Origin of the sequence: Bradyrhizobium sp. (genome assembly GCF_030646015.1) — a bacterium.
Lineage (GTDB): Bacteria > Pseudomonadota > Alphaproteobacteria > Rhizobiales > Xanthobacteraceae > Bradyrhizobium.
The window spans coordinates 1-54325 of the sequence record NZ_JAUSLT010000089.1 but is presented as its reverse complement, the minus strand read 5'-3'; the positions used below and the strand labels follow the sequence as shown (position 1 = coordinate 54325).

Below are 54325 nucleotides of genomic sequence, written 5' to 3'. Positions count from 1 at the left end.
GCGCCTTCTTGGAGCCGTCGGCGTCGATGTAGAACGCCCCAAAGCGTTCCGGCAGGTTGAAGTCGACCTGCGTGGTGCCGCATTGCCAGTCGCGGCCGATGGCGTCGCGCAGCACATATTCGAACTTCGGGCCATAGAATGCGCCTTCGCCGGGATTGATCTCGGTCTTGATGCGGTTATGGCCCTGCGCCTGGATTTCCGACAGCACGGTGGCCATCACACGCTCGGCGTGATCCCACATCTCGTCGGTGCCGACGCGCTTCTCCGGGCGGGTCGAGAGTTTGACCGTGAGTTCGCCCTCGAAGCCGAAATCCGCATAGGTCGACAGGATCAGCTCGTTGATCTTGAGGCATTCCTCGGCGAGCTGTTGTTCGGTGCAGAACACATGCGCGTCGTCCTGGGTAAAACCACGCACCCGCATCAGGCCGTGCATCGCGCCCGACGCCTCGTAGCGATGCACCACGCCGAATTCGGCGAGCCGCAGCGGCAGGTCGCGATAGCTCTTCAGGCCGTGCTTGAAGATCTGCACATGGCCGGGACAGTTCATCGGCTTCAGCGCAAACCAGCGCTTGTCCTCGGCCTCGTCGCCGGCGGATTGCGCGGCGAACATGTTCTCGCGGTACCAGTCCCAATGGCCTGAGGTTTCCCACAGCGACTTGTCGAGAATCTGCGGCGCGTTGACCTCGCTGTAATCGCCGGTCAGCCGCCGGCGCATATAGGCGATCAGCGCCTGGAAGATGGTCCAGCCCTTGGCGTGCCAGAACACCACGCCGGGACCTTCCTCCTGGAAGTGAAACAGATCGAGCTCGCGGCCGAGCTTGCGGTGGTCGCGCTTCTCGGCTTCCTCGATCTGCTTGAGATAGGCGTCGAGGTCTTCCTGCTTGGCGAACGCCGTGCCGTAGATCCGCGTCAGCATCTGATTGTTGCTGTCGCCGCGCCAATAGGCGCCCGCCACCTTCATCAGCTTGAAGGCGTTGCCGATCTTGCCGGTCGAGGTCATGTGCGGGCCGCGGCACAGGTCGAACCAGTCGCCCTGGTAGTAGATCTTGATCGGCTCGTTGCCGGGAATGGCGTCGACCAGTTCGACCTTGAAGGCCTCGCCCTTGTCGCGGAACACCTGCTTTGTCTTCTCGCGGTCCCACACATCTTTCGTGAAGGGTTTGTCGCGCGCGATGATTTCGCGCATCTTCTTCTCGATCGCCGAAAAATCTTCCGGCGTGAAAGGCTCGTTGCGGAAGAAGTCGTAGTAAAATCCGTTCTCGATCACCGGACCGATGGTGACCTGGGTGCCCGGCCACAGCGCCTGCACCGCTTCGGCGAGCACGTGGGCGGCGTCATGCCGGATCAGTTCCAGCGCGCGGGCATCGTCGCGGGCGATGAATTCGATCTTCGCATCGTGGTTGATCGGGTCGCCAAGGTCGGTGATCACGCCATCCAGCGCCATCGCCACCGTGCGCTTGGCCAGCGACGGCGAGATGCCCTTGGCAATGTCGAGGCCGGTGATGCTCTTGGGGAATTCGCGCCTGGCGCCGTCGGGGAAGGTGAGGGCGACTTTCACCTCGGGCTCCACCGGTTTGAGATTCGTGAGGCCGAACTGGAATCCTGAGGCGGGCTTGTTCTTGTCGTCGGGCATTGGTGTCTCCTGTGGCTCACTCCTGCGAACGAGCGCAGGTAAGCGGGGAAGCAGCGGTATAGCAGGGGATTCGGGCCGCGCAATCCGGCATTTCCAAGGAAATTACCAATGCGAGCGCATCGTTGGCGGTAGCCGCATTAACCTGATACAACCAAACCATTGACTCCGCCTTCGCTCAGGTTCCCTCGACCTCCATGAACATGCGTGCGCTGCTCCTCGCAACCCTTGTCCTGCTCGGCGGACCTGCGTCCGCGGCTCCGACCGCGCGTCCTGCGCCTGGAGCGGCTCCCGCCGCACGGCCCGCGCTCAAGGCAGCGTTCAAACCCGCGCCGGCGCCGCCGATGGTGTTTTATGTCGTCAAGGGCACCGCCGATGCGTGCGGCCGCGGCTGCGACAGCTGGATCGCGGCCGAAGGGCAGATCGATTCCGGCGCAGCACTTCGCTTCCGGAAGTTCTGGGTCAAGGTCCGGGATCGCAAGCTGCCGATCTATTTTTCCTCGCCGGGCGGCAATCTCGACCAGGCGCTGGCGATGGGGGCGATGCTTCGGGAGCGGCCCGTGGTCGCCAGGGTGGCGCGGACGGTGGTCAGGGAATGCGGTTTTGAGGCGCAGAACAGCGATGTCTGCGTCAAGCTGAAGCAATCCGGCCGCGAACTGCACGGCGACCTCTGGACCCGCAACGCGATGTGCAACTCCGCATGTCCGTACCTCATCCTGGGCGCGACCACCCGCGAGATCGCGCCCGATGCGCTGCTGGCGGTGCATTCGCCGAAGGTGGTGGCGCATTTCCGGGGCGGCGTGCCGACCCCGCAGATGCAGGCCGAGGCGAACGCCCGGGGCCGGGAGCGCGCCGATCGCATGATCAAGGAATATATCGCGAAAATGGGTGTGGACCTCGGTCTGCTGGTTCTGGCGCGCACGGTCAAGTTCGAAGACACGCGCGTCCTCACCCGTGAAGAGATCGACCGCTTCGGCATCGACCGGCGCGACCTGGTGGAGACGCCGTGGACCTTCGAGAATGTCGGCCGCAGCGTGGTGCACAAGACGGCCCTTCAGAAGCTTGCATCGGACGGATCGTTCCGGTCGTCGCAGTGGCGGCTATTCTGTATTAATGCCGACCAGTTCGAACTGGGGTTGCAGCGTCAGGCCGTGGCCCAGGCCTTCCTGCCCGCGGTTTCGATTTCGAAGGGCGCAGCGAAACCGCTTTACTTCGCTTCTACACGGGCCGCACTGCCGGGGTTCAATTACTGGGCCATGCGCATGACCAAGGCATCGGTTCAGTCCTTGTCCGAAGAGGGGCAATTCGATCTGACCGAAACGTCGCAGGGGCCGGACGGGCGCAGGCTCGCCCGCTCGGCGAAATTCTCCAGCGACGGACTGGGGAGCGCCGTCGACACTCTGCTCGCGACATGTCCGGCGCCCAAGAGCATAGCTGCCCTGCAGACCGTCGGAGCGCGCGAGGACGCTGCCAAATAATTCGATCGCGTCCTTTCATTCCGCACGCCCGTGCCCTACATGCATTTGCATGAAAAATCCGTCCGCCGACGGCCACGTCCACCGCCGCTTCGCGCCCACCGCCTTGATGCTCGGCAATATCGTCACCGGCTGTTCGGTGCTGGCGCCGGCGGGCATGCTGGGTGAATTGTCGTCGGGGCTCGGCGTCTCGGTCCGCGACGCGGGCCTTCTGGTGACCTTCGGCGCGGTCATGCTGTGTGTCGGTTCGCCGGTCGCGGCCTCGCTGACCAGCCGGATCGAACGCCGCACGTTGCTGACAGCGACGCTGGCGATCCTGGCCCTCGGCAATGTCGCTTCGGCGTTCGCGCCCGACTATGCGAGCCTGCTCGCCATTCGCCTGGTCATGCTGGCGGTCGGCGCGCTCTACACGCCGCAGGCCGCGGGCACCGCCGCCCTGATCGTGCCGGCGGAGAAGCGCGGCAGCACCATCGCCTATATCTTTCTCGGATGGTCGCTGGCCGCGGCGATCGGCCTGCCGCTGATCGCCCTGGTCGCCAGCCGCTACGGCTGGCGCGCGGTGTATGGCGGCATCGGCGCGATCGGTTGCATCAGTTTCCTCCTGCTGGCGTGGCGCCTGCCGCGCGGACTGACCGGCACGCCGGTGGATCTCAAGACGTGGGCCGATGTCGGGCGTAACCGGCTGATCATGTTGCTGCTGCTGATCACGGCGCTGCAAATGTCCGGCCAGTTCGTGGTGTTCACCTTCATGGGGCCGCTGCTGACCAGGCTGACGCAGGCGGATGCGGACAGGATCGGGCTGGTGTTCCTGCTCTACGGCGTATTCGGCTTCATCGGAATCGCGATCGCCACCCGCATCGTCGATTCCTGGGGGGCCTATAAATCCTCACTGCTGTTCGCCGCCCTGATACTGGCGGGGATATCAGGATGGGCGCTCAGTGCCGGCATCTACCCGCTGATGGCCTGCTCGGTCGCGATCTGGGGATTGGGCTTCGCCTCCACCAACTCGATGCAGCAGGTGCGGCTGGTCACCGCCGCGCCGGCGCTGGCCTCGGCCTCGGTGTCGCTCAATACCTCGGTGCTTTACATCGGGCAGGCCGTCGGTTCGGCGATCGGCGGCGTGCTCTATGCGGGCGGCTGGCTCTACGGTTCCGGCTATGTGGCGGTGGGCTTTGTCGCGCTGGCGCTGGCGACGCTGATGCTGACCAGGCCGCTGGATGCGCTGAAGCCGCAAACGTAAAGTGCGAGTTCCACGAGACGCTATCGTGACAAGATCCGTCCCGCATGCTTTTGTCCCCCGGGGAATTGGAAGGGGCTGTTGTGGGGAACTGGAAGATTGCGGTGTGTGCCGCGTTGGCAATTCTTACCTTTGGCGGCGTTACACTGGCGGGGGCGGATCGGGTCGCAGCCAAGGAGCGCGCCACCGGTTGCACCAACGGCCCACTGAAAAGTGTCAACGAACTGGACGACCGGGTCGCGGCCTGCACCCTCCTGATCGACAGCAGCCGGTCCGCCGCGCAGCTTACGCTAGCGCTGTCCTATCGCGCGCAAGCCCTGTTGAACCAGAATAAATGTGACCGCGCGATCGAGGATTTGAACCGGGCCAGGGACGTCTCGCCGTCGAAGAAGAGTCCAGCCTACAACGACGTGCATTTGTGGATCTCTTATTACTGGCAGAACTGCAAGGGCGATTTCGACCGCGGCATCGCCGTGCTGAACGAGGCCGCCGCGATCCTGCCGCGCGATCCCTCGGTCTATAACCAGCGCGCCAATATGTATCGTGACAAGGGCGATTACGGAGCGGCTATCGCCGACATCAATCGATCGATAACGCTGATCAACAATGATCCTTACCGGGCATCGGCCTACAACAACCGGGCCCTGATCTGGAAAGCGATGGGCGAGTACGAGAAGGCATCGGCCGATTTCAGCGTCGCGATCAAGCTCGCTCCGAAAAATCCCAAATATTACGCCAATCGCGGCGACGCCTGGCGGCTCACCGGCAATCTGGAGCGGGCGCTGCAGGATCAGAATCGCGCCATCGAGCTCTATGCCGGCGGTCCCGGCGTCGCGCTTGGCCTGACGCTGCGCGGCGAGACCTTGCGCTACATGGGAAACTACGACAGCGCGCTCTCGAATTTCAACCAGGCGCTTCGTTTCGAACCGGATTTCGCGCCGGCATTTACCGGCCTCGGCCTGACGTTCGAACGCCTGGGCGATTTCGAGCGCGCCAAATCCGAATTCCGCACCGCGCTGTCGGTCAGCGAAAATTCCGGCCGCGGCGATATTTCCAAATCAGCCCGCGAAACCGCGGAAGCGCGGCTGGCAGCCCTTAACTCCGGTGCGCCACAGCCGAAGATCGTTCCCTTGCCCATCAGGGCATCGACCACGACCTCGGTGCCGACGCTTGCGGTCGCCGCCCCCGTGGTGGCGCCCGCGGTGGCAAAGGCGACCGCCGCCAGGCAGGGCCGCCGCGCGGCGCTGATCATCGGCAACTCCGCCTACAAATCGGTTGCCGCTCTCGACAATCCGCGCCGCGACGCGCAGAAAATGTCGGCAGCCCTGCGTGCCGTAGGCTTTGACGACGTGACGCTGGCCGTCGACGTGTCGCGCGACAAGATGATCGAGGCGCTGCGCACCTTCGCCGCCGCAGCAGACAAAGCTGACTGGGCGGTGGTGTATTATGCGGGGCATGGCATCGAGGTGAACGGCGTCAATTATCTGATCCCGGTGGATGCCAAGCTCGCCACTGACCGCGACGTGCTGTTCGAAGCCATGCCGCTGGATCAGGTGATGGCGGCGATCGACGGGGCGAAGAAGCTGAAGCTCGTCGTGCTCGACGCCTGCCGCGACAACCCGTTTGCGAATGCTGCGGCAGCGGCGCCGCCGGCGCCGGTTGCGGTTGCGGCCACCCCATCGAACGATGGCACCCGCAGCACGAGAACGAGGTCGCTCGGCAAGGGCCTTGGCGAACTGAAAGTGCAGGGCGCCTCGCTGGTGGTCTATGCCGCCAAGCACGGCCAGACCGCGCTCGATGGCGAGGGTGAAAATTCACCCTTCGCGGTCGCCGTGGTGCAGCGGATCGCAACCCCGGGGGTCGAGATCAACAAGCTGTTCCGCCTGGTCCGTGACGACGTGATGGAGGCCACGGCCGGGCGGCAGGAGCCGTACACCTATGGCTCGTTGCCCGGGCGGGAGGACTTTTTCTTTGTGAACAAGTGAGAGAGATGTTCGCCAATAAGCCTCAATCCCAAGCAAAATTTCAGGGAATTTTGCCAAAGGATATTTTGCCAACGGCTGTTTTTCCGATACCAGTCTGGACAAAGTATGCGTTACCGATGTCGTCAGGGCTAAGGGGTGAAGTGACATGAGAAAAGTATTGGCGCTGGCTTTGATCCTTGGTTCGTCCGCTGCTCTTGCGCAAGACAAGCCGCCGCCGACAGTCGGCGGCAAGCCGCTGGTCCAGATCAAGCCGAAGGAGGCCGCAGCTCCGAAAGAGCCAAAGGCAAAGCCGCAATCGGTTGCGGTGAGGATGCAGGCCTGTCTCGAAATCGACGATGAAACCAAAGAGCGGCTGAATTGCTACGATGCCATCTTCCCGCCCAAGCCAAAGGCAAGGGTGCCCGCCCCAAAGGCCGTCACCGACTGCCCCGCCTTCAAGGAGGAAGACGGCCGGCTGAAATGCTTCAACAGTTTCGCGGAGAAGCTTCCCAAGCCGCCGAAGTAATTCGAACCGGTAGTTTTAGTCGCCGATCCACGTCAGGATCGCCTTGAAGGCGACACCGGGCAGTTGCAGCGCGCTGCCTTCGAAGTCGACCATGTCACCGTGCTCGGTGCCCTTCAGCGTGAGCGTGATCATGTCGGTCCCGAACAGCGGCTTGAAGCCGGGGTCGGGATTGTGCCGCAAGGTCGAGATCTTGACGTGGATTTCCTCGCCGCGGCGGATGAAATTGCCAGTGAAGGCAAAGCCGGAATTGCCGCCGCGCAGTTTGCCGCCGGTGGCGTAAAGCACGCCGTTGCCTGTGCCATGAACGGTATGAAATTCAACTTTATAAAGGCCTTCACGCAATTCGTATCCCCACAAATCACACGCCAAATCACCTGTTTTGTGGCGGCACCGTAGGGTGGTGGCCCGTGCCGGACAATCCCGTGCACCGGAAATGACGCGGCCATCAACATCACATTTTGAGCAGCAGCAGGTCGAGGTGACGCGGGAGCGTCAGCGCCCCGCGGATGATGGCGTGCTTGCCGCCACCCGCGTCAGCGCGGGGGTTGCCGCCATCTTGACCAGCACGTCCTTGACCGGATGGTCGGTCCAGGCGCGGGTGACGTAATCGCGATGCGTCACGCCCTCGGGCGTCTCGAGGAAGACCACGCTGCCGGGTCGCAGCGGCCCGTCCATATCCTCCGATATCGCGATGTCTTTTTCCTTCAGCATCGCGATCAGTTCCTTTTCGTGCCGCCTTGTGGAGCGGGTATAGGCGCTGACAAAGAAGCCGGTCCGGTTGTTGACGATCCAGGATGCGAATTTGTCCAGTTCGCCGTACACCGCGTCGAGCAGGAACACGCCGCGCACGCGATTGCCGAGGCCGCCGACCTCCAGGCTCCAGGCCGCCGGCATGAAGCCGCCGCTGTAGCCGACGATGATGACGGGCATGTTGGCGAAGGTCCTGGCGGTGCGGGGATCGCCATACAACCGGGCGAGGTGCTCGGCCGACTCCGCGACGAAGCGCTTGAGCCCGCCGGGCTGCCAGAACTTGCCGGCGCTGGAATCGGCGGCATCGACCGCGAGCTGCGGCGCCAGCAGCACGGCGTTGACGCCTGAATCCGAAATCTGTTGCGGCACCAGCTGGCGGTCGCGCACGTCGCGTTCCAGCGTCGCGCCGTTACCGTGGAAGAACACCACGATGACGCCAGGTTTTTTGGCGTCGAATTTCTCCGGCACATGCATCAGCACGCGGTTGTCGTTGTAGGTTTCGTCCTGCCAGTAGACCCGGCCGCCATAGCTGCGATGGCCGCGGCGCTCGCCCTTGGAAATGTTCAGGAACGGTTCGTCGGTGCGCGGATTGTTGCCGAGATAGGGAAAGGCCGAGGATTTCAGCCCGACCAGCATGGTCTGCTCTTCCCGGGCCGGACGCTCAAACGGCACCGTGGGCGCCAGCGACGCCACGCGATAGGGCGCGGGCTCGGCCTTTGCGCTGCGTTCGCGCGGTGCGGCGGGCGGTTGCCGCGATGCCAGGCTCTCGCTGGTCTCAGGGAAGCGATCCCGGAACGTCGGCGCCGGAAACCGGTCTTCGAACGTATCCGCCGCCGAGGCATGAGTATGGGTATGGGCATTGGCGGCGAGCATGCCGGCGCTCGGCGCCTTGCCGCACTGAACCAGCACGAATGACAGCGGCACGAAGGCAAGGAGGAGGGCGATCCAGCGCCATCGATGCGAGCCGGCGCGGTGACGCGGAGCGGCGACCTTCAGATACTGCGACGCATCAGGCGAAATCGCCTGACTTGCGCGATCATGCTGTTTCGGATCCGCCCCGACCATCCACCCACTTGCCCCAATATCCGCCTGTATTCGGCGTATGCCAGCTCGCGTTGAGGTGACGTTAAGCTTCCGGGGAAAATTCCCCACTCCCGGAAGCCCTAAAGAACACGAAATCGTGTCGCGATTGTGGGGCGGCCCTCTTCTTTGCGCAATGTCCCAGGCTGCGGAAGGGTTGTGAAGGCTATATAGGTATTAAAATACCAAATTCGACCTCCGATTTAAATCATTGTTAACACTGCTTGAATTGACGGGGAGCAGCCTGCACGATGACCGGATCAAAGGCGGCTGGGCCAAGGGCGTGGACCGACATGGCGGCATCAGAGACGGGAAGCGCGGCATTGCCTGGCCGGCTGCCCGCTGGCGGTTCAAGCGTTTCGGTCCTTGTGGCGACCGCCATCGTGGTGGCCGACATGGTCGGCGTCGGGGTCTTCACCAGCCTCGGCTTTCAGGTCAAGGACATCCCGTCGGGCTTTTCGATCCTGCTGCTGTGGGTGGTCGGTGGCGTCGTGGCGCTGTGCGGGGTGTTCGCCTACAGCGAGCTCGGCGCGATGTTTCCGCGCTCGAGCGGTGAATACAATTTCCTGAGCCGGGCCTACCACCCGGCCTTCGGATTTGTCGCGGGCTGGGTCTCGGCGACGATCGGGTTCGCGGCTCCCGTGGCGCTGGCCGCGATGGCGTTCGGTGAATACGGCAAGTCGGTGCTGCCGGACGCCCCGCCGCTGGCGCTTGCCGTCGGCGTGGTCTGGCTGGTGTCGCTGGTGCAACTCGGCGGCGTCAAACACTCCAGCACCTTCCAGCTGATCGCGACCATCCTGAAAGTCGTGCTGATCGTCGCGTTCCTGGTGGCGGGATTTGTCATCGGCACGCCGCAACCGGTCACGTTCACCCCCTCGGTTTCCGATTTCGCCCATATCGCCAGCGCGCCGTTCGCGATCGGCCTCGTGTTCGTGATGTATTCGTTCTCGGGCTGGAACGCCGCGACCTACATCATCGGCGAGATGCGCGACCCCGAGCAGAACCTGCCGCGCGCGATGCTGGCGGGGACGTTGATCGTGCTCGTGCTGTATGTCGCGTTGAACGCGGTGTTCCTGCACACCGCGCCATCAGGCGAACTGGCAGGGCAACTCGATGTCGCCCGCATCTCCGGCACCCACATTTTCGGCGAGTTCGGCGGCCGCATCGTCGGCGCCATGATCTGCATCGGGCTGATATCCTCGATCAGCGCGATGATGTGGATCGGTCCGCGCGTCATGATGACCATGGGCGAGGACATTCCGTCGTTGCGGATATTCGCGCGCAAATCGACCCAGGGCGCGCCGGCCTGGGCGATTTTGTTCCAACTGGCGATCGCCAGCCTGATGCTGTTCACCCGCAGCTTCGAGGCCGTGCTCGATTTCATCCAGTTCAGCCTGTTGTTCTGCTCGTTCTTCACCGTGCTCGGCGTCATCAAGCTGCGCATCACCCGGCCCGATTTGCCGCGGCCCTACCGGGCCTGGGGATACCCGGTCACCCCTGTGGTTTTCCTGCTCGTGACCGGCTTCATGATGTACTATCTTTTGACGGAACGGCCGGTGCAGTCGTTCCTGGGTGTCTTGATCATGATTTCGGGCCTGGTGATTTACGCCGTTTTCCGCAAGCGGGCCGGTCGCGGCGCCGCGTCCCCGAGCCGCGAATAGTGATGCTGCAGCCCGTGAAAATCGCGGCGCTCGCTGCCGTCATGTTCCTCGCGGCAGCGCTGCCGGTGCGCGCCGCCGATACCGTGACCGCCGATGACACCGCGCGTTTCCTAGCGGGCATGGCGCCTTCAGCCGATTCACCGCTGACGGCCTTGACCAGGGAGCCTTCCTGGCAGCGGCACGCCAAATTCTTCGATAACGCGTTCGGGCAGCTCGAGCAGCGCCAACTTGCGAAAATCCGCAGCTGGACCGAGGCCAATCTGGCGGCGCCGCGGCCGACCATGTTCTACATGTTCAGCGGTCCGGACTTTCTCTACGCGGACGCGTTCTATTCGAAGGCTTCGACCTATGTGCTGAGCGCGCTCGAGCCGGTCGGCTCGGTGCCTGACCTCACGCGACTGGCGCCGGGCGGCGTCGGAGCCGCGCTCCACAGTGTCGAGCGGTCGCTCGGCTCTATCCTGAGCTTCAGCTTCTTCATCACCAAGCAGATGAAGACCGATCTGCAGGCCGGCAAGCTCTCGGGCACCTTGCCGATCCTCTATGTCTTCCTGGCGCGGTCGGGAAAGACCATTCGCGACGTCAGTCCGATCGCGCTCGACGACAAGGGAGCTGCGTATTCCGCCAGCGAGAATCCAGGACCGAACGCCACGCGCGGCGTCCGCATCCTGTTCGCCGGCAGCGATGGCGCGGAGAAGACGCTGTATTATTTCTCGACCGATCTGTCGAACAGCGGCGTCAGGGTCACGGGCTTTCTGAAATTCTGCGCCACGCTGGCGCCCGGCAACAGCCTGCTCAAGAGCGCGTCCTATCTGCTGCATTCCGGCAACTTCACCACCGTTCGCGACTTCATCCTCGCCAACTCAGCCACCATCATTCAGGACGATTCCGGCGTGCCGCTCGCCTATTATAATCGGAAGCAATGGCGGTTTTTTCCGTTCGGCCGCTATCTCGGCCCGATCGGGGAATTCCCCGGCCGGGAGCAGCCGGCCTACGCCGAGTTGTTCAGGCGCAGCCAGCCGATCGATTTCGGCATCGGCTATCGCTGGCGCACGCATGAATCCAACCTGCTGCTGTCGGTCAAGCTGCCCTCGGACGGTTCGGGCAGTGCCGACGCCACGCCATCGGCCGAACCTCCGCCGCCGCCGCCGCGCGCCCGGCGGGTGCCGCGTCCCCCCCGGGACGTCGGCGAGCCGCAGCGCGGTTTCCGATGGTTCTCGCGCTAATGCGACGCACCCTTAGGGCGCGTTGACGCCGCGCCAGCGCGCGAACCGCCACGGCAGATACCAGCGCGCGCCCGGCGGCGCCGTCACTGGCACGTTATCGATACCGGAAGTGCCCCAAGGCTGGCAGCGCAGCAGCCGCGCCAGCGTCATCCAGCCGCCGGCCCACAGCCCGAAACGCTCGATCGCCTCGTCGCCATACGCCGAGCAGGTCGGCAGATGGCGGCAGTTGTAGCCGACCAGCGGCGACAGGGTGTGCCGGTAGATCCAGATCAGGGCCCGGCCGAACTGGCGCGGCAGGCGTTGCAGGGTTCCCGCACAGGCCGAACAATCCACTGAATGCTTCATGGGCGATTGGCTTATCGATGAGCTGTTGTTTGCACGGTTCCTTTGCAGGGAACCGGACCCGGAAAGCCACGGATATGCAATTGAGTCACACCGGGCAAAATACCGCACCTGATCCGTGGCGATGCAGCAAATGTTAATAGACGCTTATGTGACGCGCGGTTAACTTTTTCACAACGCCGATGTGACGGAATCGTTGGCGTTGAAGTGGGGCCGTTACCGCCGTCCGACAGTGGGCTTTGGGGGAAGGAACCAAATTGAGGCTCGTGAGGTCGCTCCGAACAGGCGGCTGGGCGCTCGTCTGCGCCGCCGCCCTTTGCATCGCATTGCCTGCCATCATGGCCGGGAATGGCGGCCTGGCACATGCCGGCGTCAGCCTCGAAGAACGCAAACAGCCGATGAAGTTCAGCTGGGTGGCCTGTGAGCCGAATTGCCGCGGCTGGGTCAGCGCGGTCGGCATCGTCACCGCGGACAGCCCGAAGGCCTTCGACGAATTCGCACGCGGCCGCCAGCTCGCCGGCGCCACCATCGTGCTCGATTCCAGCGGCGGCTCGGTCAATGATTCCATCGCGCTCGGACGGCGCTGGCGCGCACTCGGGGCGCTGACGACCGTCGGCACCAGCGTCCGGATCCGGACCGGGCAGGGCGAGCGCGGCAGCGTCATGCCGGAAGCCTATTGCGAGTCGATGTGCGTGTTCCTGCTGCTGTCCGGCAAGACGCGTTACGTGCCTGACAGCGCCCATATCAGGGTGCATCAGATCTGGATGGGCGACCGCGCCGACGACGCCAGGGCCGCCAGCTACACCGCGCAGGACCTGATGATCGTGGAGCGCGATATCGGCCGTCTCGCCAAATACACCTTCGACATGGGCGGAACGGGCGATCTGCTGTCGCTGGCGCTGAGCGTGCCGCCGTGGGAAGAACTGCACGAATTGTCCCGGGACGAATTGCAGCTGACCAATCTGGTCACGACCGATGCGGTTGCCGAGGTCCTGCTTCCGGACACGCGCGCAACGCCGGTGGCCGAGGTGACGGTCAAGCCGGTGCAGGATCGTTTTGCGAGCGAAACGGTCAGCGCCGAAAAGCCGCAGACGCAGGCCGCGCCGTCCAAATCGACCAAGACGGCGGAAGCGACCGTGCCGACCGGCGGCGTCGCAGTGGCGGCTCCGGCGCAGTAGCGGCGGAGGGCCCGCCCGGGCAGCGGCGTCCGCCCCCGGCCTTCATTCCGGTGAGGCCGATAACACGCTCCAGCGAGCATGATCCAGCAGCCGCTGGCTTTCGACCGGCTGCGAGTTCGCGGATTGCTCATACCCCTTTCGTGGAGTTCGCCCGGTCGTGGACTCCGCCCCGGGAACACGGTTAAGCTGTAGGTGGTCGCCCCCTCTACTGGCTGTAAAATCCATGGAAGCATTCGACGAAGAACAGGAAGCATTCAACGGAAGCCCGCTCGACGACGAGAATATTCTGAGCGGCCAGTTCTGGGGCGAACTGCGGGTCTTTCTCGCCGTGGCCAAGACCAAGTCGTTCAATCGCGCCGCCGAGATCACCAACACCAGCCAGCCGAGGGTGAGCCGACAAGTGAAGCGCCTGCAGGACCTGGTCGGCTCGCAGCTCTTCATTTCGACGGCGCGCGGGATCACATTGACCCGGAGCGGCGAGGCGCTTGCGAAGGCTCTGTCCCGGCTGGATCACACGCTCTTTTCGATCACCAGCGACTTGAAGGCGGAGACCAGCGAGGCGGAAGGCACCGTGAGCGTCAGCATCACGGACGGGCTGAATGCATTTTTTGCCGCGCCCTCGCTCGAGCAATTTTCCATACAATATCCCAAGATTCGGTTGCACCTGAAGAGCCCGATTAACATCCTGAACCTGCGGGAAAACCAGACCGATATGATGATCGGCTACAGCCCGACCGAGGCGTCCGGCATCCGGTTTCAAAAGCTTGGGCAGCTTCATTTCATCCCCGTCGCCGTAAAGGACTACATCCGGAAATACGGTCTGCCGACGCGCGACAATCTGGAACAGCATCGCTTCCTGCAGTCGGAATATTACCTCGCCAGGACCGGGCTCTGGGATGGTTGGCATAAAGTAGTAGCGCGCGGACGCATCGCGCATTACTGCGACAATTCCTTCGCCTATGGCATGCTGGTCAAAGCGGGGCAGGGAATAGGATTGCTGCCCAGCTACACGCTAGTAGAGCCGAACGCCGTGCCGCTGGAATTCGATTTGAGGATTCCAGTTCCTATTTACCTGATCGCGCTCACCGACCGGTTGAACTCCCGCCCGGTCCGCCTCGTATTCGACTGGCTGAGCGAGGTCTTCGGCAGCAACAATCCCTGGTTCGCCGACGAGTTCAAGTTGAACAATCCGCCGAGCGTCTACGACGCTGGGTTCAGGAAGATGTTCAATCTTGCAGGGAATGGTGGGGCGGATACGTCTCCTTAGTTTAGTACGTTTTGAAATTTCTGAAAGCCATGGATCCATTCGACGAGGAACAGCAAGCGTTTAACGGGAGTCCGCTCGACGACGAGAATCTCCTGAGCGGACAGTTTTGGGGCGAACTGCGCGTCTTTCTCGCGGTGGCCAAGACCAGATCGTTCAACCGCGCCGCCGAGATCACCAACACCAGCCAGCCGAGGGTGAGCCGTCAAGTCAAGCGCCTGCAGGATGTAGTCGGCTCACAGCTCTTCATCTCAACCGCCCGTGGGGTGAAGCTGACCCAAAAGGGAGAGGCGCTCGCGCAAGCCCTGCGAGGGCTGGATCACACGCTCTATTCCATCACCCGCGACCTGAAGGCAGAGACCACCGAGGCGGAAGGCACCGTTAGCGTCAGCATCACGGACGGGCTGAACGCGCTGTTCGCCGCGCCGGCTCTTGAGCAATTTTCCGCGCATTATCCAAAAATCCAGCTGCATCTGAAGAACTCGGTCAATCTCATGCACCTCCGGGAAAACCAAACGGACATGATGATCGGCATCAGCCCGGCCGTGTCGTCCGGCATCCGGTTTCGAAAGCTCGGGCACATTCATTTCATTCCTGTCGTCGCGAAGGACTACATCCAGAAGCATGGCTTGCCGACGCGCAACAATCTGGAACAGCATAGCTTCCTGCAGTCGGAATATTACGCGCAGTGGGATGGCTGGCAGCAGGCCGTCGCGCGCGGCCGCATCGCGCATTACTGCGACAATTCCTTCGCCTACGGCATGCTGGTCAAGGCCGGGCAAGGAATTGGAATGCTCGGCAGTTACACGCTCGTGGAACCATGCGTCGTACCGCTGGAAATCGACTTGAGGATTTCGGTCCCTCTTTACCTGAGCGCGCTTACGGACCGGCTCAGTGCGCGCCCGGTCCGCCTCGTCTTCGACTGGCTGAGCGACGTCTTCGGCAGCAACAATCCGTGGTTCGCGGACCAATTCAGGTTGAGCAATCCGCCGAGCGTGTACGATGCCGGCTTCCGGAAGATGTTCAATCTTGAAGGGATTGCTGAGACAGGCAGGTCTCGCTGATCCGTTCCGAAATTTGCAGGTAGGTCTTGGCGGCGTCGTGGAACAATTCGGCTAGGTCCAAGCTCACGGCCGCATCCTCGTCGAACAGGAGCTTTTCGAACATGGCCTGGTGGATCGCGACCACCTGCTTCATGTAGGTCCGGGAGAAGTCCACGGTGGGCTCGTATTTTTGTGGGTTTTATGACTGCGGAACGTATCCTCGGCCGATACTGAGGCCAACTATGCCGCCTCGAACTGCGATGGCTTGTCCCAGAACCCTTCGGTCCGGAACAGGACGGTCGCGTCCGTACTTGCCGAGATTGCATTGTGTGGAGGGGTGAGCTCCTTGACGAGCTCGATGTACGGCTCCGGATGACCGTCGAAGTAGACCGGTGCCTTGCCTTCGGCGTTCTTGAAGCCGTGGATGATTCTCCACAGCCGAGCGTATTTTGGTTGCGCGTGGCCGATGATCTTGTCGTATCCCTTGCGGGCGATGTGGTCGAATACGAAACACCCAAATGCTTTCAGGACATGCGTGTTGCGATAGGCCTCGCGGAAGGCTATGCGCTCGATCTTGGCGAAATCCCTAAACCATCGGATGCGCATGGTTCCGACCGGCTCGTCGCCGGCGTAGACGATCATGTGGGTAGCTTGATAGTCGTTGCCGTCGAAAGTTTGCTGCGCTTTGACGCCATGCTCCTCCATGAAGCAGATGGCGCGGATGGCATAGGCATGCATCAACTGCTCGTATGTCGTCACGACCTCCGTGCGGATTTGATTGTGATTGGGGGCGATGGTCCGCACGCTATTCTGCATAGTCCCGGCTCCTCACTATCTAACGTAGTATGAAGTAGAGCGCGCCGGCCGGCGTTGCGGAAGACGGCAAAACGTGCCGCCGTTCTACGCCACCGTTGAACTGGCCTAGCGTCGCTGTCCCGAAGGCTGCTGCGCGTCCAGCCGTCCGACTGCGGGAATTGTCCGGGAATCCGCGACGAAACACACACGGCCAGGAAATTACCCAGATCACCCGCTTCACGGGTCTATCTACAAAACAGCAGAACGAAATGGGAGATAATATATCTAGAATTGCATTACGTTAATCATCTCCCGAAGGTAGCAACATTCAGAAATGAAGAAAAAAGGGCGGCGGCCGAATTCCGCGGACATTCAAATCGGAGAATCCATACGCGCTCATCGGCTGATCGTGGGCATGTCGCAAGGCGACCTCGGCCGCCGGCTCGGTGTCTCGTTCCAGCAGATCCAGAAATATGAGAAAGGCATGAACCGGGTCGGAGCCGGGCGGCTTCCTCAGATCGCCAAGATATTCGATATCCCGGTCAGCGCCCTGTTCGACGCCAATGCCGTCACATCCACCGGGGCGAGCACGCGTTCCGCTCCGGTCAAGCTCATCCCTGACCGTAACACGCTCAAGCTGTTGACCGCGTTCGGGGGCATCGCGCATGGCAAGATCCGCCATTCCCTCGTCGACCTGGTCGATGCGATCGCAAAGGCGACGCCGAAGACGCCCAGATAGGGGAACGGCGGCGTCCTGTAATTTTGTCAGCTCAGGCCGACGCCGGCTGTTTCGCCCTGGCCTCGATCTGGCCGATGGCGTCGACCACGGCATCGAAGGTCAGCATGGTCGAGGCGTGCCGCGCCTTGTAGTCGCGCACCGGCTCGAGCAGGGCGATATCGGCCCACTTGCCTTGCGGGGGGCCGCCGTTTTCCTTCAGCATCCTGCGCACGGTCTCGCGCAGTTCGCGCAGTTCGCCCGCGGTAGAGCCGACCACGTGCTGCGCCATGATCGAGGATGAGGCCTGGCCCAGCGCGCAGGCCTTCACTTCATGGGCAAAGTCGGTGACGACAGGCCCGTCCATTTTGAGGTCGATCTTGACGGTGGAGCCGCACAGCTTGGAATGGGCCGTGGCGCTGGCGTCGGGGTCGGGAAGGCGGCCGATCCGGGGAATATTGCCCGCGAGTTCGATGATCCGCTTGTTGTAGATGTCGTTCAGCATAGGTCGAGGCCTCGGCTTCCCGCGCGGCGACCGTCCTTGACCGCTCCTGACCGCCCTTGGCGGCAGCACGCTGGGGTCCTATATATGGTCACGGACGGCGGAAATACAGTCCGGCCGATGCATCCCCGGTGTCCGAAATGGAAGCCTATTCAGCGGCGGTGGTGTTAATATAATGGGATTCAGGCGCCCGGCGGCCAACCGCCCCGTCTGCCCGGTGACACTCCGGTCGTAATGACCGGTCGAACGGAGTTGACATGGACGCTTTGATCAAATCCCTCCGCCCCGGCAAGCCTTCTGATATCAAGTCTTCAGACGTCAAGAGCCCCGAAGTGCGTCCGGCCGAACTCGATCCCGCCGAATTTCTCGCCGCCGCCGTTCGCGCCGACCAGCCGCGTCCGTCGCGCGCCGAAGCCGAAGCGGCGGTGAAAACCCTGCTCGGCTATATCGGCGAAAACACCGGCCGCGAGGGCCTGATCGATACCCCGCGCCGGGTGGTCGAAGCCTATGACGAGCTCTATCAGGGCTATCACCAGTGTCCGGCGGAGGTGCTCGACCGCACCTTCGGCGAGACCGCGGGCTATGACGATTTCGTGCTGATCCGCGACATCGAATTCACCTCGCAATGCGAGCATCACATGATGCCGTTCTACGGCAGGGCGCATATCGCCTATACGCCGGTCGAGCGGGTGGTGGGACTGTCGAAGCTGGCGCGCCTGACCGATATCTTCGCGCGCCGCCTGCAGACCCAGGAGCATCTGACCGCGCAGATCGCGGCTGCGATCGATGAAGTTTTGAAGCCGCGCGGCGTTGCAGTGGTGATCGAGGCGGAGCATACCTGCATGTCGGTGCGCGGCGTCGCCAAGCATGGCGCGATGACGTTCACCAGCCGCTTTACCGGCATGTTCCGCGACAATCCGGCGGAGCAGGCCCGTTTCATGTCCATGGTGCGAGGGCCGCAGCGCTGACCCTCGCTTAGTCATCGCGAGGACGGCCCGTGTCCACATCCGCAGACAGCAACGACATCGAGGAAGGGCTGAAGTTTCAGCCCAAATTCGACGCGTCAGGCCTCGTCACCTGCGTCGCCACCGACGCCGGCAGCGGCGAGGTGCTGATGGTCGCGCACATGAACGACGAAGCCCTGCGCAAGACCATCGTCAGCGGCGAAGCCTGGTACTTCAGCCGCTCCCGCCAATCGCTGTGGCGCAAGGGCGAGAGCTCCGGTAACACCCAGCGCGTAATCGAGATCCGGCTGGATTGCGATCAGGACGCGATCTGGATCCGGGTCGAGCAGACAGGCGCCGCCTGCCATACCGGCCGTCGCTCGTGCTTCTATCGTGCGGTGACGGAAGGCGACGGCGGAGCGCGATTGGCGTTCGTCGATGCGGACAGACTGTTCGATCCCGCCAAAGTCTATCGCTAGGTAGACCGAGCTTGCCCGGCTTAACCCGGCGTTAACCATAACCGCCGCAGGCTATGATTGGCCTGAGCGCCGCTTGTCGTGCCGATAGGGCCGGGCGGTCGTTTCGCGAGGAGCGGGGCACCAACAGATGTCGGTCGACACGTTAAGCGCCACGGCCACGGCAGGTGTCGAACCCTCGCGCGCCCGGATTGCCGGCGCCATCAAGCAGGCCGCCGATACCACCGGCACCAGCTTCGAATACATGCTGGCCACCGCCAAGATGGAATCCAATTTCAATCCGAAGGCCGCCGCCACCACCTCGTCGGCGCGCGGGCTTTACCAGTTCATTGACCAGACCTGGCTCGGCACCGTGAAGGAAGCAGGCAGCCAGCTCGGCTACGGCAAATATGCCGACGCCATCACGAAGAACCCCTCCGGGAGCTATTCCGTCAGCGATCCCGCCGCGCGCACCGCGATCATGAAGCTGCGCGACGATCCCGAGGCCGCTTCGTCGATGGCGGCGGTGTTTGCCCAATCCAACAGCTTCAAGCTCACCGGCAAGATCGGGCGCCGCCCGACCGACGGCGAACTCTATATGGCGCATTTCATGGGCGCCAACGGCGCCGGCAAGTTGATCTCGAACGCCGAAAACAATCCGAACGCCTCGGGTGCTGCATTGTTTCCCAATGCCGCCGCCGCCAACCGCCCGATCTTCTATGACAAGACAGGCCGCGCGCGCAGCGTCTCCGAAGTCTATTCGGTGCTGAACGCGCGCTATGCCAGCGCCGCCAATTCGCAGGCGACGCGCACCGCGATGGCGTCAGCCGGCGGCGACGCGCCGCGGCGTGTGACGCTGGCCAGCGCCACGCCGGCCACGGCGCCGGTGGACAACGCCGCCTATCTCTCGAGCTTTCCGGATTCCCGCGCCGTGACGCCGACGGCAATGACGTTCGCATCGGCGCAGACACCGCCGCAGCCGACCGATCCGATCTTTCGTTCCCTGTTCCAGGCCGGTGAACGCGCGCAGCCGGTTTCGCCGGCGGTTCAGGAATTGTGGGGCAATTCTTCGTCGCTGACCTCGGTCGCGAGCGTGACATCGGCTTCGTCAGCGAATGCGGCGCAATCCCTGTCAGGCCGCAAGCCCGAAGTTCGCCCGCCAGGTCGGCTCGATCTCTTCAGCGATCGCCTCGGCACCTTCAGCTAGTCGATCAGTTTCGTGTCCCGGACGCGGTGCAGCGTTCTTCACGCTGCTCCGCAGAGCCGGGACCCATACCTTTTTTCCCTTTGAGCAATGGACCCCGGATCTGCAGCGCATCACTTCGTGCTGCGCGCGTCCGGGGAACGGCACAGCCCCATCCGCGCCCCCTTAACAAAACGTCAATAAAACCAGCCGTTTATGGTGAACCCTTTGTTAAGCGGCGTGGTTTATTTTCTGTTGCAGTGGCATCGCGTCACGGTGTCGTCAGGTTGCGTAGGCCTCCAGGGTCATGATTGTTCGGCAGTTTATCAGTTGGATACGTACCGCTCCGGCAGGCGAGCGGGCAGAGGCAACGCGGTCGCTGGCGCGGGCCTGGCTGATTTCGGATTTGTCCGAGGACGATCGCGCCGCCGCCGAAGGCGCGCTCTTGATGCTGCTCGACGATGCATCGCCGCTGGTGCGCCAGGCCATGGCCGAGGTGTTTGCGCGCAGCTCCGAGGCGCCCGCCGGCATCGTGCAGGCGCTGTCGCTCGACCAGGCATCGGTCGCACTTCCGGTGCTGGAACATTCCCCGCTTCTGATCGACGCCGATCTCGTCGACATCGTCGCCACCGGCAATTGCCAAATGCAATGCGCCATTGCCCGCCGCATCAATCTGCCGCCCTCGGTCTGCGCCGCGATCGCTGAGGTCGGTTCCGCCGCAGCGGCGCTCGAACTGATCGAGAACGCCTATGCCGAGCTGGCGTCGTTCTCATGGGACCGCATCGTCGAACGCCACGGCCATCTCGCCGCGATCCGGGAATCGATGCTGGTGCTGGAGGATTTGCCGGCCGCGACGCGGGTCGCCCTGGTCGCCAAACTGTCGGATACGCTGGCGAAGTTCGTGGTTGCCCGCAACTGGCTGAGCGCCGACCGGGCAGGGCGGATCGCCAGCGAGGCGCGCGATCGCTCCACCGTCAATATCGCGGCGCGTTCGCGCGGCGAAGATATGTGCGGCCTGGTGCGGCATCTGCGCGCCACCGGCCAGCTGACCGCAGGCCTGATCCTGCGCGCGCTGCTGTCGGGCAATCTCGAACTGTTCGATGCCGCATTGGCGGAATTGTCCGAGCTGCCGCTGGCGCGCGTCTCCGCGCTGCTGCACGACCGCGGCGGCGCCAGCCTGCAGGCGCTGCTGCGCCGCGCCGGGCTGCCGCCATCGACCTTCGCGGCGTTCCAGATGGCGCTTGAGGTCTGCCAGGAGACCGGATTCGTCGACAGCATCGGCGGGGCGGCCAGGTTGCGTCGCCGCATGGTGGAGCGCGTGCTGACGCATTGCGAAACCGATCCGCAGGCCGCCGAGCCGCTCCTGATCCTGCTGCGCCGCTTCGCGACGGAGTCGGCGCGGGAAGAAGCCCGCATGTTCTGCGACGAACTGATCGCCGAAGAGGCGATCGCGCCGCTCCAGCATGAGCTGATCGCGGCGTAGCGATCCTGCATCGACACATTCAGCTGTCGTCCCTGCGAACGCAGGGACCCATAACCACCGATGCTGGCTGTTGCAGAAGGTATCTCAACTCCGCGCTCTAACCGATAGTGCACGGCGTATGGGTCCCCGCGTGCGCGGGGACGACGAGTTGAGAGAGCGCTATATCACTCCGCCGGCGCGATGCTCGGAGCCAGCACGGCTTCGAGATGCTCGGGACGGTCGCGATTGGCGTGGGTGAGAAAGACGTCCGCGATGCCGCGCAGCTGCTTGCTCAATTCGCCGGCGGTGGCGGCGGTGTCGAGCTTGGTGCGCTCACGCACGATGGCCTGGATGGCGTTGATGTGATGCGCGATCAGGTTGGAGGGCACCTCGTCGAGGTCTGGCGCGTGCTCGATGATCCGGCACAGGCTTTCGGCGGCGGCGCCGGCGGAGGGAAATCCGAACGTGGCGGCGTCGCCCTTGATGTCGTGGGCGGCGCGAAACAGCTCTTCGCGCGTGACGTCGGTAAAGCCGTCCCGGAGGATGGCGGCGTGGGCGTCCGACAGCCGGTCGGCCTCGATCGTCATCCAGTTCTTGAATTCACCCGACAGGCCGGCGAGCGCTTTTTCGGCGCGCGCGATGGGATCGTCGAGGTCCCGTTCGGCGACGCGCCGCAGCACGTTTCGCAGGGGATTGGGCTGGGTGATGACGTGGTGGTCGGCGAAGGTTGAGATCTGCACCGTCGCGGACTTGCTTTTCGCCATGATGGATTCCTCGGGCTCTCGCGCTAGACGGTGGACCGCGCCTTGTCGAGCAGCGACGGCTGCTGCATCACTTCGACCTCGCCGCCGATGCGGCGCTCCGGGCCGATATAGGCGTTGGCGGTATTGCGGCGGCGGTCCGGGCCGAAATAGGTCTTAGTCTTGATGAACGGGCGCGGATTGGCGACGACGTTGAGGATGCGCTGATAGAGCCCCTTGGCCGAGATCGGCTTGGCCAGGAATTCGGTGACGCCGGCGTCGCGCGCCACGGTGACGCGCCGCTTCTCGGAGTGCCCGGTCAGCATGATGATCGGGGCGTAGGGGTTGCCCTTGGAGTCCGGCTGCCGGATCATCTGCGCCAGTTCGAGCCCGTCGAAAATCGGCATCGACCAGTCGGTGATGACGATGTCGGGAACGTAATGGCTGTACATTTCCAGCGCGGTAGCGCCGTCCTCGGACTCGTAGACCTCGCGCGCGCCGAACGAATGCAGCAGCGTCCGCAGGATGCGGCGCATGTGCGGATTGTCGTCGCAGACGAGAAAGCGCAGCTTGTTGAAGTCGATGCGAAACATGGCGCGGCCCTGAGGGCAGACCAGCAACGGTATACCCGGCGTTAACCATATCGCGGCGCCGGTTAACGAAGGGTTGCGATCCGCAGCGCGGTGAACCCTCCCGGGTCGTCCCGGCTCGACCCTCTACAAGAAATCGCGAAAACAACCCCATGCACAGTAAGGCGGAACCCGACTCGCAGCACTCGTGCTGCACTGCAATGGGGCAGTGGACGATGTTCTAATAGTTGAACTGCTCGCTCAGGATGCGCTCTTCCAGGCCGTGGCCGGGGTCGAACAGCATCCGTATCGAGATGGTCTTGTCCGAGAGCACCTCGACCCGGCGGACGTCGCGCGCCTCGTCGTGGTCGGCCACCGCCGCGACCGGGCGCTTGTCCCCCTCGAGCACCTCGATCACGACATAGGCGGTGTTGGGGAGCAGGGCGCCGCGCCAGCGCCGCGGCCGGAACGCACTGATCGGGGTCAGCGCCAGCAGCGCCGCGTTGATCGGCAGGATCGGTCCCTGCGCCGACAGATTGTAGGCGGTGGATCCGGCCGGCGTCGCCACCATGACGCCGTCGGCGATCAGCTCGGCCATGCGCTGCTGCTCGTCGATCAGGATCCTCAGCCGAGCGGCCTGATGGGTCTGGCGAAACAACGACACCTCGTTGATGGCATGATGCACGTGCACCACGCCATGCACGTCGGTGGCGCGCATCAGCAGGGGGTGGATCACGGTTTCCCGCGCCGCGGCGAGGCGCGCGTGCAGGTCGACGGTGCTGAACTCGTTCATCAGAAAGCCGACGGTGCCGCGATGCATGCCGTAGATCGGCTTGTCCGAGCGCATGTGCCGGTGCAGCGTCTGCAGCATCAGGCCGTCGCCGCCGAGCGCCACCACGATGTCGGCGTCGTCGGGATCATGATTGCCGTACAGCTCCGCCAACTGCGCCAGCGCCGCCTGCGCCTCCGCCCCGGGGCTCGCGACGAAGGCGATCCGGTCATATCGCTTGGGGCTGGTCATGGGATTTCTGGCTCATCTCGGGGCGCCGGTGAGATTGGGGCGCGCAAGGTCGTCTATACGACCTTGACCGGACTTGTCGAGGCGAGCGGGGCGTGGCGGCGCCACAAATACGGGCCGGCGGCCGCTTGACGCGACCGCCCGCATCTTATCGGGGCGAATTCGAGCGCGATCAGAATTTGGCGACGACCGAGCCGGGGCCGAAACGATAGTTCAAACCGACTTTGGTCACCTGCAGGTCGGTACGTGAGGTCAGGAAGGTGGTGCCGTCGCTGGCAAGGGCGGTTCGCGATCCGAAGTCCATGTAGTTGTATTCCGCCTTGGCCGACCAGTTCGGGGTCAGCGCGAATTCACCGCCGAAGCCGACGGTCCAGCCGACGCGGTTGTCCGAGGTCGAAATGCTGTTGACCAGAGCGCCGGCCTGGTTGTTGCACGTCCGAATATTGCCGGGCACGTTGAACGGTCCCACGATGCAATTGGCCGAGACGGTTTCATTGATGAAAGCAGCGCCGCCCTTGACGTAAAGCAGCGACCGGTCCCAGGCATAGCCGAGCCTGCCAGTCGCCGATGCCAGCCAGTTCACTTTGGTGTCGCAAGTCATGAAGAACGGGCTGAAGCCGCCGGGAAGGCCAGCTGCGTTGAGGCCGGTATCGGTGCCGCAGGTCCGGCCGCCCTTGATGTTGGCCCAGCTTGCATCGGCTTCGACGCCGAGCACAAACTTGTTGGCCATCTGATAATTGTAGCCGATCTGGCCGCCGCCGAGCAGGCCGGCGGAACGAGTGCCGGACGTCTGGCCGTAGCCGGTGAAGCCAATGTCGTCGCGTCCGTACGCCGCGCCGCCATGGGCGCCGATATAGAACCCGGTCCAGTTCACCCAGGTCGTGACAGGGGGCAGCGCCTTGACCCGCGCCTTGGTCGGCACCGCCGTCGTCAGCAACTCCGGCGTGAACTGGTAGCGGACACCGGCAGTGCCCGACCAGCCCTCGATCGTCTCGCCGTTGCGATAGTCGACGCGTGCAAATCCGAGCCAGCCGGTGTTGACGACCTGCCCGGCGATGCCGAGCGAGTACTGGCCATAGGTTCCGACCCGCGTCGTCGTCGTGGCTGCGGTGAAGGTTGCCGGCGAGAATCCACCCGGCACCGGCACGCCCGGCCCGAAGAAGCTGCAGTTGGCGCAGGTCGCGAAGTTCGAGGTGACGTTGCCGGCGAATTCGTGGAAGACGCTGGCTGTGAAGAACGGCGTGAGCGCCAGGTTTCCGGACTGAACCGACGTGCCGACCCGCAGGCTGAGGCGGCCGAGTTGGGTGGTGATGTCGTCGACCTTCACGGTGCCGGAAATGTTGGCGCCCTGTCCCACGCCGGGCTGACCGACCGCAGAGAAGGAGTCGAAGCTCGTCCTGGCATAAGTGAAACCGGCCGAGGGCTCGATGAACCAGTTGTTTGCAATCGCGAAATTGTAACCGGCGTTGACTGCAAACGACGTGCCGCGACCGGAGATCGGCTGCGAGAAGAAGCCGGCGCCGGCATTGCTCAGCGCGATATTGTAAAAGTCCTGCTTCAGCAGCGCGTCGGCAAAGAACCGGCCATGGGTCGCGACCGCATAAGTGCCGACAAACGGCACCTGGATGTTGCTGGAGAACCCGTTGTTGAGAGACGTCGAATTGGATTCCAGATAGCCGGCGGTGGTGCCGAGGTGCAGATTCCAGCCGTTCCAGTTCAGCCGTGCCGCATCGGCGCCTATCTGGAAGCCGGCATAGTTTTCACGGATCTGGTTGTTGCAGTTAACCGTCGTGGTTTGGTCGAGGGTGGCGGGAGGCGATTGATTCAGCGTTTGCGTGGTCGACGTCCCCGTCACAGTGGCTTGGCCGCCGGTGGCACGTCCCCAGACTCCGCCACCCGGGGAGTTCGGCGGCGGATTGCCCGGTGCCGACACGAAGGCGCTGCCCTGTCCCGCCTGGAAAACCGTATTGGCGTTGCTGGTCGCCGCCGATATCTGCGCGGACAAGGCGCTGGTGAACTGACCGAGGATGCCGGCGCCGGGTCCCGTTGTCCCGGGTGGCACGCCGATTCCGCCGGGCCCTGCGATATTGGTGACGTTGCAGTTTTGCGCCATCGCGGCCGTCGGTACCGACAGCATTGCGGCAACTGCGACGCCTGCAAAAATCCTGATCCCGTTGCCGGCAAGCGCGCGCAATTTTGCAATGCGAAAAGCGGTCATTCGAATCCCCAGTCCAGGAAAAATTGGAATCAACGCAAAATACGCGGCCGTTGCGCAAAATCTAAGACAGCATTTTGCGGGCCGAAAGCGTTACGAAAGCGACTGCGAGGTTTAGCGCTGTGAATTTCGCGCCCTGTAACATCGGCGCCACAGCAGCGGACCCCGCTACCTGCAAACTACCCGTCATATGAATAGGGCCGATGGGCTGAATGTTGGTCCGCCGGTTTGCGGAAGCCTTGCAAGTGACCCACGTCACACCGCGCCCGGTATCGGATTTGGCAGATTGAATGATCCGTCTGCGTCAATGGCAGCCCGTTGATCGGGGAGGACGGAGAAGATATTGCTTCGGTGGGTCAATGGATTTCGGGCCAGCCGCCCGCCATGCCGGTTTCGACAGGAAAATGACAAAGCGCCTCGTCTCATTGGCGGCACTGATCGGAGGGGCCATTGTTGCGATGGCTTCCGAGGCCGCATGGGCGGAGAAGCGCGTTGCCTTGATCGTCGGCAATTCGAGCTACCAGACCGTTCCGCAGCTGGCCAATCCCTCGCGGGATGCGAACGCCGTGGCCAGGATGTTCAGGGAGGCGGGCTTCGATTCCGTCGAGGTCCAGATCAACGTCGGCAATCTCGAATTCAAGCGCGCGATCCGGAAGTTCGAAACATCAGCCGATCAAGCCGACATCGCCGTCGTCTACTACGCCGGTCACGGACTCGAGCTCGCCGGAACCAATTACCTCATCCCGATCGACGCAAGGCTCGCCAGCGATCGCGACGCGGACGACGAAGCTATACTGCTGGAGCGGCTGGTGTCGTCGGCGGATGGCGCCAAGCGGCTGCGTCTCGTCATTCTGGACGCCTGCCGCGATAATCCTTTCGTCCCCGCCATGCGCAGGGAACGCAAGGTCGCCAATCGCGCGGTCACATCGGGTCTCGGCAGGGTGGAGCCGACCAGCACCGACACCCTGATTGCTTACGCCGCGAAGGCCGGCTCCACCGCCGACGACGGTGACGGCCAGCACAGCCCCTTCACCGCGGCGGTGCTGAAAAACCTGACCGTGCCCGGTCTCGACGTCCGGCTCGCCTTCGGCCGCGTCAGGGACGAGGTATTGAAGACCACCGGCAACCGGCAGGAGCCGTTCGTCTATGGTTCGCTCGGCGGCGGTAATATCTCGCTGGTGCCGGCACCGGCGGTCGCGCAGGACGCCCCGGCAAGCGACGTCAAGGCCGACTATGAACTGGTTCAGAAAATCGGATCGCGCCGCGCCTGGGAGGTGTTTTTGGGGACCCATCCGACCGGCTTCTACGCCGATCTGGCGCGCGCACAGCTGGAGAACCCGAGCCCAGCGCCGCCGGCGAACATGACCGTCGCCGCTCTCCCGCCGCAGGGTGTGCCCTCCGGCCGCGAATCCTCCTCGAAGGAAGCGCTGGAGTGGGACAGGTTAAAGGACTCAACCGATCCGGCGGCGCTGCAGCGATTCATCAAGCGCTATCCGGATTCACCTTTAGCCATCACCGCCCAGCAGCGGATGGATCTGCTCAAGAAGGCCGCCCAGGAGCGCGAGGACCAGGCGCGTGCGGCGCGCGAAGCCGCGCGCAAGGCCGCGGAGGAAGCACTTCGGCAGGCAGAGCAACGTAAGGCCGAACTGGCGGCTGCAAAAAAGCGCGAAGAGGACGAACGTCGCGCGCGCGAGGCAGAAGCGGCCGAGAAAGCGAAAGCTGCCGCGGCGGAACTGGCGGCGGCGAAGAAGCGCGAGGAAGAGGAACGCCGCGCCAAAGCCGCGGAAGCCGAACAGAAGGCCAGGGCCGCGGAAGCCGAGCGCAAGGCTGCTGAGGCCAAACAAAAGGCCGACCAGGCCGAGCGAGACAAGGCAGCCGCGGAAGCCGCGGCTCTGCGGGCGGCGAGCGAAAAGCAGGCGAGAGAGGCGGAGGCCGCGCGCAAAAAGGCGGAGATGGCGGCTGCCCGCGAAGCTGCCTGCAAGAGCGAACAAACCAAACTCGAAGAAATCATCGCCAAGAGCACCGAGGGCTCTGGCCTTGAGGACCTGAAGTCTTTCTCCAGGACCGTCAGCTGCGACCGGCTCGGACCGCTGGTTGTCGCCAGCCTCGACAAGTTCAACGCCGAGGTGGCCAAGCGCGCCGCGGCGCTGCCCAATTCGCCCGAGTTGCTCCGCGCGGCGCAAACCCAGCTCATCCGCCTCGGCTGCCTGACCGGCAAGGTCGACGGTACGCTCAACCCCACGACCAAGGGCGCGCTCGGCCGCTACCTCTCGATCGAGGGCCAGCCGACGGAGAATGCCAGCGTCACCGAGGGCCTGGTTGCGGAACTGGCCAAGCATACTACGCGCGTTTGCCCGATCGAGTGCCGGTCCGGCGAGACCTTGAAGGGCGAGACCTGCGTCGCCGACGAGAAGCCGAAGGCGCCGCCCGCCGTCGCCGCGCGCACGAGGGATGACGAGGACGATGCGCGGTCGCGCCGGAAGCAGGGCGGTCGCCAATCGGATCGTGAACAGCGTGCAAAGACCGCGCAGGACGCCCCGCGCGCGCGTCAGCAGGCGGTGGCCCGGCCGAGCATCGTCAGTGGTGGCCGCAGCGGCGGCGGCGGCAGTGCGATGATCGGTGTCGGATTTTGATGTGAGGGGGCGCGTCGCTCAGGCAGCCCGGCCCGGATCGCGGAAGCCCGCTCACTTTTCCTGCAGGGTCCGGACCGGGTCCCATTCGCCTGACGGCGCTTGCTGCGCATAAATTCTCGCCCGCTCGAGAAACATCCGGGATGGCCGGTCGGTTTCAGCGGCCTGTTCGAAACATTTTTCGGCGAGCGCAAACTCGCCGGCGCGCCAGTGCGCGAGGCCCCTGGCGTAGTCCGCCGTGACCGCGGCTTGCGCCGGCGTCAACTCCGCCGCCAGCGCCAGCAATTGGTAGATCTTCAGCTGATTGTTGCGCCCCTTGACGCGGATGGTGTCGAGCTCGCGCCAGGCGAATGTTTCGCCTGTTAGCGCGACCGTGGTTTCGGAAGCGATCACGGTGGTGCCGTAGAATTTATTGGCGCCCTCCAGCCGCGAGGCGAGGTTCACCGCGTCGCTCATGACCGAATAGTTGAAGCGCCGCCGCGAGCCGAAATTGCCGACCAGCGCGTCCCCGGAATTGATCCCGATGCGCTGCGCCACCTTGCTGCCGCCGAACGCAGCCGCGCTGCGATTGAGCTCTTCGAGCCGCGCGCAGCAGTCCAGCGCGGCGCGCAGCGCATTGCTGGCATGGTCGGGATCGTCGGCCGGCGCACCGAACACCGCGACGATGGAATCGCCGATATATTTGTCGACATAGCCGCCATGGCCTTCGATGATGTCGGTCATTTCAGACAGGTACTCGTTCATCAGCGCCATCAGGGCTTCGGGCGACATCGTTTCCGCGATCAGCGAAAAGCCCTCGAGGTCGGAAAAGAACACCGTCACATGGCGGGTTTCGCCGCCCAGCACCGGCAGCTTGTTCGACGCCAGCATGCGGTCGATCACGTCGGGGGCGAGGTACAGCGCAAAACTCTTCTGCAGCAGCCGGCGGTCCTTGTCGGTGATCATGAAGCGGTAGCCGACCATGGCAGCCAGCGCGGCGAAGCCGGCAATCAACGGCTCGCTCAGCGGCAGCACCAGGGCATGGTTGAACGCCGCCGTGGCGCCGATCAGGTAAATCCCGATCGCGACCAGAAACGTCAGCACCGCGGTGGCTGGCCGGAGCGTTCGCGCGATGAGGGCCGCAAACGCTGCGAACAGTGCCGCGATCAGCGCGATCGGCAGTCGGCCGAGTTCGACCGCCGCATCGCGTCCGATCAGGTTGTTGACCGCGGTTGCATGAATATAGACGCCGGCAATGTCCCGGCGGTTGAAGCGGGCGTTGACCGGCGCCTCCGCCAGCGCGCAACGCGGCGCGCGCGCGCCTTCGATCCCGGTGTGGAAACGTTTCGACGTTCGCTGGCGATCTTCCGACGCCAGCACCGTGCCGAGGATGACGACCTTGCCCTCGAACTGGCGCCGAAAGAAATCCTTGTCGCCTTTCGCGGCGCAGGCCGTCAGGTCGGCCAGCGAATAGGTCGGGATGTCGTCCGCGCCGCCCTCGAAATTGAGCGTCATGGTGCCGCGCACGGCGCCCGGAATCCGGTACCCGGTGAGTGCAACCGTACCGTCGGCTCTCAATTCCGGTTTGGCGTCGAGCGCGCGCGACGCCAGCTCGAGCGCCATCGAGGGCACCGGCTTGCCGTCCACCGTAAACGTCAGCGGCAGCCGGCGAACGATATCGTCGGGGTCGGTATAGACGTTGAGGGCGCGAATGTTCTGAGACTGGCGGACGGCGATACGTTGTCCCTGCGACGGCCGAATCGGCTGGTCGCCGCGCAGAACTTCGCCCAGCACCACCTTGCCGCCGACGGAGGCCGTCGCGAGCGCGCGGAGATAATCGCGGTCGAAGCCGCGGACCTTTTCGCCGAACAGGCCGCCGCCGAACGGGATCTCGGACTGCTCGATCGACTTCTCGAACACGATGTCGAAGCCGACGACCTTGGTGCCGCCCTCGACAATGGCGCCGAGAACGCGGCCGATCTCACCGGTCCACGTCGGCAACGGCGAGCCCTTGAAGGGTGGCGCCTGATAGGTTTCCTCGTCGATCGCGACCACCACCGCCGGCGAGGCGGCGGGGTCCAGTCTCCTGCCGTACATCTCCCAGCGCAGCGCGGTGAGAATGTCGATCGACAGGCCGTGGGCAATGTTGAACACGGGCGAGACGGAGACCGCGGCGCAAACCAATACGATGGCAGCGAAGGCAATGGCGTCCCGCGTCTTGCGCCCGATGTTCAAGGTCTGATGCCCGGCAAAGCCTATTCCAACCGCAGCAGGCGGCCGACGATCGGCGTCGGACCGGGCTTCGCCTGGGGATCGACCCGGAACACGATTCTGCGCGATGCGAACGTTGCCGCATAGGTAGCACCTGGCGTGAGCGATTTGCTGGTGCCGGCAAGATCGTAGAACCTGCCCTTGAGCTGGTTGCCGGTGAGATCAAACTGCTGGCGCTCGCCCTTCTGGTCGAGCCGTTCGAACACCAGCGTGCCGCGCCCCTTGGCTTCGACCAGCGGCGAGGTGCCGTAAAGCGTCAGCTGGGGGCCGGCTGGCGGCGCGCCTTTTTCCAGGCTGCGGACGACACTGGCCGCGACGTCGCTGGTGGCCCTTGTCGTGGGATGCGCCTGGGCCGGATCGCAGTTCGTCCTGGTGGCTTCGACCTCGGCGAGATGGACCTTGCTCTCATCCTCGCCGACGATGATCGTGCCGACGCCATTGATGGTTTCGCGCCGGCAGGACTTCATGTAGCCGACAACGACCGAAGCGCCTTGTCCCAGCTTGATGACTTTTCCCGGCACGACATAGTCCATGAACTCGGCGCCGGTGACGTTGCCCTGAACCTCTTCCACGACTGCAACCGGCGCCTGGGCGGTCGCGGATCCCGCAAACCCCATGACGCCGACAACCACGACAATCGCTTTCTTCATCCTAAAAACCTCATTCCAAAAAGCCAGGCTCAACGGCGAATTGAGCCGATCGCTTCGCAAGCCAGACATCGAAAACCGGCGGTCCCGTTATTTCACTTCGCCGCCTGACGGGGACGAAGGAAGTATCACACCGCTAGCCGGATCGCCCTCAGGAAAGTGTGATCGATATCACACACCCGCGAACCGCGCGGCGAAGGATCGAACTCTTAATACATCGGCGGACTCAAATCGAGGTTGGCTCTGATACGTGCAGGGCGACGCAATGCAGAGGGTGTGAGCTGGATCACGGTGGCGATGACGAATCCGGCGTAATCTCTCACCATTCACAGGCAATTGATGTCTCGGATGAGGATTGCGATGAGCAAGATCTTTACGACGGTTAAATCCGCGCTCCTGGCGATCGATGACGTCATCACGCGCACGATTCTGCATTACTGGATGTCCACGCTGCAGGCGCAGCTTCGGCATGAGCGCGAACCGCAGTATTGATTCGGTCGCCGGCGCCTCCATAGCGGAATCGTGATTGTCATCCCCCTGGCTTTGTTGCGAACAGTATCCTGTCTGATCGCGGGGGCAGGGAGAGCAACGGACATGGCCATTCGCCTCGTCGCGCCGCACCATCTGCGCTTCGCGCTGGTGTTTCTCACCTTTTCGGTGATGACGGGGGCGCGCGCGCAGGATGCGCCGCAGCCGCAGCAGCCAGCCGCGGCAACGCCGTCGGAACAGAAGGCCGGCGCCACCGGTACCCGCGGCAGCGCCTCGAATCCGCTCGTCCCCGAGCAAGGCCGTTTGCCGCCGGATTCGACCACCCGCCACACGCTGGCGCTTCCCGGGCGGACGCTCGACTTCACCGCCACCGCCGGTTCGATTCCGCTGTTCAACGACAAGCGCGAGCCGCAGGCCGACATCGCCTTCACCGCCTACCAGCTCAACGGCGCCGACGCGCGCACCCGGCCGGTGACCTTCCTGTTCAATGGCGGGCCGGGCGCATCCTCGGCGTGGCTGCAATTCGGCGCGGCCGGACCGTGGCGGCTCGCCATCAATGCCGACGCGGTGACGTCCTCCGCGTCGCCTGACCTGATGCCCAACGCCGAGACCTGGCTCGACTTTACCGACCTGGTTTTCATCGATCCCGTCGGCACCGGTTACAGCCGCTTCGTCGCTGGAGGCGAGGAGGTGCGCAAGCGGTTCTATTCGGTCGACGGCGACGTCAACGCGATCGCGCTCGTGATCCGCCGCTGGCTGGAGAAATCCGATCGCCTGCTGTCGCCGAAATTCGTCGCCGGTGAAAGTTATGGCGGGATTCGCGGGCCGAAGATCGTGCGCAATCTGCAGGTCGACCAGGGCGTCGGGGTGAAAGGGCTCATTCTGGTGTCGCCGCTGTTCGACTACCGCGAATTCACCGGCTCCAGCCTGCTGCAATATGTCTGGAGCCTTCCCTCGATGGCGGCGGTGGCGCGGGAAGCCAAAGGAGGCAAGGAGGGAGGCGAGGGTGGAGTGACGCGGGCCGACCTCGCCGATGTCGAGCGCTATGCGGCAGGCGAATTCCTTGGTGATCTGATCAAGGGATCGGCCGACGCCGAGGCGACGACGCGGCTCGCCGACAGGGTGGCTGCGTTGACCGGGATCGACCAGGCGGTGAGCCGCCGGCTGGCCGGGCGCCTCGGCGTCGGCGAGTTTCGCCGTGAATTCGACCGCCGCAACGGCAAGGTGACCGGCCGCTACGATGCCTCGGTCTCCGGCTTCGATCCCTATCCGGATTCGAGCTTCCATCGTTTCGGCGATCCCTCGGGCGACGCACTGGCCGCGCCGCTGACCAGTGCGGCGGTCGATCTGACCAGGCGCACGCTGAACTGGCGGCCGGACGGCTCCTACCAACTGCTCAATGGCGCGGTGCAGGGCGCCTGGGATTTCGGCCGCGGCATCAATCCGCCGGAGTCGCTCTCCCAACTGCGGCAGATCCTGGCACTCGATCCAAAACTGAAGCTGCTGGTGGCGCACGGGCTGTTCGATCTGGCGACGCCGTATTTCGGTTCGAAAATCCTGCTCGATCAGCTGCCGGCCTACGCCTCGCCCGAACGGGTGAAGCTCACGGTCTATCCGGGCGGTCACATGTTCTATTCGCGCGACGGCGCGCGCCAGGCGTTTCGAAGCGAGGTCGAGGCGCTGGTGAAGTGAGGGGCGGTAGATATCAGCGGGCCGGGCGACGCTTGCGCGGGTCGTATCGGCGTTCCATCTCGGCAGCGACGGTCTTCTCCGGCCTCACTTTGCTGCCGGCGAACCAGACCTCGGTGACCTTGCCGGCCTTGTTGCGGGTGCGGCGCACGGGTTCGCCATGGCTGGCATAGCCGGCGGCCAGCGAAATCCGGCCGGTGTCGCGGCCGGCGACCTCGATTTCCGTCGCATCGAGGAATGGATTGAGGGCGTGCGGGTTGCCGGCAATGACGAGGTTGCCCATGGGAACGAGATCGACCGCCCCCCATGGGCTCCACCAGCGACCGGTCCAGTCGCGAACCCGCCGTTTCGGCGCGCCGCGGGTCGCGAAGGCGCGCATGATGTGCATGGCGCCCTCCAGCCAAAATCCGGCCCAGCCATCGGTGGCGTTGGTCAGGATGCTGATGCTGACCTCGTGGCCGGGGACGACGCAGGTCCGCGAGATGTAGCCCTGCAGCCCGCCGCTGTGACCGAAACAGTCCCAGCCGCCCAGATTGCCGCTCATGATTCCGAGCCCGTAGTAGTTCTCGATGCTCGAATGCGGATTGCGCCAGTGCCGGCGCGTCATCTCGCGGCGGCTGGCGGCGGAAAGCACGCTTCGCTTTGCGTTCGGCGCCAGCTGCGCGAAGAAGCGGGCGAGGTCCGCCGCCGTGCTGACGAAGCCGCCGGCCGGCGTGATCGCATTGAGCCTGTTCTCGCCGGGAATGATGAGACGGCCCACCGGGAGCCGGGGACTGTGGCCGCGCGCGAATGGCGGGCCTTTGGCGAGCGGCATGTCGGATTGGGTTTCGCGCAGGCCGGCGGCGGCGACGATCTCGCGTTCGATCCAGACCCGATACGGCTGTCCGGTGATCGCTTCGATCACAAGGCCGATCAATCCAAACCCGTGATTGGAATATTTGAAGCGGGTGTTCGGCTCGATCAGGGGCGGCGACTTCAGGTCGGCGATCAATTCCTCGGTGCTCAGGAACGGCCGGCTCTCGGAAAACTGGCCGCCGGCCATGCCATCGCGGACCAGGCCGGCACTATGGGAGAGAATTTGCGCGATGGTGGTTTCCGCGACCTCGCGGTGCAAGCCCTTCACATATTGCCCGACGGAATCGTCCAGCCGCAATTTGCGCTGCTCCCGGAGCTTCATGATTCCGGCGGCGGTGAAACTCTTGGAATGCGATGCGATCCGAAACCGGTGGCGTGGCGTGAGCTTTTCGCCGGTGGCGAGGTTGGCATGCCCGAATGCGAATTCGGCGACAACCTTGCCCCGATGCGCGATAGCGACGATGCAGCCGGGTTGCTGCGAGGTACGCATCTGGAATTCGATCCAGTCGCGGATGTAACCGATCGCGGGTTGCAGCCATGGGTCCACGTGCGCGATCTCCAGAATGTCGGATGGCTACGGCGATGGAAATATCTTCGGCGGGAATATTGCTGGATGCTATCCGACAAGACAAAGCCGGCGCAACCCGATCGGATTGCGCCGGCTGATAGAATGTCCCGTTGGCTCAGTAAGCCAGCCCCGTGCCGGGCGCCTGTTCGAGCGCCGCGGCCAGCGAGCGATATTCCTCGCTGCCGGTGCCGCTCAAGGCGGCGATCCGGTTCAGGTGATATTGCGCGGATTCGCGGTTGCCCTGTTCGACCTGCCACAGGCCATAATACTGCCAGGTCTTGACGTGGTTGGGGTCCGTCTTCAGCGCGCGCTCGTACCAGATCTGCGCGACCTTGTAGTCGCCGAGCTTGCGATAGGCGTAGCCGATCAAGTTGGCGACGGCGGCGTTGTCGTCGCGGCCGAGCGCCTTCAACTGCGGAATCGCGGCAGCATAGTCGCCGCGATCGTAGATCGAGGCGTAGGCGGCGCGATAACCCGTGGCGAAGGTAGTGTCCTCGATGCCGGGTTTGACTTCGCTGGACTTTTTCTTCTTGCCCTTGTCCGATGACGGAGGCGGCGACTCGTCGGGCGCGGCGTAAACCTTTGTGACGACGGGCGCCGTGACCAGCGCCATCGCGAATATGGCCAGCGTCAAAATCCTGGCTGCAAATTTGCTCATGTATCTCTCCCGATTTCCAATAGGCAGTTAGGCAATCCTATACCGACGCCTGTTGATTTGAACACCTGCCTCGCGGTTACATTCCCGCGGAGGCCGCCATAATTTCAGCGATCTTCCGAAAGTCCGTACGGACACGGCGAACATGACGAAGTTGTCATCGAGATGAACGAAGTCCGCGAGCGCGCTTCAGATTGGGTTCAGCGCGCGGCCATTAGGTTCAAAGCCATGATCGACGGGCCCGGCCATCCGACCGGCCATCTCGCGATTTCAGGAGGGGATACGACCATGCTGAAAACAATTTCCGCCGCGCTGCTTGCGGCTTCCGTGCTTGTGGTGGCGCCGGCGATGGCCCACGGCCCGGGGCGAACCGCGCATGCCCCGCAGATCGGGGTCCTGCACGTGAACCCGGGCGTGTTCGACGCCAATGCCAGGATGGGTCGCCACCATTATCGCCATCATCATCACCGGCATCATCACAAGCATTTCCGTCATCACCATCGCTTCCACAGTCATCACTGAAACTGATCCGCGGGGAGCGGCTTCATCCATATTGCCCCCGCCGCGCTTCGCGGAGTTCAGCTCCGGCCCGTACGCCATTGCTTCCCCAATGGCGGCGGGCCGGTACTTTTTTGCGGCGAGTGTTGACCTAGATGCGAATTCCATTTGGCGCGGGGAAGGGCTAGAACGGCTCGTCTGAGCCGGGGAATGACGGGTTGCATTTGGGGATATCAGCCAAGAACGTGGCGATCCTGCTGTTGCCGATCGCGCTCGCGGCCTGCGCGGGCGGCGACGATAGCAGGAGCATCACCTATACGGACGATCGCGGCGTCGCCAACCAGCCATACCCCGCCAACTACCGCGCCGAGATCCTGGCGTTCATGAAAACCTACCTCAACAACCCCGTCGGGGTGCGTGACGCGGTCATGGCGGAGCCGGTGCAACGCACCGTCGGCGGCCGGCTGCGCTATGTCAGCTGCCTGCGCTTTGCCGCGCGGGATTCCGGCGGCTCCTATCAGGAGGCGCGCGAACGCGCCGTACTCTTTGTCGATGGCCGGCTCGATCGCGTCATCGAGAATGCCGGCGAGCCCTGCGCCGGCGTGGTCTATGCGCCGTTCCCGGACCTGGGGAAGATGACGCGCTAGCGGCCCCCTCGGCCGGCCGCGAGCCGTCGGCCTTGCCGCTTTGCCGCCGGCATCGGTGAACTCATCCGATCACATTTTAGCGAGAATTTGAACCTGCCACTAACCTTGCGAGACGCAGCCTATAGCTGCGAGGCATGGCTTTTACGGCAAATAAACCGGAATGGCCCAGGAACAAAAACGCCTTGTTGCCGCGCCGTCACAGTTGGGAAACATCTTGGCTCCGACTTGCCGCGAAGCAACCTAATTGAGGCCACGTTGTTTGATTGATGTCGATGGCGACATTAACGGGGAACAGTCATGAAGAAGTTTTTGCTCGGCGCAGCCACTTTGATCGCCTTTGCCGCTCCCGCGGCGGCGGCTGACATGCCGCCGCGCCCCTATTCCAAGGCTCCGGCCTACACCGCCCCCGCGGTGGTCTACAACTGGACCGGCTTCTACATCGGCGGCCACGTCGGCGGCGCCTTTGCGGGCGACAACAGCCTGCAGAGCAGCGACGCGCGCTTTATGGGCGGCGTCCAGGGTGGCTTCGACTACCAGTTCTCCCAGAACTGGGTGGTTGGCGCCGAAGCCCAGTACAGCTGGCTCGGCGGCGGCAATACCAATAGTGGCGTGCTGTTCCCGGCCGGCACGCTGGTCACCGGCAGCGCTACCGACCAGCTTGGCTCGGTCACCGGCCGGCTCGGCTATACCTGGGGTCCGGCCCTGCTCTACGGCAAGGGTGGTTACGCCTGGCGCGACACCAACAATATCGGCGTGAGCATTGCCGGCGTGCCGCAACCCTTCGCCACCAGCGGCAACCGCAAGGACGGCTACACCGTCGGCGCCGGCCTGGAATACATGTTCGCGCCGAACTGGTCCGCCAAGGCCGAATACCAATATTACAACTTCGGCAACACCACCATCACTGCCGGCCCGGCCGACGTGGTCGGCGCCCGCTTTCGCGACGACGAGCACACCGTCAAGGTCGGCCTGAACTACCGCTTCGGCTGGGGCGGCCCAGTGGTCGCCAAATACTGAGGCTGGTATCCAGCGAAATGAGACAAGGCCGGCCTCGCGCCGGCCTTTTTGTTTAGAAATCTCGTCTAGAACCCGCGGCGGTGCAAGCGACGGCGCCTGCGCCGGCAGCTCGAAAATAAATATTGCCGGTGGCGGAACTTGACCGCGCAATAGGTTATTATGATTTCGTCGGTTGGTGGACAACGAACATGCGTGTTTTCCTGTTAGGACTTGTTTTTTCGGCTGTTTCCATGCCGTGCATTGCCCAGACCGTCCTGAAATCCGAACCCCTCGTGCTTGCGCCCTATGAGATCGCCTACGTGCAGGATCCCTCCTGCGCGACTGGCAAGGTGCTCAAGGTGACCGGCGCGATCAGGGGCCTGCACCGCAAGCGGGTTTGCGTGGCGCGGGCCGGCGATCAGGCCTCGCTGGCGACGGCGACGCCGTAGGATCAAATCCCCGAAGAAGCAGCTCTGCCTGTCATCAGGCGGCGCGCGCCGGTCCCGGCGTGGCCGATGATGGCATGCATTGCCCTGTCGGCCGGCCGTCGCGCCCCGGGGGCGGCAGGATTTTTGGCTTGGGCTGCGGCAGTGAGTGGGCCGGCCGGACCCGATTCGGGCTGGATCGGGCCATTTCAGGCGGGTGTCCCTGAGTCGTAAACGAGTCCTGAATCCCCTGAAAAATATCGTGCGAGACTCCCCGGGTAGAATCGCCGGATGTTTTGCGGGCCATGAAGATGACTTTGCAAACCTCCTGCGAACGCGTGCATGTCACGCTGACCGTTGCCCTGCTGGCGGCCTGTGCAGCCAACCTGGTGCTGGTATGCGCCTGGCTCTAGCCGGTTGACGCCGGCGCCAATCCCCTGAACATGCGAGACAATTGGCAAGAGGTGCCGCGCGGCTGCGCGCGGATGCCTCAAGGGTGGGGGAAGCCTGGGATGATCGAGACGCTCAAGGCGCGGGTTAATGCGGATGAAGCGCTGGTCCGGCGCGGCCGGTTTCTCACTACCACCTTCCTGATCGAGGTCGGCCTCACCGCCTGGCTGATACAGATTTTCGAGGGCAGGGTGGTGTCGGTCACGGCAGGCCCCTTCGTGATGCCGTCGTCGTCCTTTGCGCTGCGCGCGGCGGAAGAGGAGTGGCAAAAATTCTGGTTGAGCCGGCCGCCGCCCGGCTCCAACGACCTGATGGCGCTGATCAAGCGCCGCGTCCTGAAGGCCGAAGGCAACCTTCAGATCTTCATGGCCAATCTGCGCTACTTCAAGGAAGCGCTGGCGAAGCTGCGCCAGGCCGGAGCGGGCGCATGAGCGTGACATTCGAGCCGGTCATCGGCCGCTACATGCACCTCGATTTGTTCGGACGGCCGCACCGCATCTATGTCGAGGAGGCAGGCTCAGGCACGCCGCTGTTGTGCCTGCACACCGCCGGCTCCGATGGCCGGCAGTACCGCGCGCTGATGAACGACGCGCGGGTCACGGCCCGCCACCGCGTCATCGCCTTCGACATGCCCTGGCACGGCAAGTCGTCGCCGCCGCCGGGTTGGCACAACGAGGAATACCAGCTGACCTCGGCACAATACACCACCATGATCCTCGAGATCATGACGGCGCTCGAACTCGACCGCCCCATCGCGATCGGATGTTCGATCGGCGGCCGCATCGCGCTGCATCTGGCGCTCGAGTACCCCGAACGCTTCCGCGCCATCATCGGCCTGCAGGCCGGCGCCCATGTCGATCCCTATTACGACCTGAATTTCCTGCACCGGCCCGACGTTCACGGCGGCGAAGTCGGCGCTGCCATCGTCTCCGGCCTGGTCGGGCCCGACGCGCCCGATGCCGAGCGCTGGGAAACACTGTGGCATTACATGCAGGGCGGTCCCGGCGTCTTCAAGGGCGATCTCTATTTCTACAAGCTCGACGGCGACATCCGCGGCCGGGTCGCGCAGATCGACACGCGAAAGTGCCCGCTGTTCCTGCTGTCCGGCGAATACGATTACTCCTGCACGCCCGAGGAAACGCTGGCCGTTGCCAACAGCATTCCAGGCTGCGAGGTCACCATCATGAAGGGCCTCGGCCATTTCCCGATGAGCGAGAACCCGGCGGAGTTCTTGCCGCATCTGCTGCCGGTGCTGGAGAAGATCGGAAGCCGCTGATCGTTCGGTTCAATTGCCAATTCCAACGCAACCCCTGCCAAGCGCGACAAGCCGGGCTTCAAACATCGGCACGTCACAAAACGGAGCGAAACATGATTATCGACCATTTGAAGCTGCTCAAGCTTGCGAACCGCATCGTCAATGTCGGCGGCAGTTCGCCCGCCGAGGCGTCCATCGTTGCCGAGCATCTGGTCGAGGCAAACCTGCGCGGCCACGATAGCCATGGCGTCGGGATGCTGGTCGCCTATGTGCGTGACCTGGACAATGGTACGCTGAAGGTCAACCAGGCGCCCGAGATCGTGTCGGACACCGGCACCATCTCGGTCTGGGACGCCCATGCAGGCTACGGCCAGGTCGTCGCCCGGCAGGCGGTGGAATGGGCGATCGAGGCGGCGCGCAAGCACGGCGTTGCCGTGAACGGGTTGCGCAATGCGCATCATATCGGTCGCGTCGGGACCTATGGCGAGATTGCGGCCCGGGCGGGAATGGTGGCGCTGCACTTCGTCAACGTCGCGTCGGGAACGCCGGGGGTCGCGCCGTTCCGCGGAAAGGAAGGCAGGTTCCTGACCAATCCGGTCTGCATCGCCATCCCCGGTACTGACAGCAACGAGCCGATCCTGCTCGATTTCGCGACCAGCCGCGTGGCGCTGGGAAAGGTGAGGGTCGCGCACAATGCCGGCAAGCCGATGCTATCAGGCGCGTTGCTCGACCATGCCGGCAAGCCCACGACCAACCCCTCCGTCATGTATACCGAGCCACGCGGCGTGGTGTTGCCGTTCGGCGAGCACAAAGGGTCCGGCCTGGCGCTGGTGTGCGAATTGCTGGCCGGGGCCATCGTCGGTTCGGCAAGTGTATCCACGGCGACGCCGCCCGAGCGAGGCATCCTCAACGGCATGCTGAGCATCGTGATCGATCCGGCCAGGCTTTCCACGCGCGACAGCATGCTCGCCGAGATCGACGCCATGATTGCCTGGGTGAAATCGGCCGAACCTGCCGATCGGGATCTCCCGGTTCTGGTCGCCGGTGAGCCCGAGCGAATTGCCCGGGCCGAGCGCATGGCCAACGGCATCGAAATCGACGATGCGACCTGGGGCCAGTTGATGGCGATCGCGGAGCGCTATCAGATTCGTCTCGATAGCTGAGCGGTGGGCATAGCGTCGGTTACAAGAGCGATGCCGCTCGGGCGGCATCCGTGACGGGCCGCACATTCCTCCCGATGCCCACGCATTAGGCTTGCAGGCCTCGGACTCAAGGACCGCGGTCGGTGCATTGAACCAACCCATGGGTCCAGGACCAACAATTCAAATTGCGAGACTCCTGCGAAGATCATTTCATCCACTGTCCGATCAAGGGAATGGATCATGCGGATCAGGCATTTTTTTCTGGTCGCCGCCGTTTTGGTTACTTCTGCTTTTCAGGCGATGGCCGCCGGCAACAACAGCGATCTTCAGGATTGCAATCAGAGAACCGACTACGACCGTCAGATAGCGGGTTGCAGCCGGGCGCTTTCATGGATGAAACCGCCGAACGAGCGGGCCAGAATCCATACGCTGAGAGGTATGGCCCTCACGAACAAGGAACAATTCAACCGCGCGATCGAAGATTACGATCAGGCGATCCGCCTCGACCCGAACTACCTGTGGTCCTGGGTCAATCGTGCGGAGGCGTGGTACCGGAAGGGCGACACCGCACGCGCATTTGCCGATCTTGAAGAAGCCGCTCGTCTCGACCCCAACAATTCCCGGGTTTACAGCGTTCGCGCTTCGGTATGGTGGCAGCTCGGCGAATTGGACAAGGCCATCGCGGACTATGGCGAAGCCATTCGCCTGGAGCCGGCGTTTTCGGTATTCTACAACAACAGGGCGCTGGTCTGGCGAGACAAGGGCGATTACGACAGGGCGATCGCAGACTACGACGAGGCCATCCGGCGAGACCCCAACGACGTCAGGGCCTACGCCAATCGCGGCGAGATATGGCGGCTGAAGGGAGACCTCGACCGCGCACTCGCCGATCAGGACAAGCAGGTTCGCATCAGTCCGAGGAATGCGAACAGCTATCAGACGCGCGGAGACACATTTCGCTACAGGGGCGAGTTCGGACGTGCTTTGGCGGACTATGACAAGACCCTGGTTTTCGAACTGGACAGCATTCCCGCCTACACCGGGCGGGGATTGACCTTCGAGAAGATGGGCAACCCGAAGCGGGCGCGCGCCGAATTCGAGAAGGCGCTGGCGTCGCGAAGTCAGAACCGTTCCGACGTCAGCAAGTCCAGTCTTGAAACCGCCAAAGCCAGGCTGGCGGCGCTTGATTCAGGCGCGCTGCAACCCGTCATTCCCGCCGCACCGACCAAGGCCGCCTCTTCCAAGTCCGTTCCGACGCCGACCGCGCTGGTTCCCGCGGCCACGATGCAGCCAACCGATCGGCGAGGCCGCCGCGTCGCATTGGTGATCGGCAATTCGGCCTACAGAAGCGTGCCACCGCTTTCCAACCCGCACAACGATGCCGAAGCCATCGCAAAATCCCTTCGCAACATCGGGTTCGAAACCGTCACGCTTGCAAGCGACGTGACGCGCGAAAGGCTGATTGACGCGCTGCGAACCTTCGCCAATGAGGCCGAGAATTCCGATTGGGCGATGGTCTATTACGCCGGGCACGGCATCGAGGTGGGAGGCGTCAACTATCTCGTGCCGGTCGATGCCACGCTGGCCGTCGACCGCGACATCGAATACGAAGCCGTTCCGTTGTCACAGGTGCTGCGCGCCACCGACGCGGCGAAACGGATCAAGCTGGTCATGCTCGACGCGTGCCGCGACAATCCGTTCGCGCCGCGCCAGACGGTAAATCCGGAAGCTGTCGTCAGAACGTCCACCGCCGGCGCGCCGATCGCTTCGCGATCGACCAACGGGCGCGGCCTTGCGGAAGTCAAGGTAGCCGGCGCGACACTGGTCGTATTCGCCGCGAAGGACGGGCAGGTTGCGCTTGACGGCGAAGGCGGCAATTCGCCGTTTGCGGTGGCGGTGGTTCAACGAATCGCCACGCCGGGAGTCGAGATCAACAAGGTGTTCCGTCTCGTTCGCGATGACGTGATGGAAGCGACCGCCGGCCGGCAGGAGCCGTACACCTATGGTTCGTTGCCGGGCAAGGAGGATTTTTTCTTCGTTGCGAAGTAACGCGGCCGGAATCTTCGGCCAGGTCGGCGCGGCAATATTCCGGCGCTCGCTACCGTCAGACCTTGATGTCGACGATCGCCTCGCGCTCGGCCTGGTTCTTGGCCGCGAAGACGTCGAGCACGGCATCGGCGATGATCCGCTGCGGAGCCTTTGCGGCTTGCTCGGCGAGCAGCAGCACTCAGGCCTGTGTGACGGCGACGGGGACGGGATAGATCTGCATGGCGACCTCCGCCCCAAGGCTGTCACCGGCTTGTTTACGCTTTGTAAACGAAGGGGGTTAACGGGCGCGATGCAAAATCACGTCAATGCGATCGTTTAAAAACAGGTGCGCCGCCGGGTCATCCCGGCGGCGTCCTGCTCGTCTTGCGAACTCAACCTGGCTTAGCGACCGCCGCCGCCACCACCGCCTCCGCCGCCACCACCGCCGCCGGCATCCTGCATCGACTGGTTATAGCGCGGATCGAGGTTGTTCATGTAGCTCACGGTCGATCCGGGCTTGCGCACGGTCAGCGTCGCCACATACGCCATGTGATCGCCACACGCCTTTCGCGATACCACCTGATCGCAGATCATGGTTTCCGCGGACGCCGGCGCCGTCGCCATCGCGCCGAGTGCAGCGAGAGTGAGCAAGGCAGCCGCAGATAATCTTGATTGCATCGACATCTGATCTCTCCATTCCTTGTTTCGGCGAAACCGGAATGGCTCGCACGGAAGTTCGACGGTGCCAGATCGAAACCGGTTCGAGAGCGCGCCTGAAAAAATTCAGAGCCGGTCGTACACGTCGACGTGAACCGAACGTGAAGCGAGCGACGTGACGCCGTCAGATGCAAATCGTGCGTTGATGCGGGAGTCTCGTGGAAGCGTGACGTGCGGCACAGTCCCGCTGACACCTGCGCACTACGCTTCAATGATCATTCACGGGAGATCAAGATGCTGGCCCAGGTTCTCTTGGTCGCAAACCTGCCTGCAATCTTCTGCGTCGGCTGCGCCACCTTCCTTGCCTACAAGGAGCGCCCGCAATGGGTGTGGTTCGCCGGCCTGTCCGTGCTGGCCGGGTTCGGCGCGATTGCAGTGTTGCAGATGGTGCAGCTCTGGCGGTTGGCTGGGCACTGAGGGGGGACTGGTGCCGGTTGAGAGGATTGAACTCCCGACCTTCGGTTTACAAAACCGCTGCTCTACCGCTGAGCTAAACCGGCTAACGCATTGAGAGTGTTTCGGTATTCCGCGTGTTGGTTTCTGTCAACACGCCATTTGCTACCGCTTTGCTACCCAACGGTCTTGGTGCGCCTGTTTATTGCAAGCTGCAGCGCCGCGTCAACGCGCTCGGCCGCGTCGGCTTCCATGCCCGGCAGGACGTGTGAATAGAGATCGAGCGTGATGCCGATCTTGCTGTGTCCGAGGCGCTCGCTGGCGACCTTTGGATGGATGCCGTTGGCCAGCAGATGGGTGGCGTGAGCGTGCCTGAGATCGTGGAACCGGATCCGTGGCAATGCCGTGCCGGCAAGCTTGCGAAACCAGTCCTGCGTCAGGGTGTCGGGTTGCAGCGGCGTGCCGTCCGCTTGCGCCACGACGAACGTGCTATCAGACAGCCGCACGCCGACCTTTAGAAGCTCCTCCGCTTGGCGCAGGCGGTGCGCCCGCAGTTCCTCGACCAGGCTAGCTGACAGCGCCAGCGTTCGCCCCTTGCCGCTCTTTGGCGTCTTGTAGCGAACCTTTGAGCCTACCTGTTCGGCGCTTTCCAGAATGGCAAGCTGGCCGGAGACGAGATCGACATTCTTCCAGCGCAGGGCGGCTACCTCACCGCGGCGCATCCCGCACAGCACCGCAAGCAGGGTGGGGACGAACATCCGGGTAGGGCGCATGGCCTCGATCAACTCGGCTGTCTGATCGAGATCGTAAGTCTGCATAAGGCCGCGCGCCGCTTTCGGCGGGTCGACCGCGTCGACGGGGTTTCGGTTCAGTAATTCCCACTTCACGGCCTGGCCGATGGCCTGCTTGAGGACGCGATGCATATGGGTGACCGTCTGGGGCGATAGCCCGCCTTTTCCGTCCCTCCGACCTTCATTGAGCGCCTTCGAATAAGCGGCGGATATCAGTGCGGGTCGCAACTGCGTAAGCACAACGGCGCCGAGCAACGGAGTAATGTTCTTTTTTGCCAGCTCTCCGTATCGCGCGTGCGACTTAGGCGACACCTGCGACGTCATGTGCTCCAGCCAGCGATCGAGGAATTGGGCAACCGTGGTCTTGCTCGGCTCAAGATAAGTGCCGCCCTTCATTTCAGAGATCAGTCTGGCGCATTCCACCTGGGCCTGTCGCTTCGTGCCGGCGAAGCTGTGCCATTTGCGCTTGCGCTTGCCGGTGGCGGCGTCGCGCTGTTCGAGGATGATGGCCCAGCGGCCGGGTGAACGCTCGCGGATGCTGCCCTTCATTTCGGCTGTCCCCTCTTTTTGAATGCGCGAAGTCGCGTCACTAGGTCGGCGCCTAGATCTGCCCTAAGTTTGGGTGCGCGGGCTATCGCGGTGGTCGTAGTTGGCTCATCACTAGCGATCTCTGAGATCACGCCGTTTGCAAGTCCGACTCCCAGATTTTCCGCCACTGCACCTAAATCGAGGGTACCGGCCTTACCTGAAAGCAGTGTTGGCTTCGAGATTTTGCCTGTCGGCCGCAGCGCTTCGAAAATTCGGTTCGCGGCGCGCACAGCCTGATCGTAGGCATATGGATCGTCCCACCATTTCGTCGGCGCTGTAGCTCCCGATAGCGACGAATGAAGACACGCGTATTGACCGGCCACATTCATGGCTGTCGCAATTGCCAACAACCCAGGTACGTGGGTGAGGTCGTGTTGATCGGGGGCGGCCAGTGAATCCTGCAGACGGCGATTGACCTCTTTGTTGAAGGTAATGCCGCGGGCGTCCGCCTCCGCTTGGATCCTCGCCTTCACATCAGGCGTGGTTCGGAAATTCACCTGTTCCTGTTTCTGCTTTTTCGCGCTTTTCATGTACCGCCCTGCCTTCGTCAGCGTAAAGTGTTACCACATTTATTCGTGAATACTACCTAATTCTTGGTTGATGTTACCATCGGATGGGACGATATCGAGTGGTACCGTATTTATTCAAAAGAGGTACCACTCACGAGGATATCATGACCACCAAGGAAATTACCGAATTGCTGGAGCGGCCGACGATCACGCCGGACCAGTTGCTGAAGTCCCGGATCCTGCCGTTGAGTCGAAACGGCATCTATGACGCGATTTTACGGGGTGAGATTGACGTCATCACTATCGGCAGGAAAAAGGCTGTCATCACTGCGTCGCTTCGTAAGAAGCTCGGGATGGTCGGCTGATCGATGATCGTCTCAGATACGACGACGCCGGCCACCGCGTTATGCGGAAAACCGGCGTCAGAGATTGAGCAGCTTGGCGGCCGGCTCGATCTCACAGATAGCAAGATCACCCAGCGACTTCAAGTCGCACGGCTCGTTCGGAAGCACGCTATCAGCGCTTCTGTGGCCTCCGCGCTGATTCCGTTCGTTTTCGGCGATAGTGGTGCCGCATGAACGAGGACACAGCCCTTCAAATCGTTTCGCGCGCAATGGGTGCCGTCGTCGACGTCGTCGAGATTCGGGACCCTGCCGACGGCAGCAGCCAACTAGCAATCCGCTACGTCGCCGGTGATGCGCGGTGGATCTCGAGCCGGCGCTTCCAGGACCGTGAACAAGCCAACATCGCTGGAATAGCAATCGCAGACTTTTCGGGCGCGGAGTACCGGGCATGAATTTTCATCGCTCAACATACTCAGAAGGTGTCGACGTCGCGCTACGTACAATTATGAAGGCGGCGGCCGGGCTGGAGTCCAAGGTGTTCGCCCAGTGCTGCCGGGACGGCATGAAACACGCGTTGGCCGGCGGAATGGACAAAGCCGATACTGTTGATCGATTTCAGAATGCCGGTGAGGCGCTTGGTCTCGACCAAGGCTTTATCCAGGGTTGCCTTGCGACCGCCGTTCAGTCTGCAGAAAATCCAGAACTTGGAGTCGTAAAAAATACGAAGCCAAGCGCTGACGCGGCCGCCGACAATAAGCACAGCGCCGGCAGCCTCAACGTCATCAAAATGAGCGACGTCACACCGATCGCTATTGAATACCTGTGGCCCAATCGTTTGGCGCGCGGCAAGGCTCACGGCCTGGCAGGCGAAGGCGGTCAGGGCAAAAGCACCATATTGGCCGATCTCACTGCCCGCGCGACCACTGGCGATAGATGGCCGGATGGTGCCGCAGGTGCTGATGCTGGGGACGTGATTTGGCTTAGTTCCGAAGACGACGTTGCAGACACTCTCGCTCCGAGACTGATCGCGGCCGGCGCCAACATGTCACGGGTTTTTGTGATCCGATCGGTCAGCGATGAGCAGCAACGTCACCGTGGCTTCAGCCTCCAGGCGGACCTTCATCGACTCGAAGATCTGATAGCCGAGTTGCCGAATGTGATCATGGTCATCTTGGACCCGATCACCAGTTATCTCGGGACGGTGGACTCCCACAAGAACGCCGATGTCCGCGGAGTTCTGGATCCGCTCAATGACTTCGCGTCCCGGACCCGGGTTGCGGTGATCGCGAACAATCATTTTTCAAAGGGCAGTGGGACCGCCAACTCCCGCTTCATCGGTTCGGTCGCCTTCGTCAACGCTGCGCGGGCGGCATTCATCGTGACGTCGGACGAAGCCGATGAGACTCGAAAGCTCCTTATCCCGTCAAAGTCCAACATCGGCCCCTTGAGCACCGGTTTGGCGTATCGGATTGAGGGCTGTCTGATCGAGCATGAGGGCCGGTCGATCCCGACCAGCCGGATCATGTACGAGTCCGAGCCAGTCACCATCAGCGCCGACAAGGCATTGGCCGCCCTTCAGGGCGGGGAGTCCGCCCGGTCCGCCAAGGACGAGGCCAGCGACTTCCTCGAGGACCTGCTGGCCGTCGGCCCGGTTCCCGCCAAGGAGGTCCAGTCCGCGGCGAGGGAGGCCGGCATCAGCACCAAGAGCCTGAGGACCGCCAAGGACGCTCTTGGCATCAAGCCGGAGAAGTCCGGCATGAAGGGCGGCTGGGTCTGGTCGCTCCGAAGATGCCCCAACAGTGTCGAAGATGCCCCTTCCCGGGAAGGGGCATCTTCGGGCTCGGAGGGACACCTTCGGCTGGTCTCCAGTGACGACGGCGATGCCGGAGACGGCGTCTGATGGGCGCGGGTAGGGGGCCTAAATTCTTCGGCGCAGCGCCGCGAATCTAAAAGAAAAAGCTTCCGGCGATCCGGAAGGGGGGGGTTATCAAAGGCTGCCCGGGTAGGGAACTTCTACCACAATGGGTGACACCCAGACCCTGTACGCGCGCCCTGAATTTTCCCAGAAAATCAAATTGAGGACCAGAAGCAAATGGCAAAGAAAACGAAAGCAAAGCGCGGGCGACCTACCCGGAAAGCCGCGAGCACAGCAGCGCTTGCTGGGGTCAACGTGGCGGAAGTCGATCCGGTCAACGTGCTGCGCACGATTGCGGGCGACGACAGCGCGCCTGCATCAGCGCGAGTGGCGGCGGCCAAGGCGCTGATCGTTAGCAACCGCCAAGCGCAACCAGAACAGATTGAAATGTTCGACGCGGGAGACGCAGTTTCGCGACGCGCTTTACGGATTTTGCAAGGAGGTAAGAATGACTGAGCTCGACCAGATTCCGATCGTCGCCCGCCATCGCGGCGTCGGCATTCATGACATGCAGTCGGCGGAGCGAATTGAAGTAGTAAAGCGTGCGATTGATAATGTTTACGATGAACACGATTGGGATCGCCTGATTGCCATTGCCGGCGATGTAACTTGGCCGCCGGAAGCCCGTCTTTTCGCGTCCGCAAAGCTTGAAGCGGTTTTCCAAATCGCAACCGACGAACGTAGGGTGCGGCCGCCGGAGATCGATCTTGCCCGCATCCACGCCAGCGTGCCGGCTTTGGATTCACAAAGATGGCGAGATCCTTGGGTATTCGGCTCGCTACTTGATCCTGGGCGAGGACCGGGCCAGCCAGGCGCCGTCAAGCGCGAAGTACCGCTGGTCTGACCATGCCCCACGTCCTTAGCAAACTGGACCCAGACGACCGCGCCCGGCTCGAGGCCGCGGTCGCGAGGGTGCGTGCGGCCGAAGCGGCGATGCAAGCGGCGTTCGGTCATGGGCATATTTTCATGATGGCGCTCGATGGCGCGGCGCGCCAGAAGTTGCTTCGCGATCGGAGGCGGGCAGGCGTCGATCGCGTTGCTGCGCCTGAGATCAACAATCAGATCATCGATCGGCTCATCGACGACAAGCGGATTTCCGAGCAAGCGAGCGCGGATCCGAAGAAGGTAGACGCTGCCATTTCGATATTGCTGGATGACTACGCCGCGGGACGTGTGGCTGCCGTGCCAGACGCGGCGGTTTCGCCCTGGCGCGGCGAAGGGCGAGGCCCGCGTCGACACGCCGGCCGGCAGATATCTTAAGTTCACCGTAACGCGTTACTCGCGCTGGCATGATTCGGCGGATTAGCTTTCGGTCATTGTCGCAACAAGGAACACCGCCGCCATGTTCGCCCGAAAGCCTGACAACGAAGAGCGCCCGCCGATCTCCGCAGAGATCGTCCATGATCTTGCCGTCGCCGTCGGAAAGGGTCCGCAGCTGCAGATGGCGGAAACGAGCCTGACAGGCTTGCGATCCCGGCGCGACGTTCTGCGGGCCGAGCAGCAGGCTGCGATCAATGACGGTCAGCGCGCCGGCCGCGACACGAAGCAGACCCGGGACCGGATTGCCGCGCTGGACATCGACATCAAGGCGATCGAAAAAACGATCAACATCGAACGCCCGCGCGTTTCCGAGCTGCGCCGCGCGCGCGCCGATCGGGTCGACGACGCGCTGCGATCCGCGCAAAAGCAATGCGCGGCGCGAATTGTCGCTGCGTATGAGGAAATCACCGAGGCGACTGATCTTCTAATTGCGTGCATCGAGGAAATTCGGCGGGCCGGCAATCCCGACATGCCGCGGCTCGGCCACGTTGCTGGCGTCGCCCTCGTCGACCACGCGAAAGCACTACTGAAATGAGCATTCGTCGCGGGCACTGGCGAATTTGTCCTTCGCGCATAGGGCCCAGCAACGATTGCGGCCGGCGCCTAGAAGCCGGTGCCGGCCGCATCGCCCATTTACGTTCGGGGCGCGCATCATGAAGCCAACGCCAAATCGAGATCGAGCGATCGCAATAATGGCGCGATATCTCCCGAAGGTGCATCGGCGCGACGGCGACACGTTGCGTCTGACCCTGCAGGGCCGGGTAGGGCCGCGGCCTGGCGAAAAAAAGGGAATATCGTCCATCGCTGTCGAGGCCGCGTTGTTGGCCCATCGCCGCGCGCCCCACGTCGAGGTGCGAATCACCAGCCCTGGCGGCAACGTCTATGACGCGGAGAAAGTCGTTGCGGCGCTTGATCGTCACCCTGGGTATATTACGACCATTGCCGATGGCGAATGTTGCTCGGCGGCCACACTGATTCTGATGGCGGGCGATTTTCGGCAGGCGACCCATGGAACGAAGCTGCTCTTCCATGCCGTCGAAATCCCCCCGGAAAAAGGCGGGCGTTGGACGCGTGAGAAGCACCTTACCATCGCCGCGCTGCTTCAGCGGGAAGATCAAAAACTAGTCGATCTATATGCGGCGCGAACTGGCCGGAGCGCCGAGATGTTCGCCAAGGAAATTCGAAATGAGCGCTTGATGTCGCTGAATCGGGCAGCGGATCTGGGCGTGATTGACTGCTTAGAAGGTGAAGAAATTTGGCGCAATGGCCGGCCTTTCGCATGGCACGGCTACCCGGCATCGAGTCCGCCAGCTCTGCTTGCACTTCGTTGGGATGAATTCAGCAAGGCGCGCCAAGCCTTCATTGCGGGCGCGTCGAACGGGCAGCAGCGCGGGCGGGTGTTTGGTCACCTCGCATTTACCCGCGCCGGCGGCTTCGATGGACCGAGATCGATGGACGAAGGGGCCGGGCAATGAACGGCGACGGCGCAACTGAAATGCGCAACCGATCTATACTTTTTTCACCCGCAATTAAGGAGCGAGTCTGATGCCCTTTCCGGTCACCATCAACGGCAACACCTATGCCGAAGCCGATTTCTCGCCCTACGGCTACGTCACTGCATTTCCGGCGATCATCGATGATATCGCCACGGTGGCTGCAGCCATCGAAGCCGCGGCCTCCGGCATTGTCGTAGGCTCGCTGACTGTCACCGGAACGTCGGCCAGCCTGATCGCCGCTGGGCGCCAGGGCGCCACCGACCCGGTGCTGCAGGTCGATGCTTCGACAGCCTCGGTTGTCACCGGCTTGAAGATCAAGGGTGCGGCGGCCGCCGGAGGCCTGGCGTTGTCGGTTATTTCCTCCGGCACCAACGAAAATCTCACCATCGATGCAAAAGGCTCCGGCACGATCCGGCTTGGCGCGACATCGACGGGGGCGGTCGAATTCAGCCGCAACGCCGTTCCGACCGCCAGCGACGGCGCGGCTCTCGGCACTTCCGCGCTGATGTGGTCCGACCTCTTCCTTGCCTCAGGTTCGGTCATCAACTGGAATAACGGCGACGTGACGCTCACACACTCGGCTGACGCGCTTACGTTAGCGGGCGGTGATCTGACCCTCAATGCGAATTTGTCTATCGGAACTTCATCTTCTCACACCACGACTTTCGTTGGCAAAAACATCACAGCTAACAATGATTTCATCATCAACAGCACGGCCCTGTATGTGGAAACTAGCACCCCGCGCGTTGCCATCGGAACCAACGTCCTCACGGAAAAGCTGCACATCAATGCCGCTACCGGAAGCTGCTATCTGCATGTGACTTCAGCCGGTGCCGGCGGCGCCACCGCGACTGACGGCCTGCTTGTCGGCGTCAATTCTGCCAACGATGCCATTTTCCAATTTCAGGACACCGGCGATATGATCTTCTATCAGGAGGGCACTATTGCCATGCGAATTTTTCCGACGACGTTGGAAGTGCGCGCACAGTCCATTTACGACATTACGACCGCTACCGCCGCAAACGTGAATGTTGATTCCGCTGGCGATCTGAACCGCTCGACCTCATCCATCCTCTACAAAGACAATATCAAGCCTATCGACATTTTCGAGGCTGCCGAGAACGTCCTCAAATATAAACCGATCACCTATACCTCCAAGTGCTCCAGCGATGACCCGACGCAGCGACATCTTGGGTTCATTGCCGAACAGGGGGCCAAGGTCAATCCACTGTTGGCATCGTATCGCGATGAGTTGGACGAGTTCGGAAACCCGACCGGCGAGAAGCATCCTGACGGATGGCAGTATGAGCGCATGACCGTTGAGATGGTCGCGTTCGAACAGGTCGTCTATCAAAAATTGAAAAAGGCGGGGATCTGGTAATGAAAAAGGATGCTAACGAACAGAAAACAGTTCCGGTCGATTGGTCTCGGTTGATCGCATCAGGCCTGACGTTGCAGAACGCGAAGATCAGCAGGATCGGTGGGACCGTGAATGTTGACGGCCATGACATGGACGGGATGGTGCAGAACGTCACGTTTTCCGGCGGCGAGCCGGGCGAGATATCAAAGTTCCTCGCAACGGTTGATGTTGTCGCGGACTGCGATGGCGAAACTTTGATCCGAAAGTTCAAGCACGACTTGACTGTAGTTGTGCGTGACAATCCTGACGATCCTGACGACGACGGGGACGCCTGATCAGATACTGCCTCGGCTTCGGATCTCTATGCGTGGAGCGAAAACGCTACGAACTTCGATGCCGCCTGGCGCCGGCTCCAATCGGTGGTCGTCTAAAAGGGACAATCCGGCGCATTCGACCACCAGCCCCGACCGGACGCTCCAACGCCGGTCACGCACCTGCCGCCGGATTTCATTATCAGCGAGAGCCCGTACACCGTCCCCTTGTCGGAGGCGTAGCTATATTGCTTCGATGTGCCCGGCGCTGGATCTGGATCTTCGGGAATGGCCTTGAGGTATCCTGTATCGACCAGATGCGGCTTAAGAGCCGAGAGCGGATTTCCTGTGAACGGTGCAGGGTAAGAGCCGCGGGCGCTGCGATACTTTTCTAGCGCTGCCTTGACCGTCTTGGCGTGCTCGACACGGACCAGATCCGGACCGGAGGGCCGCACAGCTGAGCTGGAAGGTGGCTCGGGGTCGATCTTGTCGAGGATCCAGAGCGTTCCGAAAAAGGAAGCAGTCAGGATCGCGATGGCGCCGAGCGAGAGCAAAATCTTTCGCATGAAACTAGCCCGTGGTGCCGCACTTTGCTGACGCGGACTGAGGTGAGACCTGCTGCCTCATTCGGTTGAGGCTGTACCTTTACCATCACAACCCCACCGCGAACAAGCGAAGGAGCCCATCACTCAGCGACTTTTTGGCGAGGGATTTGCCATGCCCTCTAGCCGTGGAGAATGCTGCTACGCCGCGGCAGCTTTGCCACGGTGAGTGTTTCTCACAGTTGCTGGCCAGCAGCTTGCACCGTTATCCGATAGCTTAACGATCGCTTTTGATTACCTACTTCCACATCAATCTGAACCGTGTCCGCCCCTGAAAATTCTTTGTTCGGGGCGTATAACAGTGCGGTACTAGGAATCTTCCTCGCCGGGCATTTGCTAGACGCAGGAACGTTTGTCACCGTTATCTGCATCTGAATGACGCCGTTGGCCGGCGCGCCGCTGACGACGGGCACGGCAACCGGGCCCGGGTTTGTGCTGCAGTCAGGCCGCGCATTTAGGAAATTGACCAGCACAACCGGAACGCCGACCTTCGTTCTCAATTCTTTGGGGCTCTGGGCCCACGCCGTCGCTCCGGAAGCCATATAGATCAACGCGACGATTTGAACGATCTTGCAATGCATCATCTTCCGTTTGCCTTCAGCCCCAGCCCCACAGTGCAGCGGCGTGCTGGACGGCGGTTGGTGGCATCACGACGTAACAAATGGTGAGAAGCGCGAGCACAAATGCCGCCCATACCCAACGCGGTGAATTTGACTTCATGACTGATGATCCCCCGACCAGGCCAGCATCAAAGCGCAACCGAAGGGCGACGGCAAGGGCATTC

General features: G+C 62.9%; 58 protein-coding genes and 1 tRNA gene (1 of these 59 cut by a window edge). 36 read left to right on the top strand and 23 right to left on the bottom strand.

Annotated elements, in window-relative coordinates; all coding sequences use genetic code 11:
- Positions 1 to 1633, bottom strand: the 5' portion of a protein-coding gene (thrS, locus tag Q7T45_RS14160; RefSeq protein WP_304871575.1) for a threonine--tRNA ligase. Its footprint begins 416 nt before the window's first position; only the first 1633 of its 2049 coding nucleotides appear in the window; it begins with the start codon at positions 1631 to 1633; its stop codon lies off the left edge, out of view.
- Positions 1634 to 1833: 200 nt separating this feature from the next.
- Here thrS and Q7T45_RS14155 point away from each other — a divergent pair, with 200 nt between their 5' ends.
- The 4 genes from Q7T45_RS14155 to Q7T45_RS14140 all read left to right on the top strand — a co-directional run bounded on the left by Q7T45_RS14155 (position 1834) and on the right by Q7T45_RS14140 (position 6832).
- The gene (locus Q7T45_RS14155) at positions 1834 to 3108 is read left to right on the top strand and encodes a hypothetical protein (protein WP_304871574.1); all 1275 of its coding nucleotides are present in this window, start codon (positions 1834 to 1836) and stop codon (positions 3106 to 3108) included.
- 49 nt (positions 3109 to 3157) lie between these two features.
- Positions 3158 to 4345 carry an MFS transporter gene (locus Q7T45_RS14150; protein WP_304871573.1) on the top strand — a complete coding sequence of 396 codons (1188 nt, stop codon included), beginning with the start codon at positions 3158 to 3160 and terminating at the stop codon, positions 4343 to 4345.
- Between the two features lie 113 nt (positions 4346 to 4458).
- Complete coding sequence (locus tag Q7T45_RS14145) at positions 4459 to 6327, top strand: caspase family protein (RefSeq protein WP_304871572.1); 1869 nt, start codon at positions 4459 to 4461, stop codon at positions 6325 to 6327.
- Positions 6328 to 6472: 145 nt separating this feature from the next.
- The gene (locus Q7T45_RS14140) at positions 6473 to 6832 is read left to right on the top strand and encodes a hypothetical protein (protein WP_304871571.1); all 360 of its coding nucleotides are present in this window, start codon (positions 6473 to 6475) and stop codon (positions 6830 to 6832) included.
- 15 nt (positions 6833 to 6847) lie between these two features.
- Here the strand turns inward: Q7T45_RS14140 and Q7T45_RS14135 are convergent, their stop codons facing one another.
- Both Q7T45_RS14135 and Q7T45_RS14130 read right to left on the bottom strand, forming a co-directional pair.
- Positions 6848 to 7117: a hypothetical protein gene (locus Q7T45_RS14135; protein ID WP_304871570.1), complete on the bottom strand. Its 270-nt coding sequence runs from the start codon at positions 7115 to 7117 to the stop codon at positions 6848 to 6850.
- A 207-nt stretch (positions 7118 to 7324) separates the two neighbouring features.
- Positions 7325 to 8647 carry an alpha/beta hydrolase gene (locus tag Q7T45_RS14130; protein WP_304871569.1) on the bottom strand — a complete coding sequence of 441 codons (1323 nt, stop codon included), beginning with the start codon at positions 8645 to 8647 and terminating at the stop codon, positions 7325 to 7327.
- A 308-nt stretch (positions 8648 to 8955) separates the two neighbouring features.
- On the opposite strand from Q7T45_RS14130, the gene Q7T45_RS14125 reads away from it, so the two are divergent.
- Together Q7T45_RS14125 and Q7T45_RS14120 are read left to right on the top strand one after the other, a co-directional pair.
- Entirely contained in the window at positions 8956 to 10323 is a 1368-nt protein-coding gene (locus Q7T45_RS14125; protein ID WP_304871633.1) for an APC family permease, read from the top strand.
- 2 nt (positions 10324 to 10325) lie between these two features.
- Positions 10326 to 11546 (top strand): hypothetical protein, encoded by a 1221-nt coding sequence (locus Q7T45_RS14120; RefSeq protein ID WP_304871568.1) that lies wholly within the window; start codon positions 10326 to 10328, stop codon positions 11544 to 11546.
- A gap of 12 nt (positions 11547 to 11558) precedes the next feature.
- Here the strand turns inward: Q7T45_RS14120 and yidD are convergent, their stop codons facing one another.
- A complete protein-coding gene (gene yidD / locus Q7T45_RS14115) occupies positions 11559 to 11891 on the bottom strand; it encodes a membrane protein insertion efficiency factor YidD (protein ID WP_304871567.1) in 333 nt (110 codons plus the stop codon).
- 254 nt (positions 11892 to 12145) lie between these two features.
- Here yidD and Q7T45_RS14110 point away from each other — a divergent pair, with 254 nt between their 5' ends.
- The 3 genes from Q7T45_RS14110 to Q7T45_RS14100 all read left to right on the top strand — a co-directional run bounded on the left by Q7T45_RS14110 (position 12146) and on the right by Q7T45_RS14100 (position 15394).
- The gene (locus Q7T45_RS14110) at positions 12146 to 13066 is read left to right on the top strand and encodes a hypothetical protein (RefSeq protein WP_304871566.1); all 921 of its coding nucleotides are present in this window, start codon (positions 12146 to 12148) and stop codon (positions 13064 to 13066) included.
- A gap of 223 nt (positions 13067 to 13289) precedes the next feature.
- Entirely contained in the window at positions 13290 to 14333 is a 1044-nt protein-coding gene (locus Q7T45_RS14105; protein ID WP_304871565.1) for a LysR family transcriptional regulator, read from the top strand.
- Positions 14334 to 14362: 29 nt separating this feature from the next.
- On the top strand, positions 14363 to 15394 hold the full coding sequence (locus Q7T45_RS14100) for a LysR family transcriptional regulator (protein ID WP_304871564.1): 1032 nt from the start codon (positions 14363 to 14365) through the stop codon (positions 15392 to 15394).
- Here Q7T45_RS14100 and Q7T45_RS14095 read toward each other — a convergent pair.
- Both Q7T45_RS14095 and Q7T45_RS14090 read right to left on the bottom strand, forming a co-directional pair.
- Entirely contained in the window at positions 15354 to 15527 is a 174-nt protein-coding gene (locus Q7T45_RS14095; RefSeq protein WP_304871563.1) for a hypothetical protein, read from the bottom strand. The genes Q7T45_RS14100 and Q7T45_RS14095 overlap by 41 nt on opposite strands.
- A gap of 86 nt (positions 15528 to 15613) precedes the next feature.
- The gene (locus tag Q7T45_RS14090; protein ID WP_304871562.1) at positions 15614 to 16177 is read right to left on the bottom strand and encodes a GNAT family N-acetyltransferase; all 564 of its coding nucleotides are present in this window, start codon (positions 16175 to 16177) and stop codon (positions 15614 to 15616) included.
- Between the two features lie 325 nt (positions 16178 to 16502).
- Between Q7T45_RS14090 and Q7T45_RS14085 the strand changes: the two genes are divergently transcribed.
- On the top strand, positions 16503 to 16907 hold the full coding sequence (locus tag Q7T45_RS14085; RefSeq protein WP_304871561.1) for a helix-turn-helix domain-containing protein: 405 nt from the start codon (positions 16503 to 16505) through the stop codon (positions 16905 to 16907).
- Positions 16908 to 16938: 31 nt separating this feature from the next.
- Here the strand turns inward: Q7T45_RS14085 and Q7T45_RS14080 are convergent, their stop codons facing one another.
- Positions 16939 to 17388, bottom strand: a complete 450-nt coding sequence (locus tag Q7T45_RS14080) for an iron-sulfur cluster assembly scaffold protein (protein WP_304871560.1) — start codon at positions 17386 to 17388, stop codon at positions 16939 to 16941.
- Positions 17389 to 17642: 254 nt separating this feature from the next.
- Between Q7T45_RS14080 and folE the strand changes: the two genes are divergently transcribed.
- The 4 genes from folE (at position 17643) to Q7T45_RS14060 (ending at position 21450) form a co-directional block, all read left to right on the top strand.
- Entirely contained in the window at positions 17643 to 18353 is a 711-nt protein-coding gene (folE, locus tag Q7T45_RS14075; RefSeq protein WP_304871559.1) for a GTP cyclohydrolase I FolE, read from the top strand.
- A gap of 29 nt (positions 18354 to 18382) precedes the next feature.
- Positions 18383 to 18808 carry a phosphoribosyl-AMP cyclohydrolase gene (gene hisI, locus Q7T45_RS14070; RefSeq protein WP_304871558.1) on the top strand — a complete coding sequence of 142 codons (426 nt, stop codon included), beginning with the start codon at positions 18383 to 18385 and terminating at the stop codon, positions 18806 to 18808.
- 127 nt (positions 18809 to 18935) lie between these two features.
- Positions 18936 to 19991: a transglycosylase SLT domain-containing protein gene (locus Q7T45_RS14065; RefSeq protein WP_304871557.1), complete on the top strand. Its 1056-nt coding sequence runs from the start codon at positions 18936 to 18938 to the stop codon at positions 19989 to 19991.
- Between the two features lie 283 nt (positions 19992 to 20274).
- A complete protein-coding gene (locus Q7T45_RS14060; RefSeq protein ID WP_304871556.1) occupies positions 20275 to 21450 on the top strand; it encodes a DUF2336 domain-containing protein in 1176 nt (391 codons plus the stop codon).
- 164 nt (positions 21451 to 21614) lie between these two features.
- Here Q7T45_RS14060 and Q7T45_RS14055 read toward each other — a convergent pair whose 3' ends face one another.
- The 4 genes from Q7T45_RS14055 to Q7T45_RS14040 all read right to left on the bottom strand — a co-directional run bounded on the left by Q7T45_RS14055 (position 21615) and on the right by Q7T45_RS14040 (position 25974).
- Positions 21615 to 22193, bottom strand: a complete 579-nt coding sequence (locus Q7T45_RS14055; protein ID WP_304871555.1) for an Hpt domain-containing protein — start codon at positions 22191 to 22193, stop codon at positions 21615 to 21617.
- A gap of 23 nt (positions 22194 to 22216) precedes the next feature.
- Complete coding sequence (locus tag Q7T45_RS14050; protein WP_304871554.1) at positions 22217 to 22762, bottom strand: response regulator; 546 nt, start codon at positions 22760 to 22762, stop codon at positions 22217 to 22219.
- 217 nt (positions 22763 to 22979) lie between these two features.
- Positions 22980 to 23759, bottom strand: coding sequence for an NAD kinase (locus tag Q7T45_RS14045; RefSeq protein ID WP_304871553.1), 780 nt, complete (start codon positions 23757 to 23759; stop codon positions 22980 to 22982).
- Between the two features lie 169 nt (positions 23760 to 23928).
- Positions 23929 to 25974, bottom strand: coding sequence for an autotransporter domain-containing protein (locus tag Q7T45_RS14040; RefSeq protein ID WP_304871552.1), 2046 nt, complete (start codon positions 25972 to 25974; stop codon positions 23929 to 23931).
- A gap of 401 nt (positions 25975 to 26375) precedes the next feature.
- Between Q7T45_RS14040 and Q7T45_RS14035 the strand changes: the two genes are divergently transcribed.
- The gene (locus Q7T45_RS14035; protein ID WP_304871551.1) at positions 26376 to 28604 is read left to right on the top strand and encodes a caspase family protein; all 2229 of its coding nucleotides are present in this window, start codon (positions 26376 to 26378) and stop codon (positions 28602 to 28604) included.
- Between the two features lie 51 nt (positions 28605 to 28655).
- Here the strand turns inward: Q7T45_RS14035 and Q7T45_RS14030 are convergent, their stop codons facing one another.
- A complete protein-coding gene (locus Q7T45_RS14030; protein ID WP_304871550.1) occupies positions 28656 to 30815 on the bottom strand; it encodes a CHASE2 domain-containing protein in 2160 nt (719 codons plus the stop codon).
- A gap of 20 nt (positions 30816 to 30835) precedes the next feature.
- Positions 30836 to 31501 carry a hypothetical protein gene (locus tag Q7T45_RS14025; protein WP_304871549.1) on the bottom strand — a complete coding sequence of 222 codons (666 nt, stop codon included), beginning with the start codon at positions 31499 to 31501 and terminating at the stop codon, positions 30836 to 30838.
- Between the two features lie 357 nt (positions 31502 to 31858).
- Between Q7T45_RS14025 and Q7T45_RS14020 the strand changes: the two genes are divergently transcribed.
- Complete coding sequence (locus Q7T45_RS14020) at positions 31859 to 31990, top strand: hypothetical protein (protein WP_304871548.1); 132 nt, start codon at positions 31859 to 31861, stop codon at positions 31988 to 31990.
- Positions 31991 to 32158: 168 nt separating this feature from the next.
- Positions 32159 to 33679 carry a S10 family peptidase gene (locus Q7T45_RS14015; protein WP_370691274.1) on the top strand — a complete coding sequence of 507 codons (1521 nt, stop codon included), beginning with the start codon at positions 32159 to 32161 and terminating at the stop codon, positions 33677 to 33679.
- Positions 33680 to 33692: 13 nt separating this feature from the next.
- Here the strand turns inward: Q7T45_RS14015 and Q7T45_RS14010 are convergent, their stop codons facing one another.
- Positions 33693 to 35078, bottom strand: a complete 1386-nt coding sequence (locus Q7T45_RS14010) for a serine hydrolase (RefSeq protein ID WP_304871546.1) — start codon at positions 35076 to 35078, stop codon at positions 33693 to 33695.
- A 136-nt stretch (positions 35079 to 35214) separates the two neighbouring features.
- Positions 35215 to 35757, bottom strand: a complete 543-nt coding sequence (locus Q7T45_RS14005; RefSeq protein ID WP_304871545.1) for a lipopolysaccharide assembly protein LapB — start codon at positions 35755 to 35757, stop codon at positions 35215 to 35217.
- A 162-nt stretch (positions 35758 to 35919) separates the two neighbouring features.
- Between Q7T45_RS14005 and Q7T45_RS14000 the strand changes: the two genes are divergently transcribed.
- The 8 genes from Q7T45_RS14000 (at position 35920) to Q7T45_RS13965 (ending at position 43216) form a co-directional block, all read left to right on the top strand.
- Positions 35920 to 36276 (top strand): His-rich protein BRANT, encoded by a 357-nt coding sequence (locus Q7T45_RS14000; protein ID WP_304871544.1) that lies wholly within the window; start codon positions 35920 to 35922, stop codon positions 36274 to 36276.
- 200 nt (positions 36277 to 36476) lie between these two features.
- Positions 36477 to 36899 (top strand): hypothetical protein, encoded by a 423-nt coding sequence (locus tag Q7T45_RS13995; RefSeq protein ID WP_304871632.1) that lies wholly within the window; start codon positions 36477 to 36479, stop codon positions 36897 to 36899.
- A gap of 297 nt (positions 36900 to 37196) precedes the next feature.
- Positions 37197 to 37916: an outer membrane protein gene (locus tag Q7T45_RS13990; protein ID WP_304871543.1), complete on the top strand. Its 720-nt coding sequence runs from the start codon at positions 37197 to 37199 to the stop codon at positions 37914 to 37916.
- A gap of 188 nt (positions 37917 to 38104) precedes the next feature.
- Entirely contained in the window at positions 38105 to 38344 is a 240-nt protein-coding gene (locus Q7T45_RS13985; protein WP_370691273.1) for a hypothetical protein, read from the top strand.
- A gap of 488 nt (positions 38345 to 38832) precedes the next feature.
- Positions 38833 to 39201, top strand: coding sequence for a hypothetical protein (locus tag Q7T45_RS13980; protein ID WP_304871542.1), 369 nt, complete (start codon positions 38833 to 38835; stop codon positions 39199 to 39201).
- Positions 39198 to 40046 carry an alpha/beta fold hydrolase gene (locus Q7T45_RS13975; protein WP_304871541.1) on the top strand — a complete coding sequence of 283 codons (849 nt, stop codon included), beginning with the start codon at positions 39198 to 39200 and terminating at the stop codon, positions 40044 to 40046. Before Q7T45_RS13980 ends, Q7T45_RS13975 begins: the two co-directional genes overlap by 4 nt.
- A gap of 92 nt (positions 40047 to 40138) precedes the next feature.
- Positions 40139 to 41188: a malate/lactate/ureidoglycolate dehydrogenase gene (locus tag Q7T45_RS13970; RefSeq protein ID WP_304871540.1), complete on the top strand. Its 1050-nt coding sequence runs from the start codon at positions 40139 to 40141 to the stop codon at positions 41186 to 41188.
- 219 nt (positions 41189 to 41407) lie between these two features.
- Positions 41408 to 43216, top strand: coding sequence for a tetratricopeptide repeat protein (locus Q7T45_RS13965; RefSeq protein WP_370691272.1), 1809 nt, complete (start codon positions 41408 to 41410; stop codon positions 43214 to 43216).
- A gap of 55 nt (positions 43217 to 43271) precedes the next feature.
- On the opposite strand, the gene Q7T45_RS13960 is transcribed toward Q7T45_RS13965, so the two are convergent.
- The gene (locus Q7T45_RS13960) at positions 43272 to 43394 is read right to left on the bottom strand and encodes a hypothetical protein (RefSeq protein ID WP_304871538.1); all 123 of its coding nucleotides are present in this window, start codon (positions 43392 to 43394) and stop codon (positions 43272 to 43274) included.
- A gap of 203 nt (positions 43395 to 43597) precedes the next feature.
- Positions 43598 to 43879 carry a hypothetical protein gene (locus tag Q7T45_RS13955; RefSeq protein WP_304871537.1) on the bottom strand — a complete coding sequence of 94 codons (282 nt, stop codon included), beginning with the start codon at positions 43877 to 43879 and terminating at the stop codon, positions 43598 to 43600.
- A gap of 267 nt (positions 43880 to 44146) precedes the next feature.
- Here Q7T45_RS13955 and Q7T45_RS13950 point away from each other — a divergent pair, with 267 nt between their 5' ends.
- Positions 44147 to 44329, top strand: coding sequence for a hypothetical protein (locus tag Q7T45_RS13950; RefSeq protein WP_304871536.1), 183 nt, complete (start codon positions 44147 to 44149; stop codon positions 44327 to 44329).
- A gap of 8 nt (positions 44330 to 44337) precedes the next feature.
- Here Q7T45_RS13950 and Q7T45_RS13945 read toward each other — a convergent pair.
- The 3 genes from Q7T45_RS13945 to Q7T45_RS13935 form a co-directional block, all read right to left on the bottom strand.
- Positions 44338 to 44412 (bottom strand) — tRNA-Thr (locus Q7T45_RS13945).
- Between the two features lie 69 nt (positions 44413 to 44481).
- Positions 44482 to 45645 (bottom strand): tyrosine-type recombinase/integrase, encoded by a 1164-nt coding sequence (locus Q7T45_RS13940; RefSeq protein ID WP_304871535.1) that lies wholly within the window; start codon positions 45643 to 45645, stop codon positions 44482 to 44484.
- Positions 45642 to 46214: a hypothetical protein gene (locus tag Q7T45_RS13935; RefSeq protein ID WP_304871534.1), complete on the bottom strand. Its 573-nt coding sequence runs from the start codon at positions 46212 to 46214 to the stop codon at positions 45642 to 45644. Before Q7T45_RS13935 ends, Q7T45_RS13940 begins: the two co-directional genes overlap by 4 nt.
- A gap of 143 nt (positions 46215 to 46357) precedes the next feature.
- On the opposite strand from Q7T45_RS13935, the gene Q7T45_RS13930 reads away from it, so the two are divergent.
- From Q7T45_RS13930 to Q7T45_RS13885, 10 genes are all read left to right on the top strand, one after another.
- Complete coding sequence (locus Q7T45_RS13930; protein WP_304871533.1) at positions 46358 to 46558, top strand: hypothetical protein; 201 nt, start codon at positions 46358 to 46360, stop codon at positions 46556 to 46558.
- A 209-nt stretch (positions 46559 to 46767) separates the two neighbouring features.
- Complete coding sequence (locus Q7T45_RS13925) at positions 46768 to 46989, top strand: hypothetical protein (protein ID WP_304871532.1); 222 nt, start codon at positions 46768 to 46770, stop codon at positions 46987 to 46989.
- Positions 46986 to 48437, top strand: coding sequence for an AAA family ATPase (locus tag Q7T45_RS13920; protein ID WP_304871531.1), 1452 nt, complete (start codon positions 46986 to 46988; stop codon positions 48435 to 48437). The genes Q7T45_RS13925 and Q7T45_RS13920 overlap by 4 nt, the downstream gene beginning before the upstream one ends.
- A gap of 192 nt (positions 48438 to 48629) precedes the next feature.
- Positions 48630 to 48908, top strand: coding sequence for a hypothetical protein (locus Q7T45_RS13915; protein ID WP_304871530.1), 279 nt, complete (start codon positions 48630 to 48632; stop codon positions 48906 to 48908).
- Positions 48901 to 49296 (top strand): hypothetical protein, encoded by a 396-nt coding sequence (locus tag Q7T45_RS13910; protein WP_304871529.1) that lies wholly within the window; start codon positions 48901 to 48903, stop codon positions 49294 to 49296. Before Q7T45_RS13915 ends, Q7T45_RS13910 begins: the two co-directional genes overlap by 8 nt.
- A 2-nt stretch (positions 49297 to 49298) precedes the next feature.
- Positions 49299 to 49712 carry a hypothetical protein gene (locus Q7T45_RS13905; protein ID WP_304871528.1) on the top strand — a complete coding sequence of 138 codons (414 nt, stop codon included), beginning with the start codon at positions 49299 to 49301 and terminating at the stop codon, positions 49710 to 49712.
- 82 nt (positions 49713 to 49794) lie between these two features.
- Positions 49795 to 50307 (top strand): hypothetical protein, encoded by a 513-nt coding sequence (locus tag Q7T45_RS13900; protein WP_304871527.1) that lies wholly within the window; start codon positions 49795 to 49797, stop codon positions 50305 to 50307.
- Positions 50308 to 50464: 157 nt separating this feature from the next.
- Complete coding sequence (locus Q7T45_RS13895) at positions 50465 to 51247, top strand: ATP-dependent Clp protease proteolytic subunit (RefSeq protein ID WP_304871526.1); 783 nt, start codon at positions 50465 to 50467, stop codon at positions 51245 to 51247.
- A gap of 70 nt (positions 51248 to 51317) precedes the next feature.
- On the top strand, positions 51318 to 52649 hold the full coding sequence (locus Q7T45_RS13890) for a tail fiber domain-containing protein (RefSeq protein WP_304871525.1): 1332 nt from the start codon (positions 51318 to 51320) through the stop codon (positions 52647 to 52649).
- Positions 52649 to 52963 (top strand): hypothetical protein, encoded by a 315-nt coding sequence (locus Q7T45_RS13885; RefSeq protein ID WP_304871524.1) that lies wholly within the window; start codon positions 52649 to 52651, stop codon positions 52961 to 52963. Before Q7T45_RS13890 ends, Q7T45_RS13885 begins: the two co-directional genes overlap by 1 nt.
- A gap of 92 nt (positions 52964 to 53055) precedes the next feature.
- Here the strand turns inward: Q7T45_RS13885 and Q7T45_RS13880 are convergent, their stop codons facing one another.
- The 3 genes from Q7T45_RS13880 to Q7T45_RS13870 all read right to left on the bottom strand — a co-directional run.
- Positions 53056 to 53505: a hypothetical protein gene (locus tag Q7T45_RS13880; RefSeq protein ID WP_304871523.1), complete on the bottom strand. Its 450-nt coding sequence runs from the start codon at positions 53503 to 53505 to the stop codon at positions 53056 to 53058.
- A gap of 212 nt (positions 53506 to 53717) precedes the next feature.
- Positions 53718 to 54125, bottom strand: coding sequence for a hypothetical protein (locus Q7T45_RS13875; RefSeq protein ID WP_304871522.1), 408 nt, complete (start codon positions 54123 to 54125; stop codon positions 53718 to 53720).
- Between the two features lie 13 nt (positions 54126 to 54138).
- Positions 54139 to 54325, bottom strand: a 187-nt coding sequence (locus Q7T45_RS13870) for a hypothetical protein (protein WP_304871521.1), incomplete at its 5' end; no start/stop codon positions are given.

What these genes read in the sequence shown, in the direction of transcription:
- Q7T45_RS14155 (WP_304871574.1), top strand. Translation starts at nt 1,834, where the DNA reads ATGCGTGCGCTGCTCCTCGCAACCCTTGTCCTGCTCGGCGGACCTGCG.
- Q7T45_RS14150 (WP_304871573.1), top strand. Translation starts at nt 3,158, where the DNA reads ATGAAAAATCCGTCCGCCGACGGCCACGTCCACCGCCGCTTCGCGCCC.
- Q7T45_RS14140 (WP_304871571.1), top strand. Translation starts at nt 6,473, where the DNA reads ATGAGAAAAGTATTGGCGCTGGCTTTGATCCTTGGTTCGTCCGCTGCT.
- Q7T45_RS14130 (WP_304871569.1), bottom strand. Translation starts at nt 8,647, where the DNA reads ATGGTCGGGGCGGATCCGAAACAGCATGATCGCGCAAGTCAGGCGATT.
- Q7T45_RS14125 (WP_304871633.1), top strand. Translation starts at nt 8,956, where the DNA reads ATGGCGGCATCAGAGACGGGAAGCGCGGCATTGCCTGGCCGGCTGCCC.
- Q7T45_RS14120 (WP_304871568.1), top strand. Translation starts at nt 10,326, where the DNA reads ATGCTGCAGCCCGTGAAAATCGCGGCGCTCGCTGCCGTCATGTTCCTC.
- yidD (WP_304871567.1), bottom strand. Translation starts at nt 11,891, where the DNA reads ATGAAGCATTCAGTGGATTGTTCGGCCTGTGCGGGAACCCTGCAACGC.
- Q7T45_RS14105 (WP_304871565.1), top strand. Translation starts at nt 13,290, where the DNA reads ATGGAAGCATTCGACGAAGAACAGGAAGCATTCAACGGAAGCCCGCTC.
- Q7T45_RS14100 (WP_304871564.1), top strand. Translation starts at nt 14,363, where the DNA reads ATGGATCCATTCGACGAGGAACAGCAAGCGTTTAACGGGAGTCCGCTC.
- Q7T45_RS14095 (WP_304871563.1), bottom strand. Translation starts at nt 15,527, where the DNA reads ATGAAGCAGGTGGTCGCGATCCACCAGGCCATGTTCGAAAAGCTCCTG.
- Q7T45_RS14085 (WP_304871561.1), top strand. Translation starts at nt 16,503, where the DNA reads ATGAAGAAAAAAGGGCGGCGGCCGAATTCCGCGGACATTCAAATCGGA.
- Q7T45_RS14080 (WP_304871560.1), bottom strand. Translation starts at nt 17,388, where the DNA reads ATGCTGAACGACATCTACAACAAGCGGATCATCGAACTCGCGGGCAAT.
- folE (WP_304871559.1), top strand. Translation starts at nt 17,643, where the DNA reads ATGGACGCTTTGATCAAATCCCTCCGCCCCGGCAAGCCTTCTGATATC.
- Q7T45_RS14065 (WP_304871557.1), top strand. Translation starts at nt 18,936, where the DNA reads ATGTCGGTCGACACGTTAAGCGCCACGGCCACGGCAGGTGTCGAACCC.
- Q7T45_RS14060 (WP_304871556.1), top strand. Translation starts at nt 20,275, where the DNA reads ATGATTGTTCGGCAGTTTATCAGTTGGATACGTACCGCTCCGGCAGGC.
- Q7T45_RS14055 (WP_304871555.1), bottom strand. Translation starts at nt 22,193, where the DNA reads ATGGCGAAAAGCAAGTCCGCGACGGTGCAGATCTCAACCTTCGCCGAC.
- Q7T45_RS14050 (WP_304871554.1), bottom strand. Translation starts at nt 22,762, where the DNA reads ATGTTTCGCATCGACTTCAACAAGCTGCGCTTTCTCGTCTGCGACGAC.
- Q7T45_RS14045 (WP_304871553.1), bottom strand. Translation starts at nt 23,759, where the DNA reads ATGACCAGCCCCAAGCGATATGACCGGATCGCCTTCGTCGCGAGCCCC.
- Q7T45_RS14040 (WP_304871552.1), bottom strand. Translation starts at nt 25,974, where the DNA reads ATGACCGCTTTTCGCATTGCAAAATTGCGCGCGCTTGCCGGCAACGGG.
- Q7T45_RS14035 (WP_304871551.1), top strand. Translation starts at nt 26,376, where the DNA reads ATGACAAAGCGCCTCGTCTCATTGGCGGCACTGATCGGAGGGGCCATT.
- Q7T45_RS14025 (WP_304871549.1), bottom strand. Translation starts at nt 31,501, where the DNA reads ATGAAGAAAGCGATTGTCGTGGTTGTCGGCGTCATGGGGTTTGCGGGA.
- Q7T45_RS14020 (WP_304871548.1), top strand. Translation starts at nt 31,859, where the DNA reads ATGAGCAAGATCTTTACGACGGTTAAATCCGCGCTCCTGGCGATCGAT.
- Q7T45_RS14015 (WP_370691274.1), top strand. Translation starts at nt 32,159, where the DNA reads ATGACGGGGGCGCGCGCGCAGGATGCGCCGCAGCCGCAGCAGCCAGCC.
- Q7T45_RS14005 (WP_304871545.1), bottom strand. Translation starts at nt 35,757, where the DNA reads ATGAGCAAATTTGCAGCCAGGATTTTGACGCTGGCCATATTCGCGATG.
- Q7T45_RS14000 (WP_304871544.1), top strand. Translation starts at nt 35,920, where the DNA reads ATGAACGAAGTCCGCGAGCGCGCTTCAGATTGGGTTCAGCGCGCGGCC.
- Q7T45_RS13990 (WP_304871543.1), top strand. Translation starts at nt 37,197, where the DNA reads ATGAAGAAGTTTTTGCTCGGCGCAGCCACTTTGATCGCCTTTGCCGCT.
- Q7T45_RS13985 (WP_370691273.1), top strand. Translation starts at nt 38,105, where the DNA reads ATGCGTGTTTTCCTGTTAGGACTTGTTTTTTCGGCTGTTTCCATGCCG.
- Q7T45_RS13980 (WP_304871542.1), top strand. Translation starts at nt 38,833, where the DNA reads ATGATCGAGACGCTCAAGGCGCGGGTTAATGCGGATGAAGCGCTGGTC.
- Q7T45_RS13975 (WP_304871541.1), top strand. Translation starts at nt 39,198, where the DNA reads ATGAGCGTGACATTCGAGCCGGTCATCGGCCGCTACATGCACCTCGAT.
- Q7T45_RS13970 (WP_304871540.1), top strand. Translation starts at nt 40,139, where the DNA reads ATGATTATCGACCATTTGAAGCTGCTCAAGCTTGCGAACCGCATCGTC.
- Q7T45_RS13965 (WP_370691272.1), top strand. Translation starts at nt 41,408, where the DNA reads ATGCGGATCAGGCATTTTTTTCTGGTCGCCGCCGTTTTGGTTACTTCT.
- Q7T45_RS13955 (WP_304871537.1), bottom strand. Translation starts at nt 43,879, where the DNA reads ATGTCGATGCAATCAAGATTATCTGCGGCTGCCTTGCTCACTCTCGCT.
- Q7T45_RS13950 (WP_304871536.1), top strand. Translation starts at nt 44,147, where the DNA reads ATGCTGGCCCAGGTTCTCTTGGTCGCAAACCTGCCTGCAATCTTCTGC.
- Q7T45_RS13940 (WP_304871535.1), bottom strand. Translation starts at nt 45,645, where the DNA reads ATGAAGGGCAGCATCCGCGAGCGTTCACCCGGCCGCTGGGCCATCATC.
- Q7T45_RS13935 (WP_304871534.1), bottom strand. Translation starts at nt 46,214, where the DNA reads ATGAAAAGCGCGAAAAAGCAGAAACAGGAACAGGTGAATTTCCGAACC.
- Q7T45_RS13930 (WP_304871533.1), top strand. Translation starts at nt 46,358, where the DNA reads ATGACCACCAAGGAAATTACCGAATTGCTGGAGCGGCCGACGATCACG.
- Q7T45_RS13925 (WP_304871532.1), top strand. Translation starts at nt 46,768, where the DNA reads ATGAACGAGGACACAGCCCTTCAAATCGTTTCGCGCGCAATGGGTGCC.
- Q7T45_RS13920 (WP_304871531.1), top strand. Translation starts at nt 46,986, where the DNA reads ATGAATTTTCATCGCTCAACATACTCAGAAGGTGTCGACGTCGCGCTA.
- Q7T45_RS13915 (WP_304871530.1), top strand. Translation starts at nt 48,630, where the DNA reads ATGGCAAAGAAAACGAAAGCAAAGCGCGGGCGACCTACCCGGAAAGCC.
- Q7T45_RS13910 (WP_304871529.1), top strand. Translation starts at nt 48,901, where the DNA reads ATGACTGAGCTCGACCAGATTCCGATCGTCGCCCGCCATCGCGGCGTC.
- Q7T45_RS13905 (WP_304871528.1), top strand. Translation starts at nt 49,299, where the DNA reads ATGCCCCACGTCCTTAGCAAACTGGACCCAGACGACCGCGCCCGGCTC.
- Q7T45_RS13900 (WP_304871527.1), top strand. Translation starts at nt 49,795, where the DNA reads ATGTTCGCCCGAAAGCCTGACAACGAAGAGCGCCCGCCGATCTCCGCA.
- Q7T45_RS13895 (WP_304871526.1), top strand. Translation starts at nt 50,465, where the DNA reads ATGGCGCGATATCTCCCGAAGGTGCATCGGCGCGACGGCGACACGTTG.
- Q7T45_RS13890 (WP_304871525.1), top strand. Translation starts at nt 51,318, where the DNA reads ATGCCCTTTCCGGTCACCATCAACGGCAACACCTATGCCGAAGCCGAT.
- Q7T45_RS13885 (WP_304871524.1), top strand. Translation starts at nt 52,649, where the DNA reads ATGAAAAAGGATGCTAACGAACAGAAAACAGTTCCGGTCGATTGGTCT.
- Q7T45_RS13880 (WP_304871523.1), bottom strand. Translation starts at nt 53,505, where the DNA reads ATGCGAAAGATTTTGCTCTCGCTCGGCGCCATCGCGATCCTGACTGCT.
- Q7T45_RS13875 (WP_304871522.1), bottom strand. Translation starts at nt 54,125, where the DNA reads ATGATGCATTGCAAGATCGTTCAAATCGTCGCGTTGATCTATATGGCT.